Here is a 56503-nt window from a genome sequence, read left to right as displayed (position 1 = left end):
ACCTGCTCAGCATGGTGCGACGCGGCGTAGAGCGGCAAAATCTTCACACCAGTTTTCCCTGAAACAGCGGGACGGATTCAAACAGATAGCCATCGAAATCGGGCGCATCCTCGTCGGACAGCTCCAGCAGGCTCTTTTTAACGTTTTCCAGATGCTGGAACATGGCCTGCCAGGCCCCCATGACGTCGCGACGTCGCAGGGCGGCGAGAATGGTTTGTCTGTCGCCCAGCCATTTCAGTCGCCAGGCGCGGCTGGCGATGTGGACGTTAAATTGCTGCCACAGCGGGCTGCTGTCCATGTGATGCCAGACGCTCTCAACGGTCGCCAGCAGCATCTGATTTTGCGTGGCGCCCGCCAGCACCAGGTGGAACATCTTGTTGTTATCCTGGCTGTTGTCATTGCTGGCGATGGCGCGCTGCTCTTGTTCAATGATGCGGCGCAAGTTATCGATATCGGCACGCGTCGCCATTTTTGCGGCAAAAGCCGCGATATTGCTTTCCAGCAGCTGGCGCGCCTGCAAAATTTCAAACGGGCCGACATCGCTGTTCAGGAAGCGCTCTTCTTCGTTTTCATGCTCTTCTGGAATGCGCATGACATAGACGCCGGAACCCTGGCGAATATCCACCGTCCCTTGCAGCTCAAGCATGAGCAGCGCCTCACGCACAATGGTACGGCTCACGCCGTAGGTTTCAGCGATATTGCGCTCAGGCGGCAGGCGGGAGCCAACGGGATAGTGACCCTGGATAATTTGCGTGCGCAAATCCTCGCCAATTTCCTGGTACTGTTTTTTTTCCGGTGGGACAACGGCCTTATCCACAATATCACCTGCGCTTACTTATCAGTTAATACGTGGCCGGGCATCCTCCCGGCCAGTTTGTCGGCTATTTTACCAGAACCCATGTGGTTTTCGCTTACTTCCATTCCTCATCAAGTTGAAGCGTGAGCGTGCGCGCATCGCGCAGCTGGCGGAACCAGTGGGCAGACTTTTTCGCATGGCGGGCCCGATTATCCTCCAGATCGATTTCAATCAGACCGTAGCGGTTTTTAAACGCATTCATGGGCGAGACGTTATCGGTAAATGCCCAGAGCATATACCCGTGGCAATTCGCGCCCTCTTCCCGGGCGAGCAGCGTGTAGTAAAGATGCTCGCTGATAAATTCGATGCGGTAATCATCTTCAATGATGCCGTCACGATTGCGATACTGAGATTCATTTTCCACACCCATGCCGCTCTCGGCGACAAACCACGGGATATTGCGGTAATCGCGTTTGATACGCATGGCCATGTCATAAATGATGCGCGGATAGATTTCCCAGCCACGCGAGGGGTTCATGCGGCGTCCGGGCAGTTCAAAGGGTTCGTAGTACCATGCAGGATGGAAAGGCGTTTGCGGATGCCAGGCGCGAGACGGTGCTTTCACCCGGTGCGGATAGTAGAGGTTAATCCCCAGCTCATCGACGGTGTGTTCAGCAATCAGCGCCAGCTCGTCCGCGGTGTAGTCCCAGGCGACCTGATGCTGCTCAAGCAGTGCCAGCAGCGCCGGCGGATAGTGTCCATGCACCAGCGGGTCGAGAAACACGCGGTTATAAAACAGATCGTAGATCTCTGCCGCCTGTACATCATGCGGGGCCGTCGAGCGTGGATAAGTCACTTCCGGATTCAGAATGCATCCGACCGTGCCGGAATACCCCTTTTCATGAAAATGTTTCACCACCTTCGCCGTTGCCAGCACTTTATGGTGATTCCACTGCATCCATTTGCCGGTGTTTTGTTCATAAGGCCAGCGCAGCGCGTCAAGGTAGACCCGGGTCTGCACCACAATGGGTTCATTGAAGGTAAACCAGCGGGTGACTTTGCCGTGATAGCGTTCAAACACCTTTTCGGCATAGCGGACGAACAGGTCAACGACATGTTTTGACCCCCAGCCACCGTAGGTTTCCAGCAGCACGCCGGGCAGTTCGTAATGCTCCAGACAGATCATTGGTTCGATGCCCTGCCGGTGCATTTCGTCGAACAGGGCATCGTAATAAGCGGCGTAGTCTTCGTCGACCGTTGCGTTTTCATAGTCCGTCAAAAAACGCGACCAGTTAATCGAGGTGCGATAATGCGTCAGTCCCGCCTCTTTCATCAGCGCGACATCGTCCCGGTAACGGTGAATAAAATCGGTCGCCACTGCCGGGCCATACCCTTTATGCCAGACGTGGCGATCGTTTTTGTACCAGAGATCGATCCAGGAGTCCTGCCCTTCTTTCTTGCCGCTCCAGCCTTCAGTCTGCCAGGCGGACGCTGCCGCCCCCAGAATAAAATCCTGCGGTATCGCAATGCGTTTTATGCTCATAGCGTCCTCATGCGTTATCGGTGGCCTGTTGCAGCGCAGCCTGCTCCGCACGGCGGGAGGCGATCTTCACAAACGGCAGATAGATAATGACGGCGGTGATAATACAGATGCCCTGGGTAATGACTGCCCCCATCGAACCGGCGGTTGATAACCATGCGTTAATCAGCGGTGGCGTTGTCCAGGGCACCATCACCACGGCTTTACCGGCAAATCCGGTCACGGTGGCAAAATAGCCGATAGAGCCGGTGACCAGCGGGGTGATGATAAAGGGGATCGCCAGAATCGGGTTGAGCATGATCGGCATACCAAAGATAACGGGCTCGTTGATATTAAAAAGACCGGGGCCAATCGACAGCTTGGCGATCTCTTTCATCTCTTTACGCCGGGTACCGATCATCACGGCAATCAGCAGACCAATGGTCAGCCCCGAGCCGCCAATACTCATATACACATCCCAGAACGGCATAGTGATGATATTGGGGATCTCTTTACCCTGCTCAAACGCGCTCATGTTGACGGTAATCGCCCCCAGCAGCAGCGGCTCGCGGATCGGTTTGATCATCTGGTTACCATGAATACCAATCACCCAGAAAAGCTGAGCGACGAACATCAGCAGCAAAATGCCGGGCAAGCTTTGCACCACGCGCTCCAGCGGTTGCTGGACCACCTGATACACCGCGTCATACAGGTACATACCGGTTATCTGGTGGAAGACAAACCCCAGGGTCGCAATGGCGGTAGTGGTAATAATGGCGGGGATCAGCGCAGAAAACGACGCGGCAACGTTCGGCGGGACGGTGTCCGGCATTCTGATCTTGAGACCTTTGCGATCTTCAAGCCAGCAGTAAATCTCGACGGACAGGATCGCGATAAACATGCCAAGGAACAGACTGCGGGTATCAGAAAACTGCCGCAGCAGCACGTCCTTCACCACGTGCATTTCCCCGTCCACCATCATCTCTACGGTGGTCGGCGTCACGCAGATAAAGCAGATCACCGCGAGCAGCCCCGGGAATAACGACTTGATGCCATTGATGCGTCCCAGCTCAATACCGATTAAAAACACGGCGCCAATGTTTAAAAAGTTAAGCGTGGCGTAGTTAAGCGCGCTGGTGATGGGTTTGAGCGTGGCCAGAAACGAAAGCGACTGAAAACTGGCGAGGCCATTTTTTGGATCCAGCACCATGTTGGAGATCAGTACCGAGAATGCTCCAACAATGATGACCGGCATTAGGGTTATAAAGGCGGATTTGATCGCCATGATATAGCGATAGCTGTTGAATTTGGTGGCGAAACTGCCCAGAGAGTCGATCAGTTTTTCCTGTAATGCCATAGGGTAATACCTCAGTAAAAGGGCTTTTATTGAATAAGGTGTACAGCCGGCTTCTATTGGCATACCAAAAATAGCTTTCCAGTGAGGATCGTTCTGTGATTAAGCTCCCAGTGCGGCCAGAGGTATTCCAAATCATGATTTATCACCACTTTGGTATGCCACTTGCCCTTTTTTATGCTGGAAAACGATCCGTTGCCGAAAAGCGTGATCGTGGTGGGGGTTTTGCATGTGCCGCTGCGCATATGTGCCTGAGCGTCTGTGATAAACTGCGAAGGATTAGGTGAAAGCAGGAATTTCTAATGGCAACAATGCTGGATGTCTCATTGCGCGCAGGGGTCTCAAAAGCCACCGTTTCGCGTGTACTGAACGGCACAGGTCAGGTAAAAGAGAGTACCCGTCAGCAAGTCTTTAACGCGATGGAAGAGTTGGGCTACCGCCCGAATTTTCTGGCGCGCTCGCTGGCAAACCAGACCAGCAACAGCATTGGCCTGGTGGTCTCGACGTTCGACGGTTTTTACTTTGGCCGCCTGCTTCAGCAGGCGTCGCGCCAGACGGAAACCCACGGTAAGCAACTGATCGTCACCGACGGTCACGACGCCCCCGAACAGGAAGAGCAGGCCGTACAAATGCTGGCCGACCGCAAATGTGACGCCATTGTGCTTTACACCCGCTATATGAGCGAAAAAGCGATCATGAAGCTCATCCACTCCGTGCAAACGCCGCTGGTGGTGATCAACCGTGAAGTCAGCCAGGCCGCCGATCGCTGCGTATTCTTCGAGCAGCAGGATGCTGCGTTTAAAGCGGTCGATTATCTGATAGGTCAGGGCCATCGTGAGATTGCCTGCATGACCGTGCCAATCCACACGCCAACCGGTAAAGCGCGCCTGATGGGCTATCGCAAAGCTCTCGAAAAACATGGCATTGTCTGGGACGATCGCCGGGTGAAATATGGCGATGCGGGAATGACGCGCGGTTATGAACTGTGCAAAGCGTTGATTGACGAAAAGGTTCCTTTCAGCGCCCTATTTGCCTGTAATGACGATATGGCCCTTGGCGCGTCCAAGGCCCTGCATCAGGCGGGGCTGCGAATTCCACAGGATATTTCGCTGTTTGGCTTTGACGATGCTCCCTGCGCCAAATGGCTGGAGCCCGCGCTCTCCTCCGTCTATCTGCCCATCGATAATATGATCGTGACGGCTATCGATCAGGCGATCCGGCTGGCAAAAAACCAGCCGGTTGAAACTATCCCGCCCTTTACCGGCACGCTGGTATTACGCGATTCGGTCACTACCGGGCCGTACTACACCTCAAAATAGCTCCAGCGCGAGCAGCTCCTGAATGGTCTGACGACGGCGAATCAGTCGCGCCTCGCCACCATCAAACATCACTTCCGGCAGTAACGGGCGGCTGTTGTAGTTTGAGGACATAGACGCCCCGTAAGCCCCGGTATCGTGCAACACCAGATAGTCGCCAGGCTGCACGGCGGGCAGAGAGCGGGTCTCGACCTTTCCGCCTTCCTGCTGGGTAAAGACGTCGCCGGATTCGCACAGCGGGCCCGCCACCACGGTTTCGACACGAGGCGCCTGAGCCAGATCGCGTCCGTCGGCGGCGAGCGCCGAAATATGGTGATAGCTGCCATACATGGAAGGGCGCATCAGATCGTTAAACCCGGCGTCGATCAGCACAAAATGGCGCGATCCCATCTCTTTCACGCTGCGTACCTGAGAAACCAGCACGCCCGATTCAGCCACCAGAAAACGACCCGGTTCGATTTCAAGTTTTACCGGATGCCCGAGATGGGCGGCAATTTTATCGCGCGCCGCATTCCACAGGCCAAAGTAATGATCGGTATCGATCGCCTCTTCGCCTTCGCGATAAGGTATGGACAGACCGCCTCCGGCGGAGATGGCCTCCAGATCCTGACCAAAATCGATCACCTGGCGCACCATGGCACCGCACACCTGCTCAAGATGACCGTAATCCACGCCGGATCCGATATGCATATGAATGCCCACCAGCTGCAGGTGGTAGCGCTGTATGACTTCCAGCGCGGCAGGTAGATCGCTATACCAGATACCGTGCTTACTGTTTTCACCGCCGGTGTTGGTTTTCTGGCTGTGCCCGTGGCCAAAACCGGGGTTCACCCGCAGCCAGACCCGATGGCCCGGCGAGACGTTGCCCAGTTGCGCGAGCATATCAACGGAACCGGCGTTAACCGGCACCTGTAGCTCTTTCACCCTTTCAAGCGTTGCGTCATCAATCAGATCGGCGGTAAAGACGATGGCGTCGCTGTCAGCAGCAGGATCGTATCCTGCCGCCAGCGCACGCTCAATTTCCCCTAACGACACGGAGTCCACCTTCACGCCCTGCTCACGCATTAGCCGTAATATATGGATGTTTGAGCAAGCTTTCTGCGCAAAGCGAACCACGTCAAACTGGTGTAACGCCGCGATCTTGTCGCGAATAATCTGCGCATCATAGACCCACACCGGACAGCCAAACTCGGCTGGCAGGCGCAGGAGGTTGTCAGCGTTCAACGCGGTTTCGGTCTGGTTTAACGGGCGTGGCATGCTCTTCTCCGGGGACACATTCTTTTTTAGGATTACGCCACAGCGTGAAGAGAATAAAAAATATCGTTTTTTCGGCAGTCTATGCAAAAATGATATGAGTTCATTGAAAACCCAGGTGCGCTATGCCCGCCGTAAACCTACGCCATATCGAAATTTTTCATGCGGTTATGACCGCCGGCAACCTGACCGAAGCCGCGAGTATGCTGCATACCTCACAGCCCACGGTGAGCCGGGAACTGGCGCGGTTTGAAAAAGTGCTGGGTTTAAAACTCTTCGAACGTACGCGTGGCCGCCTGCATCCGACGGTGCAAGGGTTACGTCTGTTCGAAGAGGTTCAGCGCTCCTGGTATGGGCTGGATCGTATCGTGAGCGCGGCGGAGAGCCTGCGGGAGTTTCGTCAGGGCGAGCTGTCAATCGTCTGCCTGCCGGTCTTTTCACAATCTTTCCTGCCGCCGCTGTTACAGCCTTTTCTGGCTCGCTACCCTGACGTCAACCTGACTATCGTGCCCCAGGAATCTCCGCTGCTGGAAGAGTGGCTGTCGGCGCAGCGCCATGATTTGGGCCTGACCGAAACCCGGGTCACCCCGGCCGGGACCGAACGCACCGAGTTACTTTCGTTAGATGAAGTGTGCGTGCTCCCCGAAGGGCATCCGTTAGCACGTAAAAGCGTACTGACGCCGCTGGATTTTCAGGGCGAGAATTACATCAGCCTGTCGCAAACGGACAGTTATCGACATCTTCTGGATGCCCTCTTTGCCGAGCACCAGGTGAAACGCCGCATGGTGGTAGAAACGCACAGCGCTGCCTCCATCTGTGCCATGGTTCGGGCAGGCGTCGGCGTCGCGGTGGTCAACCCCCTCACGGCGATGGATTATGCCGGCAGCGGCGTGGCGATCCGGCCGTTTAGCGTCTCGGTGCCCTTTTCCGTCAGTTTGATCCGCCCTCTTCATCGCCCGGTATCCGCGCTCGTCGAGGCGTTTACCGCGCATCTTAAGCAAGATGCGCAACACCTCGCGCAGCGCTTACCTGAGCTTATCAGGACAACATAAATTCGACCGCATCAGCGGCATGGATTGCCGCGGTATCAAAGACCGCGATCGGGCTTTGCGCCACGGGCACCAGCAACCCAATTTCCGTGCAGCCAAAGATCACCCCTTCCGCGCCCTCTTTGGCCAGTTTTTCAATCACCTCAATATAGAAATTGCGCGACGCCTCGCTGAAGGTCCCGAGGCAAAGCTCATCAAAAATGATCTGATTGATGCGCGCCCGATCGGCGTCGTCTGGGATCAGGCTCTCAATACCAAACTGCGCGCTCAGGCGCCCCCGATAGAAATCCTGCTCCATGGTGTAGCGCGTTCCCAGCAGGGCAACGCGCTTCATTCCGGCGGCCTGAATAGCGCGGCCTGTCGCATCGGCAATATGCAGGAAGGGCAGCGCACAGCGCGCTTCGATATGCCCGGCGACTTTATGCATGGTGTTCGTGCAAAGTAAAATCCCCTCAGCCCCGGCGCGCTCCAGCCCGAGCGCCGCCTGAGCAAGCATTTCGCCCGCTTTGTCCCACTCGCCGCTGGCCTGACACGCTTCGATTTCATGAAAATCCACGCTGTGCAGAAGCAGGCTCGCAGAATGAAGGCCGCCAAGACGGTGCTTGATGCCTTCATTGATTAAACGGTAGTAGGGAATGGTTGATTCCCAGCTCATTCCACCCAGTAACCCGATCGTTTTCATCTTTTCTCCTTTGCGTTTCTCTCAGTGAAGCAAACTTGTGATCGTGTTTCCAGTTCTTTGGCGTGGCGTTTCCTTTTAACTCGCGCTGGTATAAATTAAATGAAACATCGTTTCAACATAAGACAGGACACCCACATGTTTATTTTTCATAAAGACACGCAGCTGGACGATCTGGGTAATGGCGTGACGCGTCGTATTCTGGCGCACGACGGCAAGATGATGGCAGTCGAAGTCAATTTTGAGCAAGGCGCCGTGGGACCGATGCATAATCATCCCCATGAACAGCTGACCTATGTGCTGTCGGGCGAATTCGAATTCACTATCGGCGATGAAAAGCATGTGGTGAGCGCGGGGGATACGCTTTATAAAGAGCCGCATATCATGCACGGCTGCGTCTGCCTGAAACCCGGTACGCTACTGGATACGTTTACCCCTGTCCGGGAAGATTTTCTGAAATAAAAAAGGGCGGTGATTACACCGCCCTTTTTCTATCTTATTCCGCTACCGGTTCTGTCAGAGGCTGGGCGATCGGCAGGCGAGACTCCATCGCCTCGCGCAGCAGAACACTGCCACAGGCAAACAGGCCCCCGAGCAGCACCGCCAGAAGCACAACCACCGATTTACCCGGGCCGTCTTTGCGGATGGGTAAAGAAGGCGAGAGCTGATATTTGAACGGTTCAAATTCCAGATCATCAACCGACAACTTTTGCAGCTGCGCCAGATGGTATTCCCGGTTCTGGAAATCCGCATTCAGCTCTGCGACATCCCGCAGCGACTTTTCAATTTTTAACTTCTGCGCAATGCCATCGGCACCGAGCGCCACGGAGTAATCCGGATCGTCTTTCACCGCCTGCCCGTTGCTGTAAACCGGTTTTTTTATTCCGGCGGCGTTCGCCACTTCCAGAGAGTAATTCAGACGCTGGAGATTCGTGTTGTGAATCGTGGTCAGACGGACGCGATCCAGATCCAGGCGCTCTTTCTCAATGCGCGTTTTCAGTTCCAGCACGTTGCGAATATGCAGCATAGTCTCTTTTTCAACGATGGCTGAGATATAGCTGATATAACCGTCAAGCACGCGCTGGGCGTCCTGTGCCGTCGGCGCGGTAAAACTCAGCGTCCATGAGGTATAGGGGGCTTTATCCGCCTCTTTTGCCGATGCGTTATCCTGCGCTTTCATCTTTTCGGAGATATTGACCACGGCACGATGCAGCTCCAGGGGATCGATATCCGCCTCTTTAAGCTGCTCCGTCACGTAGGGCGATGTTTTCATATATTCTTCCAGCAACGACTGAGACTGGAATTTCTTGATAAAAAGATCGAAAACATCGTTGCGACTGACTTTAACATCCACATCCAGCACCTGAAGCGCCACCAGCGTTTGTTGCAGTTGGCTCCACTGGTTTTGCTCAGCGGGTGTCACCACCGCCTTGCTGGTCCACTTTTGCGGTAACAGAAACGAGACCGCAATACCGGCAAGCGCAAAGGCAAGTACGATAGCAACAATCCGTTTCTTAGCGGCGAGCAGGACATCCAGGAGTCCCAGGAGATCTATTTCTTTTGGACGAAGGGCCGGTGAGTTATAGCTGGCTAAATCCAGATCCGTGTTTTTTTTAATATCCATCGCTGACATGCTGAATCTTCTGTTTATGTTGCGGTAAAACCCTGCCTGGGTGTCTTAAGGAGGGGTATCATACAAGGTTCTAAGAATTATCTGAACGTATCGATCGGTAAAATCAGATCTGCCTACAATTTTTGGTAGTACAACTTCCAAACATGACTCTGTTACAAAAGTTGTCCGCCACATGGGGGAATAACTCTCCTCCCCTCCGTTAATACCGCGCATTAATCATAAAAATGCCAGCCACCTCACCTTATTGAAACACCGTTTCGACCTCGATCACACTTCCACTATTTATCGAATGACTCCGTAACAAATAGCAATAAAATAAATTAAAACGGTGTTTTACAAATCAAGAACAGCGGTTCGCTTGTTTTTGAAACCCGCTAAACCCGGAGATGTAAATCACAGCAATGTATTGATAAATCAGGAGTTACATGAAGTCACCCTGAAACAAACGATAGCAAATACCCCCTCCTGCGCCCGAAGTTTCGAGCGCCGGACGTGATTTGAAGAGCAGATTCCGTTTTAACCATTGATTGCCAGGTAGGTATGTATGAATGAAAACAAACTGCTGGGGTTGGCCTGGATATCGCCTTATATAATTGGGTTGATACTCTTTACGGCCTTCCCCTTTGTTTCATCTTTCTTTCTCAGTTTTACTGATTACGATCTGATGAGTCCTCCGGTGTTTAACGGCATCGAAAACTATCGTTACATGTTTACCGAAGACACCCTCTTCTGGAAATCCATGGGCGTGACCTTTGCTTATGTATTCCTGACCATTCCCCTGAAGCTGGCGTTTGCGTTAGGTATTGCGTTTGTCCTTAACTTTAAATTACGCGGAATCGGTTTTTTCCGTACGGCCTATTATATTCCCTCCATCCTCGGCAGCTCGGTAGCTATCGCCGTTCTGTGGCGTGCGCTGTTTGCCATTGATGGTCTGCTCAATAGCTTTATTGGCGTGTTTGGATTCGACGCGGTGAACTGGCTGGGAGAACCTTCTCTTGCTCTGATGTCGGTTACCCTGCTGCGCGTCTGGCAGTTCGGCTCTGCGATGGTTATCTTCCTGGCCGCGCTGCAAAACGTCCCGCAGTCGCAATATGAAGCGGCAATGATCGACGGCGCGTCGAAATGGCAGATGTTCATGAAAGTTACCGTGCCACTGATCACCCCGGTTATTTTCTTCAACTTCATCATGCAGACCACGCAGGCGTTCCAGGAATTTACCGGTCCGTACGTCATTACGGGCGGTGGACCAACCTATTCAACCTATCTGTTCTCGCTGTACATCTACGACACAGCCTTCAAGTACTTCGATATGGGTTACGGGGCGGCACTGGCCTGGATCCTGTTCCTGGTGGTCGCCGTCTTTGCCGCTATCGCCTTTAAGTCATCGAAATACTGGGTGTTCTACTCCGCCGATAAGGGAGGCAAAAATGGCTGATATTCAAGAAATCTCGACGGCGAGAAGCATTGCAGATCGTGAAGTCGCCAGGACATTGCGTAAGGAAAAAATCAACGCCAGCGTGCGTTACGTCATCCTGCTGTTTGTTGGCCTGCTGATGCTCTATCCGCTGGTGTGGATGTTCTCGGCATCGTTTAAACCGAACCATGAGATCTTCACCACGCTCAGCCTGTGGCCAGCCCATGCCACCTGGGACGGTTTTGTGAACGGCTGGAAAACCGGCACGGAATATAACTTTGGCCATTACATGCTGAACACCTTCAAGTATGTGATCCCGAAAGTGATCCTGACCATTATCTCCTCCACCATCGTGGCGTACGGCTTTGCGCGCTTCGAGATCCCATGGAAGAAATTCTGGTTTGCCACCCTTATCACCACCATGCTGCTGCCCAGCACCGTGCTGCTGATCCCGCAGTACCTGATGTTCCGTGAAATGGGCATGCTGAACAGCTACATGCCGCTGTACCTGCCGCTGGCCTTCGCCACGCAAGGGTTCTTCGTCTTTATGCTGATTCAGTTCCTGCGCGGCGTGCCGCGTGACATGGAAGAAGCGGCGCAAATCGACGGCTGCAACTCGATTCAGGTGCTGTGGTACGTGGTGGTGCCGATCCTGAAACCCGCCATTATCTCTGTCGCATTGTTCCAGTTTATGTGGTCAATGAACGACTTCATCGGGCCGCTGATTTATGTCTACAGCGTGGATAAATACCCGATTGCACTGGCTCTGAAAATGTCCATCGACGTCACCGAAGGTGCGCCATGGAACGAAATTCTGGCAATGGCGAGCATCTCCATTCTGCCATCCATCATTGTCTTCTTCCTGGCACAGCGCTACTTCGTACAGGGCGTAACCAGCAGCGGAATTAAAGGTTAAGAGGGAAATATCATGGCTGAAGTGATCTTCAACAAACTGGAAAAGGTTTACTCCAACGGCTTCAAAGCGGTACATGCTATCGACCTTAAAATCGCTGAAGGGGAGTTTATGGTGATCGTCGGGCCTTCCGGCTGCGCCAAATCCACCACCCTGCGCATGCTTGCCGGGCTGGAAACCATCAGCGGCGGCGAAGTGCGAATTGGTGAGAAAATTGTCAACAACCTCGCGCCAAAAGAGCGCGGGATTGCGATGGTATTCCAGAACTACGCGCTTTATCCCCACATGACCGTTCGCGAGAACCTGGCATTCGGCCTGAAGCTGAGCAAAATGCCGAAAGCGCAAATTGATGCTCAGGTTAACGAAGCGGCAAAAATCCTGGAACTGGAAGAGTTACTGGATCGTCTGCCCCGTCAGCTCTCCGGCGGTCAGGCACAGCGTGTGGCCGTCGGCCGTGCGATTGTGAAAAAGCCAGACGTGTTTTTATTCGATGAACCCCTGTCCAACCTCGACGCCAAACTGCGCGCCTCGATGCGTATTCGAATTTCTGACCTGCACAAGCAGTTGAAGAAGTCCGGCAAACCGGCCACCACGGTCTATGTGACGCACGATCAGACCGAAGCGATGACCATGGGCGATCGCATTTGCGTGATGAAGCTTGGCCATATCATGCAGGTGGATACCCCGGACAATCTTTATCACAAGCCGAAAAACATGTTCGTGGCCGGTTTTATTGGCGCACCTGAGATGAATATCCGTGCGACAAAGCTGGTCGATCAGGCGGGACGCCTGGCGTTGAGCATTGGCAACGAAACAATGCCGCTCAGTGAAACGCTGCATAACAACGTCGTCGATCATGCCTCGCAGGACGTTTTCTATGGCATCCGTCCGGAATTCGTGTCGGTGAGTGACGAACCTTTCGCCGAAGGGAGCTGCAGCGGTGAACTGGTCCGTGTCGAAAACATGGGGCATGAATTCTTCATGTACCTGAAAGTGGCAGAGTACGAATTAACGGCCCGAATTCCTTCCGATGAAGCTAAGCCTATGATTGAAAAAGGCCTTCACCGTAAGGTGTATTTTAAGTTTGATATGAATAAGTGTCATATATTTGACGCGAAAACAGAACTGAACATCTCAATCTGACTGGAGCTATAAAAATGAAAAAAGTGCTTTTAAGCGCAGCAATCTCCGCGACTCTGGGCCTTACTGCTTTGCCATCGATGGCACAAGATGTTGATTTACGTATGTCCTGGTGGGGAGGCAATGGTCGCCATCAGGTCACGCTAAAGGCGCTGGAGGAGTTCCATAAACAGAACCCTGACATCAACGTCAAGGCGGAATACACCGGATGGGATGGTCATTTATCCCGCCTGACCACCCAGATCGCCGGCGGAACGGAGCCGGATGTGATGCAGACCAACTGGAACTGGCTGCCGATTTTCTCGAAAACCGGCGATGGTTTTTACGATCTGAACAAAATGAAAGACGTGATCGATTTAACCCAGTTCGATCCGAAAGAGCTTCAGTCGACGACGGTCAATGGCAAGCTGAACGGGATCCCTATCTCGGTCACAGCGCGTGTGTTCTATTTTAACGATGAAACCTGGAAAAAAGCGGGCGTTGAATACCCGAAAACCTGGGAAGCGCTGATGGCTGCGGGTAAAACCTTTGAGAGCAAACTGGGAAAGCAGTATTACCCTGTCGTGCTTGAGCATCAGGATACGCTGGCGCTGCTGAATTCTTATATGATTCAGAAATACAACATTCCTGCGGTGGATGAGAAGACCAAAAAGTTCTCCTACAGCAAAGAGCAGTGGGTTGAGTTCTTCCAGACCTATAAAAATCTGGTCGACAGCCACGTGATGCCAGACACCAAGTACTATGCCTCGTTCGGTAAGAGCAATATGTACGAGATGAAGCCGTGGATCCAGGGTGAGTGGGGCGGCACTTATATGTGGAACTCCACCATCAATAAGTATTCCGATAACCTGAAGCCACCTGCAAAACTGGAGCTGGGCAGCTATCCAATGCTGGAAGGCGCGACCGACGCGGGGCTGTTCTTCAAACCTGCGCAGATGCTCTCTATTGGTAAATCGACCAAAAATCCGGAAGCGGCGGCGAAAGTGATTAACTTCCTGCTGAACAGCAAAGAGGGTGTCGATACGCTGGGTCTGGAGCGTGGCGTGCCTTTGAGCAAAGCAGCGGTGAAATACCTGACGGAAGATGGTCAAATCAAAGAGAACGATCCGGCGGTTGCGGGATTACGTCTGGCGCAATCCCTGCCAGCCAAACTGTCCGTGTCACCGTACTTTGACGATCCGCAGATCGTTGCTCAGTTCGGGACCTCTTTGCAATACATCGACTATGGTCAAAAAACCGTGGAAGAGACGGCAGCTGACTTCCAGCGTCAGGCTGAGCGTATCCTGAAACGCGCCATGCGTTAATTCCGCTGTCTTGTCTGTACCCTGCCACTTCCGGTGGCGGGGTATTTTTTTATCTGGAGGTTCCCCCCATGAAAGGAAAAATCATCCCGCTCACTTTTCGCACGCGTCTGGACCAGGAAACCGGGCACGAAGTGATACGTCTGACGCCGCCGCACATTGTTTGTCACCGAAATTACTTCTATCAGAAATGTTTTACCCGCGATGGCAGCAAGCTGATCTTTGGCGGCGCATTCGAAGGCCACTGGAATTACTATCTGCTCGATCTGAACCGGCAACAGGCAACGCAGTTAACGGAAGGGGCGGGAGATAATACTTTTGGCGGTTTTTTAGCAGATGACGATAAATCGCTTTGGTATGTCAAAAACAATCGCGAACTGCGCCGGGTGGATTTGGCGAGTTTAGAGGAGCATGTCACCTATGAAGTGGACGACGCCTGGGTGGCCTATGGAACCTGGGTGGCGAATTCAGACTGTAGCCAGCTGGTGGGTATCGAAATTAAAAAGAGTGACTGGCAGCCGCTGACCGACTGGAGCAAATTCCGCGCCTTTTACTTCACGCAGCCTGAATGCCGCCTGATTAAGGTCGATTTACGTACCGGTGAGCGCAAGGTGATTTTGCAGGAAAAACGCTGGCTTGGTCATCCTCTCTTTCGCCCCTTTGATGACAACACGGTCGCGTTTTGTCACGAAGGCCCCCGCGACGCCATTGATGCGCGCATGTGGTTGATCAATGCCGACGGCAGTAATTTGCGCAAGGTCCGCCAGCATGCGCCAGGCGAAAGTTTTACGCATGAATTTTGGGTGCCTGACGGGTCCGCGCTGTATTACGTGGCGCATAAAGAGAACGACCCGCAACGCTATCTGTTCAGTGCCGATCCGCAGTCGCTTGAGAATCGCCAGCTAATGGCGATCCCGCCCTGCTCTCACCTGATGAGTAATCACGACGGTTCGCTGATCGTCGGCGATGGATCGCCGCACAACACCGGCGACATCAGTCTGAACGATCCCTTTATTTGGGTATTTGACAGTAAAAAAGGGACGCAGAAAGCGGTTTGCCAGCATAACACCAGCTGGAAAGTGCTGGACGGCGATCGGCAGGTTACACACCCGCATCCGTCGTTTTCGCCGGATGATAAATGGGTGTTGTATACGTCGGATGAAGAAGGGATGCCTGCGCTTTATTTATGTGCGGTGTAAGGGGCTTTGCTCCCTCTCCCTTTGGAAGAGGGCTGGGTGGCTTTGCTCCCTCTCCCTTTGGGAGAGGGCTGGGGTGAGGGAGAGCATGCAACAAAGGTGGTTCTCTCCTCCTGAGCGGATGCCTAACCCGTCATGTCTTTTCTTACCGCGATAAAAAAGCCAATGAACAAATGGCATCTCACAGCGAGCCCCTGGTCGGGCTGAAAATCGCCGAAGCGTTTCCGGAAGGCCGGGGCGAGGCGCAGGGATGCGCCGAGAGGGCGCGACTTGCAGGGACGCTGCATCGCGCCCGACCCGAAAGCCTGAAGGAAAAAGCTGAGGGGACCGCGAAGCGGCGATTTTCTTGCCGGGAGCCCGGGTCGCCAGGGCGGCGGCGATTGAGCCGCCCTGGCACGTTCACCGGTTCCCCTGTCAAAGAGAAGCGTTGTTCATAAAGTGAACGGAACAACCTCCACAGTTACATGCCCCCTCAAAGAGATTACACAGGCTGAATCACTCCCCCCTATACCCCAATATTCCGTAACTTCTCCCCTGCCATCAATTTACGTTCAATGTGCTCCAGGGTGACATTTTTAGTTTCAGGAATAAGCCAGAAGGTGACGCCAATAAAGGCGATATTCAGCACCGTATAGAGCCAGAACGTTCCCGCAGCGCCAATCGAATCCAGTAGCGTCAGGAAGGTGGCCCCGATAATCATATTCGAGACCCAGTTGGTGGTCGTCGAACAGGTAATCCCAAAATCGCGGCATTTCAGCGGCTGGATTTCTGAGCACAGGATCCACACAACCGGTGCGGCGCTCATGGCGTAACCTGCAATACACATCATGGTCATCCCCACCGAAAGCCACGACAGGCTGCTGGAGGCGGTGCCATTATCAAACTGCATCAGACAATATCCGAGGATAAGCGTACCCAGCGCCATCACGCTAAAACCTATTTTCAGTGCCGGTTTACGCCCGGCTTTATCCACGGTAAAGACCGCTATAAAGGTGGCAAACATAAAGGTTAACCCGACCACCAGCGTCGCAATCATCTGCTGTTCGGTCGTGGTAAAGCCCGCCATTTTAAATATGCGCGGCGCGTAATACATGATGATGTTCATGCCGGTGAATTGCTGCATTGCCTGGAGCAACATGCCGAGGAACACCGCACGGCGCACATTTTTATTGGCTTTAAATAACGACCAGCCGCCCTGCTTCAGCTTAAGGCTCTCGCGGATTTCGTTTAGCTCCTCACGGGCTTTTTCAGAGGTATCACGCAGCATTCGCAGCACCTCTTCGGCTTCAACGTGACGCCCTTTCTGCGCCAGCCAGCGTGGGCTGTTAGGTAAAAAGATCACCAGGACCATCAGCAGGACGGCGGGCAGCGCCAGCACGCCCAACATAGCGCGCCAGTTTCCGCTGTAGCTAAAGTACGTATCAGACAGGAAGGCCAGCACGATGCCCAGCGTCACCATCAGCTGATACATGCTGATCATCTTCCCGCGCACGTTCTCGCTCGCCATTTCAGAGAGGTAGAGCGGCGCCGTATAGGAGGCGATGCCCACCGCAACGCCCAACAACACGCGGAACAGAAGCAGCGCCTCTACTCCTGTAGCAAATGCGGAGCCTAACGAACCGACGACGAATAAAATCGCCCCTGCCATCAGGCTATACTTGCGCCCCAGTCTGAAAGAGAGCCAGCCGTTGAACAGTGCGCCAATCGCCGCACCGAGCATCATACTGCTGACCACCCACTCCTGAAGACGGCTGCTAAGCGTAAAGTGATCTGTAATAAAGGGAAGTGCCCCGGCGATAACGCCGATATCCAGACCAAACAGTAAACCTGCCACGGCGGCCGAAACAGAAACAAACTGATTCATTCTGCGCGTATCGCGCAGGGCGCGGGGCATCAAGGTAGAGTCATTTATAGAAGTCATTATTTCCTGCCTGAACAGCGTAAGACGTGTAATGAAATTACGAGAATGCCGGGAAAAGTGTCAGGTCGTATAACGTGAAGATATGGATTAATAAGCTGCACCATGACGATCTGTGATGGACATTACAGTTTCAACTCAGAGTGAAATATACTCGAATTTAGTTAATACACTCATTTATAAGCAATTAAGTTGTGATCTGCATCGTTTCACCGTTAATCACTATGGATATTCGCCGCGCAGGGATATGGACAATGCCGATTGACAGGCAAAAAAAACCTCCGCACCGGGCAGAGGTTTTTATCACCCGCTGACGATTAACGCGCCAGCCAGCCGCCATCCACAGCAATGGTATAGCCATTGATATAGTCAGAAGCAGGTGACGCCAGGAAGACGACAGGTCCCATCAGATCGCTCGGTAAACCCCAGCGCCCTGCCGGGATACGATCGAGGATCTCAGCGCTACGCTGCTCATCAGCGCGCAGCTGCTGCGTGTTATTGGTCGCCATATAACCCGGTGCGATGGCATTCACATTGATATTGTGTTTTGCCCATTCGTTTGCCAGCAGACGCGTGACGCCCATGACGGCACTTTTGGATGCGGTGTAAGACGGTACGCGGATGCCGCCCTGGAAGGAGAGCATAGAGGCGATGTTAACAATTTTGCCGCCGTTCCCCTGAGCAATAAAGTGTTTCGCCGCCGCCTGTGACATGAAGAAGACGCTCTTAATGTTCAGGTTCATGACGTCGTCCCAGTCACGCTCGCTAAAGTTGATCGCATCTTCACGACGAATCAGGCCAGCGTTGTTGACCAGCACATCAATATGGCCGAATTCCGCTACGGCGCGTTCCAGCAGTTCCGGGATCGCCTCAATGTTACGCAGATCGGCGGTCAGGCTCAGAAAACGACGCCCCAGCGCGGTAACGCGCTCGATGGTTTCAGTTGGCTCAACAATGTTAATGCCGACGATATCACAGCCCGCTTCCGCCAGACCTAATGCCATACCCTGGCCCAGACCGGTATCACAACCCGTCACAACAGCCACTTTACCTTGCAGAGAAAATGCATCCAGAATCATTTTTTTTCCTTTATCTTTCAGCGCCTGTCACGAACAGGCAGAGTTATGCTCAACTGCCCGCGACTAGCGCAGATCTTTAACAGCGACGTGGTCCATGTCATCAAATACCTGGTTTTCACCGACCATACCCCAGATGAAGGTATAGGCTTTGGTTCCGACACCGGAGTGAATAGACCAGCTTGGCGAAATGACCGCCTGCTCGTTGTGCATCACGAGATGGCGGGTTTCCTGCGGCTGCCCCATCATGTGGAACACGCAGGCGTCTTCGTCCATATTGAAATAGAAGTACACTTCCATGCGGCGCTCGTGCGTATGGCACGGCATGGTATTCCAGAGATTCCCCGGCGCCAGTTCGGTTAAGCCCATGCTGAGCTGACAGGTTTCCAGGACATCCGGCACAAAGTATTTATTGATCGTGCGACGGTTACTGGTGAGATTGTCCCCCAACGTAACGGGAGAAACATCCGCAGGCGTCACCTTTTTGGTCGGGTAAGTCATGTGCGCCGGCGCGCAGTTGTAGTAGAACTTCGCCGGTTTGCCGGCATCGATACTGGCGAAGACCACTTCTTTCGCCCCTTTACCGACGTACAGCGCATCACGATGACCGATTTCATGGCACTGACCATCAACGGTGATGGTGCCCGCGCCGCCAATATTGATCACCCCCAGCTCACGACGCTCCAGGAAGTAGCTGACCCCGAGCTGTTTGCCCACTTCACCGCCCACGGACACCGTCGTTGAGACCGGCATAATGCCGCCAACAATAATGCGGTCGATGTGGCTGTACACCATGGTGTATTGATCGGCAACAAACACCTTCTCGACTAAAAACTCATCGCGCAGCCCCTGTGTATCCAGTGTCTTTGCATGCGCGCTGTGGATGCTTTGTCTGACCTCCACGTGTACCTCCAGAATTGATCGTGCCCGAGGGCCAGGATAATTAACGAAACGATGTTCCGTTTTCATGTTGCACACATAGTATCTGCTGAGAAATGGGTTTTCAATTACATTTAAAACGTTGTTTCACTTTTTCTGCATCTTAATGACGGAAATGCAGTTGCGATCACGAATGTTGAGCGTTGACAGAGAAAAGCGCAGCAAACAGCAATCCGTCAGGTTGATTTTTTACTTTAATAAACAACTAATTATAAAAACTTTGAGTTTTCACATCGAACGGGGAATCACGCGCATAAAATCAAAGAAACCCATCGACTCCGTTAATAAATCTTACAAATTGCGCCATCAGTCACACACATTGAAACGTTGTTTTGATATTTTGATACTCAGTTTTTAACTCGATAATCATTCAGATATGGCTGCCGAAGCAGGATTCAGCCGTCACTATAAAGGAGTGCATCATGGCTAAAGGTATGCGGGTCAAGCTGAACTACGAGCACAGCCGCGATCCGGATACAGGCGTGGAAATAACTCGCCTGACTCCACCGGAAGTCACCTGTCATCGTAATTACTTCTACCAGAAGTGTTTCTTTAACGATGGCAGTCATTTGCTGTTCGCGGGGGAGTTCGACGGTCACTGGAACTACTACCTGCTGGATGTGAAAAAAGCTGAAGCTGTCCAGTTGACCGAAGGCGCTGGCGACAATACTTTCGGTGGATTCCTCTCACCGGATGACGCGTCGCTTTATTATGTGAAAAACGATCGCGTCTTGCTGGAAGTGGATCTTAAAACGCTGGCGGAACGCGAGGTTTATCGCGTACCCGATGAGTGGGTCGGCTACGGAACCTGGGTGGCTAACAGCGACTGCACCAAACTGGTCGGCATTGAGATCGCGAAAAGCGACTGGACACCGCTTAATGACTGGAAAATCTTCCACGACTTCTTCCATAAAGGACCGCATTGCCGTCTGTTGCGTGTCGATCTTAAGACCGGCGAAAGCGCGACCATCCACGAAGAGAAAAACTGGCTGGGCCATCCTATTTACCGTCCGTTCGATGACAATACCGTGGCCTTCTGTCACGAAGGGCCACACGACCTGGTCGACGCCCGCATGTGGATGGTGAACGAAGATGGCAGCCACGTTCGCAAAGTCAAAGAGCATGCTGAGGGTGAAAGCTGTACGCATGAATTCTGGGTGCCAGACGGTTCGGCGCTCGTCTATGTCTCTTACCTGAAAGGCCAGCAGGGTCGCACTATTTACCGTTTTAATCCGGAGACGGGCGTCAACGAAGCCGTTATGCCAATGCCTGCCTGCTCGCATTTAATGAGTAATTTTGATGGAACCTTACTGGTGGGCGATGGTTCCGGCACGCCGGTAGATGTGAAAGACACCAGCGGTTATACAATCGATAACGATCCGTATCTTTATGCGTTTGATGTGGCGAAGAAAAGTTATTTCCGCATTGCACGTCATGATACCTCCTGGGCTACGGTGGCCAATAGCCGCCAGGTGACCCATCCGCATCCGTCCTTTACCCCGGATGATAAAGCGGTTCTGTTTAGTTCCGATAAAGACGGCAAACCGGCGCTCTATATCGCGAAACTTCCCGAGCAACCTGAAATGTTGCATGCATGATTTAAGTGAGTGTTTCTGTAACTGGCCTTGCCCTCCTTTATGGAGGGCTTTTTTTTGGCCCGCAGAGGCAGATTAGCGGTTGTGATCCAAAATCATTCGCGTGACCCGACACTGAAGAGACGCAAAAAAGCCGGCTCGTGGCGAGCCGGCTTTTTCCCGGAGGTACTGCTTATTTATTATTAGAAAGAATATGCGACGCCTAAACGGAAACGCGTCTGACGCTCGTCGGTCTCTTTTACCCCAACGTTGCCCACTTCAACATACGGCGCCCAGTTTTTATCCCATTTATAAGCCAGCTTGGCATTATATTCATTGGAATAATCTTTATTATTATTTCTAATCGTGCCCTCGGAGCTTTTCGCGTAAACATAGTTCAGCTCTGTACGCCAGTCTCCCATTACAAATCCTACCCATGCATCTCCACGGTTAACTTTATCGTCTTCTTTATTTGAGCTTGACGGATAACGGGTATATTCATAACGGTAACGCGCTGCCACATAAAAACCACTATCGAAGCTATATTGCAAATGCAGATTAGGTTTATAGATGGTGCGACTGTCATTACTTTCAAGAGTAAGCGCAGGCGTCAGAGCAATATTTTTGTTAGCCTTCCAGCGCCAGCTAATCTGGTCTTCATGACCATTACCAACCATATCAGCAAACGGCTGATCGGCCTTATCGCCACCTGATTTCCATTTAGCTTCTACAGAGAAGCCCAGGCCATTATCAAAACGATGTGAAACCGACACGCGGTCGGCGTTCGAACCGCTATCAATATATTCATGACGCAGATCGACGGTGACGGCCTGGGCCGCGAATGACGCACCAACAAGAGAAGCAAGGACCAGAGATTTCTTAAGCATGCCAAAAACCCTCAATTGAAATGATGTTTCGTTTTTATGGAATTGCATTTTATTTTTAAAGCACCATTATTTTAGTGATCGGGATCGTAATTACTTGTTTCATTTTTTTTGGCAATGATCGACGTGACCGGCATCAACAAAGACGGTCAACCAAGGGTAAATTTCAGGATTAAGATCACATTAATTTTTTATAACCGAGGAAGTAAAGTGAAGAAATTATTAGGTCATTAAGAATTTACTTATCCATGTAAAAATAAGATCGCGCTCAAAAAAAAAGCCTCCGGTATAAGGAGGCTTCGTTAAAAAGAAGGGCGATATTATCTTTCGATAGCGAGCGCTACACCCTGACCGCCGCCGATACAGAGCGTAGCCAGCCCTTTGCGGGCGTCTCGTTTAATCATTTCGTGTACCAGCGAGACCAGAATACGACAGCCGGACGCCCCTATCGGGTGACCGAGCGCAATCGCGCCGCCGTTCACATTCACCCGCTGAGGATCCCATTCAAGCATTTTTCCTACAGAGAGCGCCTGTGCCGCAAAAGCTTCGTTCACCTCTATAAGATCTACATCACCAAGCTGCCAGCCCGCACGCTCAAGGCATCGGCGTGTCGCGTAAACAGGCGCGATCCCCATCAACGCCGGATCAACGCCCACGCTGGCAAAAGCCTTGATGCGCGCCAGTACGGGTAAATTGAGCTCTTCTGCTTTCGATTCACTCATCATCATCACGGCGGCGGCACCATCGTTAATCGAAGAAGCATTGCCTGCCGTCACGGAGCCGGTGCTCTCGAATGCCGGGTTGAGCATTGCCAGCCCTTCTGCGCTGGTGTCGGTGCGCGGCTGTTCATCAGTATCAACGATTAACAGTTCATTATTCTGACGTACCGTATTCACCGGGACGATCTCATTGCGAAATCGTCCGGAATCAATGGCCGCGCGGGCTTTTTGCTGCGAGCTGAGCGCGTAAGCATCCTGAAGTTCGCGGCTGATACCATATTCCCGCGCCAGGTTTTCGGCGGTGACGCCCATGTGGTAGTCGTTGAACGCATCCCACAGCCCGTCGTGGACCAGGCTGTCGAGCAGCTGACTGTTTCCCAGCTGCGCGCCGGTGCGGCTGTCCGTTAGCACATGCGGCGCACGGCTCATATTCTCCTGGCCGCCTGCAATCACCACTTCGGCTTCACCGCACTGGATCGCCTGCGTCGCAAGATGAAGCGCTTTCAGCCCGGAGCCACACACATCATTAATGGTGATAGCCGAGACCGTGTTAGGTAATCCGCCTTTTAAGGCCGCCTGACGAGCCGGGTTTTGCCCGGCACCGGCCGTGAGGACCTGACCCAGGATCACCTCGTCAATTTCATGCGCGGGGATGCCACTGCGCTCCACCAGCGCTTTCAATACCACGCTGCCCAACTCAACGGCGGAATGACGTGCTAATGCCCCCTGAAAGCAGCCGATAGCCGTACGCAACGCCCCCACGATCACGACCTCTTTCATCTCAACCTCTGCGCAAAATGACACCGCAGATAGTAGAGGCATTGTTATCAACAATTAACGTAATTGTTTAAAATAAGTGAGTTTAGTCACAGGATTATCGCGCCTGATGTAAATACTGACGCAACCAGTTTCCTGCCACGCCCGGCGGGGCGCGTTTATTCCACAGAAGGTCGACGGCAATGGTGCGCGGCCATCCGGTTACGTTAAGCTGCACAAGGGTTTTTGCCCCCGCGAATTCGTCTACCAGGGCACAGGGCAGCGCGCACCAGCCAAACCCCTGCACGGCCATACTCAGCAGCATCAGGTAATTGGGTGCCGACCAGACAGGCCCGCGCGCCAGCGAAGGCTCGCGTTCCAGATAAGTATTCAGCTGCAGTTCGCGCCAGCCGTGAAGTTCATCCGCCTCTATCAGCGCCTGCTCTGCGAGGGGATGCGACGTGGAGACGTAAATGGCCATACGGCTTTGCATCGGCAGGCGCGTGGCACCTATCCCCGTAGGATAACTGTCCCGGGCCTCGGTCAGGCCAATATGCGCCCGCTCCTTTTGCAGCAGGTCAATAACATCCTCCTCCTCCCCGACAAGGCACTCAAATTGCGTGTGGGGATAACGGGCATCGAACTCCGTCATCAGGTTTTCCAGCACGTCCGGGTTAAGCGTATCCGATAACACAAACGTTAAACGCGCTTCCGTTTGCGCGGTAAGCGACACGGCCAGCTGATCCAGGCGCTCGCCGGCGGCAAGGATGGACTGGACATACCCCAGCACCTGTTTGCCCTGCGCGGTTAAAACAGGCTGACGGGCGGAACGGTCAAACAGGGCAAAACCTAAATCCGCTTCAAGATTGGCAATGGCCGTACTGATGGTGGACTGGCTTTTACGCAGCCGTCGCGCAGCCGCAGAAAAAGAACCGGTGGTCACCGTCTCAACAAAGGCGGTCAGGGCTTCAGGGGAGTAACGCATAATCTATCTACTTTATCGATGGTAACTATCTTTTATATATCACCTTTTACGATGACAATAGTCCTGTCAACGCCCATTCCGGCGAATTAATGAGGTCAGTAAATGCAACACGATGTCCATAAACGGAAATTGCCGGAGCGCATTTTCCATGCCGTCAGCTTTGAGCTGATCGCCACCGCGATTCTGGCGCCCACTGCGGCCTGGTTAATGGGCCGTTCGGTGCTTGAAATGGGGGGACTGACCATCATCCTGGCGACGACCGCCATGGTCTGGAACATTATTTATAACTTCGTTTTCGACCGTTTCTGGCCCAGACACCGCGTTCCGCGGACGACCAAAGTTCGCGCCCTGCACGCGCTGGGTTTTGAGTGCGGGTTTATCGTCATTGGGGTGACGATTGTCGCTGCCGTGCTGGGCGTGACGCTGCTTCAGGCCTTTACGCTGGAGATTGGTTTCTTCCTGTTCTTCCTGCCTTACACCATGTTCTATAACTGGGCATACGACACCCTGCGCGACAAAATGATCAAACGTCGCCAGCAGCGGCGTGCGCTAACACACTAATCCCCCATGGGCCGGAATCCCCTTCCGGCCCAGACATAACGAAGCAACTGCTCCGGCAACGAAGAATTATGGTAAATTACTCTCCTTTTTGTTCGTTTTTATAGTTGATACGTTGCTCTAATGTCGAAAATTTGGTCTAAAGAAGAAACGCTCTGGAGCTTTGCCCTCTATGGCACTGCCGTGGGCGCAGGAACATTGTTTCTGCCCATTCAGCTTGGCTCCGCAGGCGCGATAGTCCTGCTTATCACCGCCCTGGTGGCTTATCCATTAACCTACTGGCCGCATAAAGCGCTGGCTCAATTTATCCTGTCGTCCAAAACCAAAGGCAGCGAAGGGATAACCGGCGCGGTCACGCACTACTACGGAAAGAAAATTGGGCATCTGATCACCACGCTCTACTTTATCGCTTTCTTTGTTGTCGTTCTGATCTACGCCGTCGCCATTACCAACTCGCTCACCGAACAGCTGGCGAAGCATCTTACGGTAACCACAACCGTACGTATGCTGGTGAGTCTGGGCGTGGTCATGGTGCTTAACCTGATCTTTCTGACGGGTCGCCACATCACCATCAAAGTGATGGGATTCCTGGTTTTCCCCCTGATTGCCTACTTCCTGTTTGTGTCGTTATATCTCACCACAAGCTGGCAGCCTTCGCTGCTGACCAGCCAGATGGCGTTCGATCAGCACACGCTGCACCAGGTATGGATTTCTATTCCTGTGATGGTTTTTGCTTTTAGCCATACCCCGATTATCTCTACGTTCGCCGTCGATCGACGCGAAAAGTATGGCGATGCGGCAATGGGTAAATGCAAAAAAATCATGAAGGTCGCGTACCTGATTATTTGCCTGAGCGTACTGTTCTTTGTCTTCAGCTGTCTGCTGTCGATTCCGCCGTCGTATATCGTGGCGGCGAAAGAAGAAGGCGTGACGATTTTATCGGCGCTTTCGATGATGCCCTCCTCCCCGGCCTGGCTGGGTATTTCGGGCATTATTGTGGCGGTGGTCGCCATGTCGAAATCGTTCCTGGGCACCTATTTTGGGGTGATCGAAGGGGCGACAGAGATCGTGAAATCGTCGCTGAATCAGGTGGGCGTGAAGAAGAGTCGTGCCTTTAATCGGGCGCTGTCGATCATGATGGTGTCGTTCATCACCTTTGTGGTGTGCTGCATTAACCCGAACGCAATCTCGATGATTTATGCCATCAGTGGGCCGCTCATTGCGATGATTTTGTTTATCATGCCGACGCTCTCCACTTACTTAATCCCTGCGCTTAAACCGTATCGCTCTATTGGTAATTTGCTGACGTTAATTGTCGGCGTCCTGTGCGTTTCGGTGATGTTTGTCGGATAAAAAAAAGCGGTGTTCAGCGCATGGCTGAACACCGCGTCTCGCCGTAAGGCTTTTTCCAGGCAAAACTAGGCGCGAATATCGTCGTATTCGCGGGTTTTGTCGAATTCGTGTTTGGCGAAAGGACACAGAGGAATGATTTTGCGGTTTTCAGCGCGCATCTCTTCGACCACTTTTGCGACCAGCTGCTTGCCAACGCCCTGCCCTTTCAGACTCTCATCCACATCCGTGTGCTCAATAATGCTCAGGTTTTCCCCCGTAGGGACATAAACAATTTCGGCAACCTGATTGCCGTGCGCATCGTTGACGTAAAACTTGTTGTGGCCTTGCAGAATTTCCATGGTTCCTCGCTTATTTTTGGCGGTACTTCAGCGCACCGCTCGGGCAGGTGTCAATCACACGTACAACCGTTTCAACGTCCACTTCATCCGGAATGATCCACGGTTTACGCTTCAGGTTGAAAAGCAACGCACTCCCCCGCACGCAGTTGGCAGAGTGCTGACACAGGTTGGTATTAAAATAGACGTCAATTTTTTCGCCGGTATAGGCCCGGTACCCCGCGTCCAGGAGTTCGTTATCCATGACATTGCCTCTGTTGTTTTTATCAATTAGGGATAAGCATAGCGCTTGCTGACGCCCGTTCGTTCTGGATTCTGCCTGCGATAACGCAGGCGTGCACGGGTAAACCGTTACGCCTCAGGATCACAGACACTATGAAGAAAATGGCAGAAATACGCAAAGGGGAACAGAGCGTGTACCGCGTTAAAATGAAATGCTTCTATACGGCCTGAAAAGTTCAGCTTTTATATACTGCTGCACGCTGTATGGGGCAGATATTATCCGGGCGGAGCGCGGCGTCATTCTCAACAATCATTGAGGACATTTATGCGCGTGAAGAGTATTTAATGACATTGTGCGACAGGCTGAAGAGATTCTGGAGCGGGCGAAGGGAATCGAACCCTCGTATAGAGCTTGGGAAGCTCTCGTTCTACCATTGAACTACGCCCGCTTTGAGGTGCGTTAGGCATTATAGCCCTAACGCACCGTCACACAAGCCTCTTGTTCGCTAAGTGGCGAGAAATTAATCATTTAGCACTTAGGCTTACTGCCCTGAGCCGGTAAATAGCGTTGGGGATCGATTGCCGTGGCGCGGTAGCGAATCTGGAAATGCAGCGCAACGGAACTGGCGCCGGTACTGCCCATCGTCGCTATTTTTTGTCCTGCTTTGACGTTTTGCCCATTGTTAACCAGTAACGAATCATTATGCGCATAGGCGGTGATGTAATCCTCACCGTGCTTAATCATGATCAGATTGCCATAACCGCGTAGCTGATTGCCCACGTAGACCACTTTACCAGCGCCGGACGCATAAACCGGTGAGCCGCGCGTGCCTGCAATATCAATCCCCTTGTTGCCCCCTTCTGCGGTGGAGTACGGCAGGACCACTTTTCCGCTCGCAGGCCAGACCCAGCAACGCTGGCCAACCGGCGGCCATGATGATTTTGGTACGGCATAGGATGGGGTGACTTTGGCGGTTTGGCCTTTACCCGAGCTCGATTTCTTCGAGGTGGACCCGCTACTGCTTACCCGGAGCTTTTGCCCCACTTCTATGGTATAGGGCGCGGAAATGTTATTCAGCCGCGCCAGCTCCTTCACGCTGGTGCCGGTTAAGCGCGAAATGCGATAAAGCGTATCGCCGCGCTTCACGGTATACACCGTGCCGGAATAGCTGCCCGCATCGGATGATTTACTGCCCGAGCAGCCCGCCAGCAATAACGTTAGCGTCAGGCATAAAACAGCGGTAAGGGGATTTCTCGTCAGGCTTCCTGCAAACAAAACAGTTCCTCGGTCAGCGTGAATGGCGCACTATGATAACAGTCTCCCCCCTGATGCCCAATATTTGCCGTAAAAGGATCGTTATCGGGCCTCTCCTCTGACAGAACGCGTCAGCTCTGTGGGCCAAACGGTTCATTTAAGAATGCAGTATAATAACAAAATCCGATGACGCAGCCCTGCCCGCCCCGCGCTTAAACACGCCGAAAACGGGATACGCGCGACGCCATTCGGCATTTTTGTTACTGGAGCAAGAATGAGCATTCAAGAACACGTTATCTTAGTTAACGAACGGGGAGAGGTTATTGGCACCGAGGAGAAATATGCCGCGCATACGACGCATACCTCGCTGCATCAGGCCTTCTCTTCCTGGCTTTTTAACCCGCAAGGCGAATGCCTGGTGACCCGACGCGCCATGAATAAAAAAGCCTGGCCCGGCGTCTGGACCAACTCTGTCTGCGGTCATCCGCAGATTGGCGAAGCGATTGAGCAAGCGATCGTCCGCCGTTGTCGCGATGAGGTCGGGGCCGACATTACCGACATCACCCCCGTTGCGCCTGAATTTCGTTACCGTAAAGTCGATCCTTCCGGCATCGTAGAAAACGAGGTCTGCCCGGTTTTTGCCGCCCGTATCACCAGTGAGCTTAACGTGAATCCCGATGAGGTGATGGAGTATCACTGGGTCGAGCTGGAGACGTTATTCCGCGCCCTGGACGCGACGCCGTGGGCCTTTAGTCCGTGGATGGTGATGGAAGCCGCCGCCGCCCGCGAAGCGCTCACCGCTTACGCGGCAAAATAAAAAAGCCCCGGCGAAACGCTCGGGGCTTTTTTTATGTCTTAAAGACTTATTTCACCGGACGCATGGCCGGGAAGAGGATCACGTCACGGATGGTGTGGCTGTTGGTGAACAGCATGACCATACGGTCGATACCAATACCCAGGCCCGCCGTAGGTGGCAAACCGTGTTCCAGCGCGGTCACGTAGTCTTCATCGAAGAACATCGCTTCGTCATCGCCCGCTGCTTTCGCATCAACCTGATCCTGGAAACGCTGCGCCTGATCCTGCGCATCGTTCAGCTCGCTGAAGCCGTTACCGATTTCACGACCACCAATAAAGAACTCAAAGCGGTCGGTGATTTCCGGGTTTTCGTCGTTACGACGCGCCAGCGGAGACACCTCTGCCGGATATTCGGTAATGAAGGTTGGCTGAATCAGATGGGCTTCGGCAACTTCTTCGAAGATCTCGGTCACGATGCGGCCCAGACCCCAGCTCTTCTCAACCTTGATGCCGATGCTTTCTGCAATCGCTTTGGCAGAGTCGAAGTTATCGAGGTCAGCCATCTCCGTTTCCGGACGGTATTTCTTGATGGCTTCGCGCATGGTCAGCTTGACGAACGGCTTACCGAAATCGAAGACCTCTTCACCGTAAGGGACTTCCGTGGTGCCCAGAATATCCTGCGCCAGCGTACGGAACAGAGATTCGGTCAGCTCGATCAGATCTTTGTAGTCCGCGTAGGCCATATAGAGTTCCATCATGGTGAACTCTGGGTTATGGCGAACGGAGATACCTTCGTTACGGAAGTTACGGTTGATTTCGAAGACGCGCTCGAAGCCGCCGACCACCAGACGCTTCAGGTACAGTTCCGGCGCGATACGCAGGTACATGTCCAGGTCCAGGGCATTATGATGGGTGATGAACGGACGAGCAGACGCACCGCCGGGGATCACCTGCATCATAGGGGTTTCCACTTCCATAAAGTCGCGGTTAACCATGAACTGGCGAATACCGGCCATGATCTGAGAGCGAATTTTGAAGGTCTTACGGGATTCATCATTCGAGATGAGATCCAGGTAACGCTGACGATAGCGCGCTTCCTGATCCTGCAGGCCGTGGAATTTATCCGGCAATGGACGCAGTGCTTTGGTCAGCAGACGCAGCTCGGTGCAGTGGATAGACAGTTCACCGGTTTTGGTTTTGAACAGCTTACCCTTCGCGCCCAGGATATCGCCCAGGTCCCACTTCTTGAACTGCTCGTTGTAGATGCCTTCCGGCAGGTCGTCACGAGAAACGTACAGCTGAATACGACCGCCCACATCCTGTAACGTCACGAAAGACGCTTTACCCATGATACGGCGGGTCATCATTCGGCCAGCAACGGACACTTCGATGTTCAGCGCTTCGAGCTCTTCGTTCTCTTTCGCATCGAAGTCAGCGTGAAGCTGGTCTGAGGTATGATCGCGACGGAAATCGTTCGGGAAGGGAATACCCTGCTCACGCAGTGCAGCCAGCTTCTCACGACGGCTTTTCAGTTCGTTATTAAGATCGACTACCGCGTCAGTGCCCTGTGCTTGTTGTTCAGACATGTTGGTTCCTCATAACCCTGCTTTCAAACTTGCTTCGATAAATTGGTCCAGGCTGCCGTCCAGCACGGCCTGCGTGTTGCGGGTCTCAACCCCGGTACGCAAGTCTTTAATGCGGGAGTCATCGAGGACATAAGAACGGATCTGGCTACCCCAGCCGATGTCAGATTTGTTGTCTTCCATCACCTGTTTCTCAGCATTCTTTTTCTGCATTTCCAGTTCATAAAGCTTCGCTTTCATCTGCTTCATGGCCTGGTCTTTGTTCTTATGCTGGGAGCGGTCATTTTGACACTGCGTTACCAGGCCGGTTGGCACGTGCGTGATACGCACCGCGGATTCCGTACGGTTAACGTGCTGACCGCCCGCGCCGGAAGCGCGGTATACGTCGATACGCAGATCGGCCGGGTTGATTTCGATATCAATATCGTCATCCACTTCCGGATAGACAAACGCAGAGCTGAAGGAGGTATGACGACGGCCGCCGGAATCGAACGGGCTCTTACGCACCAGGCGGTGAACGCCCGTTTCAGTACGCAGCCAACCGTAGGCGTAATCGCCGATAATCTTGATAGTGATGGATTTAATGCCCGCCACTTCACCTTCAGACTCTTCGATGATTTCCGTTTTGAAACCACGCGCCTCAGCCCAGCGCAGATACATGCGCGTCAGCATGCTCGCCCAGTCCTGCGCTTCCGTCCCGCCGGAGCCGGCCTGGATATCCAGGTAGCAATCTGCGCCGTCATATTCGCCGGAGAACATACGACGGAATTCAAGCTGAGCCAGCTTTTCTTCCAGCACGTCCAGTTCAGCGATGGCTTCGTTAAAGGTTTCTTCGTCGTCGGCTTCGACGGCTAATTCCAGCAGGCCGGAGACATCTTCCAGCCCCTGAGACATTTGGTCGAGGGTATCAACGATAGCTTCGAGGGAGGAACGTTCTTTACCCAGCGCCTGGGCGCGTTCAGGTTCGTTCCAGACGTCCGGCTGTTCCAGCTCGGCGTTTACTTCTTCAAGACGCTCTTTCTTGGCATCATAGTCAAAGATACCCCCTAAGAACGTCTGAGCGCTCCGTGAGGTCTTGAATGCGGTTTTTTACCGGATTAATTTCAAACATGGTCTGTTTTCTTTTTTCGACGTGTCAAAATGCGGTGATAAGAGCGGGATTGTACCGAATCCGCGCCCTTTTTTATAGAGAATACTGACGCTAAATTGGCCAGATATGGTCGATGATGATCTGAAGCGTGCGGTTTCCGCGAAACTCATTAATATCGAGCTTAAAGGCCAGTTCAACCTCACGTACGCCATTGTCCGGCCAGACGGCGGTGTCGACGTTAAACGCAATGCCGTCCAGTAGCGGACCGCCGCCCACCGGCTCAACCATCACTTTCAAATGCCTTTCTCCCACGATACGCTGCTGCAGCAGGCGAAAACGCCCGTCAAAAAGCGGCTCAGGGAACATTTGCCCCCACGGGCCCGCATCACGCAGCATTTGCGCCACGTCCATGGTCATCTCGGCAACGGACAGTGGACCATCGGAGACAATTTCACCCTGCAACAACGCCGGGTCGATCCAGTCAGTGACCAGCGCGCTAAACAGACGCTGAAACTCGTCGAACTTTGCCTCTTCAAGCGATAAGCCCGCCGCCATCGCATGTCCGCCAAACTTGATCATCAGCCCAGGATAGAGCGTATCAAGGCGCTCCAGGGCATCGCGCATATGCAAACCCTGAATGGAGCGGCCCGAGCCTTTCAGCGTGCCGTCCCCCGCGGGGGCAAAGGCGATAACCGGACGGTGGAATCGTTCTTTGATTCGTGAGGCCAGAATGCCAACCACGCCCTGATGCCAGTCGGGATGGTACATTGCCAGCCCGCCCGGCAGCGGTTCACCGCTACGCTCAAGCTTGTCGCATAAGGTCAGCGCTTCGGCCTGCATCCCCTGTTCAATCTCTTTACGCGTCTGGTTCAGTGCATCAAGCTCGCTCGCCAGTACGCGCGCTTCGCCGATGTTGTCGCACAGCAACAGCGCGACGCCGACGGACATATCGTCCAGGCGACCGGCCGCATTCAGGCGTGGGCCCAGCGCGAAACCTAAATCGTTTGCAGCCAGTTTTAGCGGGTCACGGTTGGCGATCTCAAGCAGTGCTTTAATGCCTGGACGGCACTTGCCCGCACGAATGCGGCTTAAGCCCTGCCAGGTCAAAATGCGGTTATTGGTATCCAGCGGCACGACGTCTGCGACGGTACCGAGCGCCACCAGATCGAGGTATTCCGCCAGATTAGGCATGGCGATACCGCGTGATTCAAACCAGCCGTTGTCACGCAGCAATGCGCGCAGCGCCAGCATCAGATAAAACGCTACCCCGACTCCCGCCAGCGATTTCGACGGGAAATCGCAGTCGCGCAGGTTCGGGTTAATGATCGCTTCGGCTGCGGGCAAGGTTTCGCCGGGCAGGTGGTGATCGGTGATAATTACCGGGATCCCCAGCGCGTGGGCACGATCGACGCCCGCATGGGAAGAGATCCCGTTATCCACGGTCATGATCATTTGCGCGCCGCGGGCATGAGCCTGATCGACCACTTCCGGGCTGAGACCATAGCCATCTTCAAAGCGATTCGGCACCAGATAGGCCACGCTGTCGCAGCCCAGCGCCCGCAGGCTGAGCACGCTCAGTGCCGTACTGGTGGCGCCGTCGGCATCAAAATCCCCGACGACCACAATGCGCGTGCCTTCGCGGAAAGCGTCATAGAGCATTCCGGTCGCTTTCTCGACACCGCTCAGCTGTTGCCAGGGCAACAGCCCTTTTACGGTACGCTCAAGCTCCACGCCAGAGCGTACGCCGCGGCTGGCATACAATCGCCGCAAAAGCGGCGAAAGTTCGGCCGGTAAATCGACGTTTTCATCCGCCTCGCGGCGGCGCAATTTGATGGGGGCTTTCACGCGAATTATTTACCACCAAACTGTTTCTGGTGTGCGTCGAGGAAGGCTTTCATCTCTTTTGGCCCCTGATAGCCCGGCACAACGTAGCCGTTGTTCAGCACAATCGCCGGTGTTCCGGACACGCCAAACTGCACGCCGAGCGCGTAGTGGTTGGCGATATCAATATCACAGGAGGCAGGCTGGACGCCCTTCCCGTTCATCGCATCGTCAAAGGCCTTATTACGGTCTTTAGCACACCAGATGGCTTTCATATCCTGCTCAGGCTGGCTCTGTACGCCCGCGCGCGGGAAGGCGAGATACCGCACGGTGATGCCCAGCGCGTTATAGTCTTTCATCTCTTCATGCAGCTTGTGGCAATAGCCACAGGTGATGTCGGTGAAAACGGTAATGACGTGTTTTTCCTGCGCCGCTTTATAGACAATCATCTCTTTTTCCAGCGCGTTCAGGTTTTTCATCAGCAGCTGGTTAGTCACGTTCACCGGCTGCGCACCGCTGACGTCGTACATCGGTCCCTGAATAAAATGCTTACCGTCTTCAGTGACATACAGAACGCCGCTGTTGGTCAGAACCGTTTTCATTCCGGCAACCGGGGCTGGCTGAATTTCGCTGCTGGTCACGCCCAGTTTTGCCAGAGATTGTTTGATGGCTGCATCGTCTGCATGGGCTAAACCGGTAAAAGAGGCGGCCAGCAAGGTAAACAGCGCGAAAGACTTTTTCATATTCATTCCTAATGCAATTCCTCGGCACTCACGCACGTGGGTGGTGCTGTTGATGTAACTGCCGCAAGCGCTCGGTCGCGACATGCGTATAAATTTGCGTCGTCGATAGATCGCTATGCCCCAGCAGCATCTGCACCACGCGCAAGTCGGCGCCATGGTTCAGCAGATGTGTGGCGAAGGCGTGGCGCAACACGTGCGGCGACAGTTTTTCACTGTCGATACCCGCCAGTGTCGCGTAATGTTTGATGCGATGCCAGAAGGTTTGTCGCGTCATTTGCTGTGCGCGCTGGCTGGGAAAGAGCACGTCAATTGAGACGCCGTTCAGCAGCCACGGGCGCCCGTGCTCCAGCCAGGTTTCAACCCAGTAAACGGCCTCTTCGCCAAGCGGCACCAGCCGTTCTTTGTTTCCTTTGCCGATTACACGCACCACGCCCTGACGAAGGCTGATATCACTCATCGTCAGCCCGACTAATTCAGAGACGCGCAAACCGGTGGCGTACAGCACCTCGAGCATCGCTTTATCGCGCAACTCCAGCGGCAGGTCAACCACTGGCGCTTGTAATAATCTCTCAATTTGCGCTTCGCTGAGATCTTTAGGTAAACGCTGCGGTAATTTGGGCGACGCCAGCAGCGCGCTGGGATCGTCCGGGCGGATCTTCTCACGGTAGAGATGTTGAAACAGGCGGCGCATTGCACTCAACAATCGCGCCGAACTGGTCGCCTTATATCCCCCCGCCTGCCGTTCGGCCAGCAGGTTTTGCAGGTCGTCGCTTTGCGCCTCGGCCAGCGACAGTTCACGGTGCGCGAGCCATTCCACCAGCATGGTTAAATCCCGGCGATACGCGCTAAGCGTGTTCTCGGCAAGATTTTTCTCCAGCCAGAGCGCATCGAGAAACTGCTCGACGAGCGCGAGATCCTTTTCCACATCTGCCCCTTGATGTTGCCATTCGCCATTATGACGTAATGGTACAGCTTTCTGGTACACTACGCCTAAAGTCATAGCAAAAATTGAGACGTTTTGGCGATGAATATTGGTTTGTTTTATGGTTCCAGCACCTGCTATACCGAAATGGCAGCAGAGAAAATTCGTGACATTATTGGCCCGGAACTGGTCACGCTACACAATCTGAAAGATGATGCTCCCGCCCTGATGGAGCAGTACGATGTGCTGATACTCGGCATCCCGACCTGGGACTTTGGCGAGATTCAGGAAGACTGGGAAGCAGTCTGGGATCGGCTCGATTCGCTCAATCTGGAAGGCAAAATCATCGCCATGTATGGCATGGGTGACCAGTTAGGCTACGGAGAATGGTTCCTGGATGCGCTCGGTATGCTGCACGATAAACTGCTGCCAAAAGGCGTGAGCTTTATCGGCTACTGGCCGACCGAAGGCTATGAATTTACCAGCCCGAAGCCCGTCATCGCCGATGGCCAGCTATTTGTCGGCCTGGCGCTGGACGAAACCAATCAGTACGATCTGAGCGATGAGCGCCTGCAAAACTGGTGCGAGCAGATTCTGGGCGAAATGGCCGAAAAATTCAGCTAAGCGTTATCGCCCCTGCGTCGGTTGCTGTAACAGCATCCGACGTAAATCCCGCCACTCTGCCGAATCCATGCTGTCCGCTGCCAGCCACAAATGCTGGCTACGCTTCCCTTCCGTCTGCCGCAGACGAAACATCATGCCGGATTTGAGCATCCACGGCGTACCGACAATTTCCCACTCTTTGCCCTGCCAGCGCAGGCGAGAATCCATCATCAGCTTGATTTCACCCTGACGGGCGTTAATGCGTCGTTGGCTGCGAACGCTGTCGAACACCACCAGCGAAAGGAGCAGAAGCCATAACGGCGTGTAGCTCAGCGGCCATGGCATTAATAAAACAATGGCCGCGACCAGACCGTGGAGCAATAACGACATCCACTGTGAGCGCCAGGAAACGCGCAGATCAGATTGCCACAGGACCACGTTCCCGATTCCGTGTTTGAATTAATTGCACCATCCGTTGCAACTCGGTGTCGGCGGGTTTGCCGTGATTCATCAGCCAGTTGAACAAATCAGGATCGTCGCTTTCAAGCAGACGAACGAACAGACGTTTGTCATCATCGCTCAGGCTGTCGTACTCATGCTCAAAGAAGGGCATGACAGAGATATCGAGTTCGCGCATACCGCGACGGCATGCCCAATGAATGCGGGCTTTATTGTTAATGTCCATGTTGTTTTTCCTGCATAACGTTTGGCAAAGGCTTTTCCCTTCAGAGGGGGCGGGATGTCGTTCTCCCTCCCGGGACAATCCCTAGTGTAACGTGTTTTTTGCTCTTTCTTTACTGGAATATTGCAAGTCGGAAGCATGCTTGCAGAAAAAACCCTACAAAGAAAGCGGATTACTCTGTTCTGCGTAGCGCTACGCAGAACAGCGATAAGGCACAATTGGCCTGCTGAAAGCGCTTGCAATGACGACAGTCTCTTTTACCATTAGGCATTATCAAAGCGTTAAGCAATTCAGGACATCACTATGGCATTTACACCATTTTCTCCTCGCCAGCCCGTCGCCTCTGCGCGTCTGCCGCTGACGCTTATTTCTCTTGATGACTGGGCACTGGCAACTCTCACGGGTGCCGACAGCGAAAAATATCTGCAGGGTCAGGTGACGGCAGACGTCGGTCAAATGACGGAGCATCAGCACCTGTTGGCCGCGCACTGCGATCCTAAAGGTAAAATGTGGAGCAATCTGCGCCTTTTCCGCCGTCAGGATGGCTTTGCCCTGATCGAGCGCCGCAGCCTGCGCGATGCGCAGCTCACTGAACTGAAAAAATATGCGGTCTTCTCAAAAGTGACCATTGTCGCTGATGATGAACATGTCTTGCTGGGCGTGGCCGGATTCCAGGCCCGAGCGGCACTGAAAAACCTCTTCAGCGCGCTGCCAGACGCTGAAAAACAGGTCGTTAGCGAAGGCGCAACCTCTATTCTTTGGTTTGAACATCCGGCAGAACGTTTCCTTCTGGTGACCGACGCTGAAACCGCAGAGCGCGTCACGGAAGCCTTACGCGGCGAAGCGCAGCTCAATAACAGCCAGCAGTGGCTGGCGCTGAATATCGAAGCGGGTCTCCCGGTGATTGACGCGGCAAACAGCGCGCAGTTTATTCCGCAGGCAACCAACCTGCAGGCGCTGGGTGGTATCAGCTTTAAGAAAGGGTGCTACACCGGTCAGGAGATGGTGGCGCGGGCAAAATTCCGTGGTGCCAACAAACGTGCGCTGTGGACGTTGTCCGGTCAAGCCAGCCGCGTGCCGGAAGCAGGCGAAGATTTAGAGATGAAAATGGGTGAGAACTGGCGTCGTACGGGCACCGTGCTGGCTGCGGTTCAACTCGACGATGGTCGCCTGTTGGTTCAGGTCGTGATGAACAACGATATGGAAGCCGATACCGTGTTCCGCGTGCGTGACGATGCCAATACGCTGAGCATAGAACCACTGCCTTACTCTCTGGAAGAGTAAGCCAGCCTTAAGGCGGCTACGCATTTTAACTGTGAAATGCTCTCTCCCTGCGGCTCATTCTGACATGCTCCCTCTCCCTGTGCGAGAGGGTTGGGGTGAGGGCATCAGACCGCACAGCGTAACGCTTAAACCTGCCCAACATACAGATAGATCGCCAGGAAGTGGCAGACGCTACCGCCCAGGACAAAGCCGTGCCAAATCGCATGGTTGTAAGGAATACGCTTACAGACGTAGAAAATAACCCCCAGGGAGTAAACGATCCCGCCCACGGCAAGCAGAGTCACCCCTCCGGCTGAAAGCTTGACCGCCAGCTGATAAATCACAATCAGCGACAGCCAGCCCATCGTCAGATAAGTCACCAGTGAGAGCACCTTAAACCGATGCGCAATGGTGAGTTTGAAGAGGATGCCCAACAGCGCCAGGCTCCAGATGACAACCATTAACCCCCGCGACAGAGGGGAGTTCAGCCCCACCAGTAAAAAGGGCGTGTAGGTACCGGCAATCAGCAGATAAATAGCGCAATGGTCGAATTTTTTGAGCCATCTCTTTGCCCGTTGATGGGGAATGGCATGGTAAAGCGTCGACGCGAGAAACAGCAGAATCATGCTTCCGCCATACAGACTGTAACTGGTGATCGCCATGGCGCTCGCATTGGCATCCGTCGCCTGAACCAGCAGCAACACTAATCCCACGATCCCGAAAACGAGACCAATACCATGACTAATACTGTTGGCTATCTCCTCAGCCAGTGAATATCCTTGTGTGATTAATGGCTTACTTACCATGCGCAACTCCAGCAGAACATAAGATGATTATGCATCATCCGTTATGCTAACTGAGAATGATTTCAGTGAACACATGTTAGCTAAAATAAATCCATTAATAAGAGAATTCCATTAAAATCATACAATTGAATGAATATATGACCTTACACCTGTCCGCTACAATTTAAACGCATTTAAAATCAATCACATAAAAATGTGTTTGTTGAGGATAAATCTCCGTAATGACCTCACGGAGCGCCGCCAGGGACATGTTTTCCTGCACCGCGTGTTTTTCCGTCAGCGTATCCAGCGTCACCGTCGACACGCCCGTCACTTCAATGGTGCAAAAGTAGACTTCATCTTCATAGCGCCCGACCCGCAGGATATCACCCGCTTTAAAATGTGACTCGCTTTCATCCCGAATGGTAATGGTTTTACGCCCGGCCAGAATGTCGTCCTGAAAGCGTTGAAAAAAAGTGATGTCGTTTGGCTGCATGTTATTATTCCTTTTAGAAAAGTCTGATGAGTGAGTTTAGCCATTGTGAGCATGTTCTCCCATTCCGCCGTTGCCCGTCTCAACAACCTTGAGATGATGGTCTACCACTATGTCATCAAAAACCGTGACAAGGTGATGTACATGACCATCCGTGAACTGGCAGAAGCGGCTGGCGTATCGACCACCACCATCCTGCGTTTCTGCCGCAAGCTCAACTGTGAGGGCTACTCGGAATTTCGCGTACGTTTTAAACTCTATTTAGAGCAAAACGAGCCCCAGCAGGCGAATTTTGGTGCCAGTGAAATTATCAGCTTTTTTAAAAGCGTTAACAACGAAGAGTTCGACGCGTTATTAGATCACGCGGTGGATATTATTTTATCGTCCGAACGTATTATATTTGTTGGTGCGGGCACCTCTGGCTCGCTGGCAAAATATGGCGCACGTTTCTTTTCAAATATCGGCAAATTCAGCAACCATATTGACGACCCTTATTTCCCGGTGACCAATGACATGGCCAAAAATGCGCTGGCCATTGTGCTGTCCGTCTCCGGTGAAACCGAGGAGATCTTACGCTTCGCCAGCCAGTTCAGCCTGCATCACTGTAAAGTGCTCTCCATAACCAGCCACGAACAGTCGCGCCTGGCAAAGCTGGCGGATTTTAATCTCTCCTGGCATGTGCCACAAACCCGTATTGGCGGCGTCTACGATATTACAACGCAAATTCCCGTCATCTATATTCTGGAGTCGCTGGGGCGCAAACTGGCGAAGAAATTAACAGAATAAAACACCCTGTTTTATGAATGTGACATATTACATTTTCAGCGAATTGTTATATCGTGACATTTAATGTCGCTTTGCTAGACTCGATGTCAATATTGCCTCCATTGAGAATAGCAAAGATGAAAAAATTAACCTTACCAAAAGATTTTTTATGGGGTGGCGCGGTTGCGGCACACCAGGTTGAAGGCGGCTGGAATAAAGGCGGCAAGGGGCCCAGTATTTGCGACGTTCTCACCGGCGGCGCGCACGGCGTGCCACGCGAAATCACTCAGGACGTCGTGCCGGGTAAATATTATCCGAACCACGAGGCCATCGACTTCCACGGCCATTACAAAGAAGACATCAAACTGTTTGCCGAGATGGGTTTCAAGTGCTTCCGCACCTCTATCGCCTGGACGCGCATCTTCCCGAAAGGGGATGAAACCCAGCCGAATGAAGAAGGGCTGAAGTTCTATGACGACATGTTCGATGAGCTGCTGAAGTACAATATCGAGCCCGTTATCACCCTCTCCCACTTCGAAATGCCGCTGCATCTGGTGCAGGAATACGGTGGCTGGACCAACCGGAAAGTGGTGGATTTCTTTGTGCGCTTCGCGGAAGTGGTGTTTGAGCGCTACAAAAATAAGGTCAAATACTGGATGACCTTCAATGAGATCAACAACCAGCGTAACTGGCGTGCGCCGCTGTTCGGCTACTGCTGCTCAGGCGTGGTTTATACCGAGCATGACAATCCGGAAGAGACCATGTACCAGGTGCTGCACCACCAGTTCGTGGCAAGCGCGCTGGCGGTGAAGGCGGCGCGACGCATTAATCCAGAGATGAAAGTCGGCTGCATGCTGGCAATGGTGGCGCTCTATCCGTTCTCCTGCAAGCCAGAGGATGTGATGTTCGCTCAGGAATCCATGCGCGAGCGCTATGTCTTTACCGACGTTCAGCTGCGTGGCTACTACCCGTCCTACGTGCTTAACGAGTGGGAACGCCGTGGGTTTAATATCAACATGGAAGACGGTGACGACGCGATTCTGCGCGAAGGCACCTGCGACTATCTGGGTTTCAGCTATTACATGACCAATGCGGTCAAAGCCGAAGGCGGCAGCGGCGATGCCATTTCCGGCTTCGAAGGCAGCGTACCGAACCCGCACGTGAAAGCCTCGGACTGGGGCTGGCAGATTGACCCGGTGGGCCTGCGTTATTCACTGTGCGAACTGTACGAGCGTTACCAGAAACCGCTGTTTATCGTTGAAAACGGCTTCGGTGCCTACGATAAAGTGGAAGAGGACGGCAGCATCAACGATGACTATCGCATCGACTACCTGCGCGCCCACGTGAAAGAGATGATGAAAGCCGTCACTTACGACGGCGTGGACCTGATGGGTTATACCCCGTGGGGTTGCATTGACTGCGTGTCGTTCACCACCGGTCAGTACAGCAAGCGCTACGGTTTTATCTACGTGAACAAGCACGATGACGGCACGGGTGATATGTCCCGCTCGCGGAAGAAGAGCTTCGAGTGGTATAAAGCCGCGATCGCCAGCAACGGCGAAACGCTGTAATCCTTTCCCCTCTCCCCGTTTTTAGGGAGAGGGGCATATTCATTTACCGCCCGCCAGCTCGATAAAACTGCCCGTCACATACGATGCTTTTTCGCTCAGCAACCAGACAATCGCCTGCGCCACCTCTTCCGGCTGGCCGCCTCGCTGCATTGGCAGCATGGACTTAACCCGATCCACCCGACCCGGCTCGCCGCCAGAGGCATGGATATCGGTATAAATCAGGCCAGGGCGCACGCAGTTAACGCGAATGCCTTGTGCCGCCACCTCCAGCGATAAACCGGTCGTCAACGAATCCACGGCCCCCTTGGAGGCCGCGTAATCCACATACTCACCCGGCGCGCCCAGGCGTGACGCCGCTGATGAGACATTCACTATCGCCCCGCCCTTGCCGCCGTGTTTAAACGACATGCGTTTTACCGCTTCACGACAGCAGAGAAAATACCCGGTCACGTTAGTTGCCAGGACGCGATTAATGCGCTCTGCCGACAGGTTTTCGATGGTGGATTGTTCAAACAGAATACCGGCGTTATTGACCAGCGCCGTCAGCGTTTCACCTTCACGATCGATACTGTCGTACATCGCCAGCACCTGCGCTTCGTCGCTGATATCCGCACGCACGGCGAAGGCTTTGCCGCCTGCTTCAATGATTTGATTGATCACATCCGTCGCGGCCTTGATGTTGTGATGGTAGTTCACCGCCACGGTATAGCCTTCGCGTGCCAGCTGCAGCGCGGTCGCTTTACCAATCCCGCGGCTGGCGCCGGTAACCAGTGCAATTGCCATTTACATCCTCCAAATAAAAAAGCCGGGTAGCGCTGGCGCTTACCCGGCCTACAGTATGGCAGACAGATTATGCGTATTCGCTCATCGGAACACACGAACAGAACAGGTTACGGTCGCCATAAACGTCATCAAGACGCTTAACGGTCGGCCAGTATTTGTTTGCCACGCCCGCCGGGAAGACCGCCAGCTCGCGGGAGTAGCCGTGGGTCCACTCCGCCACCAGCTCGTGCTGGGTGTGCGGCGCGTTGACCAGCGGGTTATCGTCGAGCGTCCACTCGCCGTCCTGCACACGATCGATCTCCATGCGGATGGCGAGCATCGCGTCAATGAAGCGGTCCAGCTCAGCTTTGCTTTCCGACTCCGTTGGCTCAACCATCAGCGTGCCCGCCACCGGGAAGGACATCGTTGGGGCGTGGAAGCCGTAGTCGATCAGACGTTTGGCAATATCCAGCTCGCTGATGCCCGTCGCGTCTTTCAGCGGACGAATATCAAGGATGCATTCGTGCGCCACGCGGCCATCACGGCCGGTATAGAGCACCGGGAAGGCAGATTTCAGGCGCGTGGCAATGTAGTTGGCGTTGAGGATCGCCACCTGGCTTGCCTGCTTCAGCCCTTCCGCACCCATCATGCGGATGTACATCCAGCTGATTGGCAGGATAGAGGCGCTACCGAACGGTGCCGCAGAGACGGCGCCCTGGCGGGTCAACATGCCTTCAATCTGCACCACGCTGTGACCCGGCACGAACGGTGCCAGATGCGCTTTCACGCCGATAGGGCCCATACCCGGGCCGCCACCGCCGTGTGGAATGCAGAAGGTTTTATGCAGGTTCAGGTGCGACACATCCGCACCGATAAAGCCCGGAGAGGTGATCCCCACCTGCGCGTTCATGTTCGCCCCGTCGAGATAAACCTGACCGCCGAACTGATGCACCACTTCACACACTTCACGGATGGTCTCTTCATACACGCCGTGAGTGGACGGGTAGGTCACCATGATGCAGGAAAGTTTTTCGCCCGCCTGCCCGGCTTTCGCACGCAGATCGGCCAGGTCGATGTTGCCGTTTTTGTCACAGGCAACCACCACCACTTCCATGCCTGCCATTTGTGCCGAGGCCGGGTTAGTACCGTGTGCGGAGCTTGGGATCAGGCAGATATCGCGATGCCCTTCATTGCGGCTTTCGTGATAGTGACGAATCGCCAGCAGGCCTGCATATTCACCCTGCGCGCCGGAGTTTGGCTGCATACAGAGCGCGTCATAGCCGGTCAGCTTCACCAGCCAGTCGGAAAGCTGGTTGATCATCATATGATACCCTTCCGCCTGATCTGCCGGGCAGAATGGGTGCAGCTCAGAGAACTCCGGCCAGGTGATAGGGATCATCTCTGCCGCCGCGTTCAGCTTCATGGTGCAGGAGCCCAGCGGGATCATCGCCTGATTCAGGGCCAGATCTTTGCGCTCCAGAGAGTGCATATAGCGCATCATCTCGGTTTCGCTGTGATAGCGATTGAAGACCGGGTGCGCCAGAATGGCATCGTTACGCAGCATGCTCTCCTGGATGGAGCGGCTGTCGTGGGCCACCTCTTTATCCAGCGCGTCGATGTCCAGACCATGCGCATCGCCCAGCAGGACGCTAAACAGATCCTGCACGTCTTCACGCGTGGTGGTTTCATTCAGCGTAATGCCTACGGCATTGAGAATATCGGTGCGCAGGTTGATTTCCGCGGCTTCAGCACCTGCGATAACGGCGGCTTTGTCTGCCACTTCGACGCACAGAGTATCGAAGTAGTGCGCATGACGCAGTTTCAGTCCTTTCTGTTGCAGGCCCGCCGCCAGAATATCCGCAAAGCGGTGAATGCGGCTGGCAATGCGTTTCAGACCAGCCGGACCGTGGAAGACCGCATACAGGCTGGCAATGTTCGCCAGCAGGACCTGAGAAGTACAAATGTTTGAGTTCGCTTTTTCGCGACGGATATGCTGCTCACGCGTCTGCATGGCCATACGCAGCGCGGTGTTCCCGGCCGCATCTTTCGACACACCAATGATTCGGCCTGGCATGGAACGTTTAAATTCATCTTTGGCCGCAAAGAACGCAGCGTGCGGACCGCCGTAGCCCATCGGCACGCCGAAGCGCTGTGCAGAGCCAAAGACAATGTCTGCGCCCTGTTTGCCAGGTGCCGTCAGCAGGACCAGGGCCATAAAATCAGCGGCGACGCTGACAATCACTTTACGGGATTTCAGCTCGGCAATCAGCGTGCTGTAGTCGTGCACTTCCCCGGTGGTGCCCACCTGTTGCAGCAGCACGCCAAACACATCCTGATGATCCAGCACTTTGTCCGCTTCATCGACAATCACGTCAAAGCCGAAGGTCTCCGCACGAGTGCGCACCACGTCCAGGGTTTGCGGATGCACGTCCGCCGCCACGAAGAAACGGTTCGCATTTTTGAGTTTACTGACACGTTTGGCCATCGCCATGGCTTCGGCCGCTGCGGTGGCTTCGTCGAGCAGTGAAGCGGATGCGATATCCAGACCGGTCAGATCCAGCGTCACCTGCTGGAAGTTCAGCAGCGCTTCCAGACGGCCCTGCGACACCTCCGGTTGATACGGCGTGTAGGCGGTGTACCAGCCCGGATTTTCCAGCATATTACGCAGGATCACCGGCGGCAGCTGAACAGGGGTATAACCCATGCCAATGTAAGACTTAAAGCGCTTGTTCAGGCTGGCGATTGCTTTCAGCTCTGCCAGCGCGGCGAATTCCGTCGTGGCCTCACCGACCTGAGGCGGCGTGGCAAGCTGGATATCTTTTGGCACGATCTGGCCGATCAGTGCGTTTAATGAATCCGCGCCAACTGTCTTCAGCATCTCCTGCTGTTGCTGAGCATCCGGCCCAATGTGACGTTCAATGAAAGCGCCACGGTTTTCAAGCTGGCTTAAAGTCTGTGTCATGAGCGATGGTTCCTGAAACGTGCAGTGAATGTGTATTCCCTCTCCTTTCAGGAGAGGGTTAGGGTGAGGGGAAGATTGGCACTCTCACCCCTGCCCTCTCCCCATAAGGGAGAGGGATAAGGCTTACTCGTCTTCTAACAGGGCTTCGTAGGCAGAAGCATCCAGCAGTGCCGCGACTTCTGCTTCGTCAGTGGCTTTGATTTTGAAGATCCAGCCGCCTTCATAAGGTTCGCTGTTTACCAGCTCCGGGGAGTCGCTCAGCGCGTCGTTTACCGCCACGATTTCGCCGCTGACCGGCGCATAGATGTCTGAGGCCGCTTTCACGGATTCAGCGACAGCACAGTCGTCGCCCGCGCTAACGGTCGCGCCCACATCCGGCAGGTCGATAAAGACCATGTCACCGAGCAGCTCTTGCGCATGCTCGGTGATGCCGACGGAATAAGTGCCGTCGGCTTCTTTGCGCAGCCATTCGTGTTCTTTGCTGTATTTCAGTTCTGCTGGCACATTGCTCATTGGAAATCTCCTGATAAAAATGATTAAGCGACCGGTTTACCGGCGCGAACAAAAATCGGTTTGGTGACGGTGACGGGCATTTCGCGATTGCGGATCTGCACCACGGCAGTCTCGCCAATCCCGGCCGGCACGCGTGCCAGTGCAATGCTGTAACCCAGCGTCGGGGAGAAGGTGCCGCTGGTAATGATGCCTTCGTGCTGATTGCCGTTTGCATCCGTGAAACGCACCGGCAGCTCGTTGCGCAGCACGCCTTTTTCGGTCATGACCAGGCCCACCAGCTGCTCCGTACCTTTCTCACGCTGCATTTCCAGCGCTTCGCGACCAATGAAATCGCGGTCTGCCGGTTCCCAGGCAATGGTCCAGCCCATATTGGCGGCCAGTGGAGAGACACCTTCGTCCATCTCCTGCCCATAGAGATTCATACCGGCTTCCAGACGCAGCGTATCGCGTGCGCCCAGGCCCGCCGGCTTAACGCCCGCCTTCACCAGCGCCTGCCAGAAATCGGCCGCTTTCTCGTTTGGCAGGGCAATTTCATATCCGGCTTCACCGGTGTAGCCCGTCGTTGCGATGAAAAGATCGCCCGCCTGCACGCCAAAGAAGGGTTTCATCCCTTCTGTTGCCTGACGCTGCTCTTCGGTGAACAGCGTGGCGGCTTTGGCCTGCGCGTTTGGCCCTTGAACCGCAATAAGAGAGAGATCGTCACGGACGGTAATGTCGATGGCGAAAGGTTCAGCGTGTTGGGAAATCCAGGAGAGGTCTTTTTCGCGGGTGGCAGAGTTAACAACAAGGCGGAAAAAATCTTCCGTAAAGTAATAGACGATCAGGTCATCAATCACGCCGCCGGAGGCATTCAGCATGCCGCTGTAAAGCGCTTTACCCGCCGTCTTGAGCTTTGCGACGTCGTTGGCCAGCAGATAACGCAAGAACTCCCGGGTGCGGCTACCCCGCAGGTCGACAATGGTCATGTGTGATACATCAAACATGCCGGCGTCGGTGCGCACCGCGTGATGCTCGTCAATCTGTGAGCCGTAGTGCAGCGGCATCATCCAGCCATGGAAGTCCACCATGCGTGCGCCACATAACTCATGCTGTTGGTACAAAGGAGTTTGTTGAGCCATCTTTTCCTCGTTGAATAAGCGGGGCTATCTTGCGTTTCGCGCCTCAATATTCATCACGAAACCCGTCATCGGCATCACTCCTGGACGCCGACGCAAACGTTCTCTTTTACCTGAACTTACCACCGAAACCGGCGATTAACCATAAGGTAAAATGGGTCATCACATTAGCTTATGACCAAAAATCGCTAAGAAGCCTACAGAGTTATTCACTGGGGAAATGCGATTTAACCCGCATAAAATTAACAATGCAGATACATTTTTAGCGTAGTGAGAGATTTCATCCGGAAAAACGGGCGTATTTTCCGTCAGGCAAAAAAGGCCAAATTAGAAAATCTAATGCGAAAAGAGGCGTGAAATTAGAATATTTCAAACGAGGAGATTTTCCCGGCGGCAGCGCCGGGAAATGAAAGTGTGACGGGGGTCTAACTTAGCGCAGCCAGTCCGGCAGATCGTTCAGACCCATCGCCTGGCGGAGGAGTTGCGGCTTAACGCCAGGAAGCGTATCGGCCAGTTTTAATCCCATATCTCTGAGCAGCTTTTTCGCAGGATGATTTCCGGCAAAAAGCTCACGGAAACCCTGCATGCCCGCCAGCATCATTGCGGCGCTGTGCTTACGGCTGCGCTCATAACCACGCAGATACAGGTGTTGACCGATATCTTTGCCCTCGCGCTGTAAACGACGAAGCACCTGAATCAGCTCCGCGGCATCCATAAACCCCAGGTTGACTCCCTGCCCGGCCAGCGGATGGATGGTATGGGCAGCATCGCCCACCAGCGCCAGACGATGTGCGGCAAACTGACGCGCATAGCGCCCGGTGAGCGGGTACACGAGACGTTCACTCTCCAGCGTGCAAAGCCCCAGACGATTATCAAAAGCCATACACAGCGCCTGATTAAACGCCTCTGGCGTGGCCTCCTGCATCTGCTTTGCTTTTTCCGGCACCAGAGACCAGACGATAGAGCACAGATGAGGATCGCTCAGCGGCAGAAATGCGAGGATGCCATCGTTATGGAATACCTGGCGCGCCACGCCGCCGTGCGGCTCTACGGTACGAATTGTCGCGACCATAGCATGATGGCGATAATCCCAGAAGGTCAGCGGAATATCCGCTTTTTCGCGTAGCCACGAGTTTGCGCCGTCGGCACCGACCATGAGCCGGGCCGTCAGCATGTCGCCGCTTTGCAGGGTGATAAAGGCTTCGTTTTCACCCCAGGCGACCTGTTGGACCTGCGCCGGCGCAAATAATGTCAGGTCTGAACACTGCTGGGCTTTACGCCACAGCGCGTCATGAATGACCGCATTTTCAACGATGTGACCCAAATGGCTATAGCCCATGCTTTCGTCATCGAAGGCAATATGACCAAAGCTGTCTTTGTCCCACACTTCCATGCCGTGATAACAGCTGGCGCGAAAACCCGTGATATCCGACCAGACGCCTAAACGCGTCAGGAGCTTTTCACTGGCGGCGTTGATCGCAGAGACCCGAAGCGCAGGCGGGGCGTCGGGCGCGACAGGCTGAGGCTGATTTTGTTCAAGCACCGCCACACGCAAGCCGCTGCCCTGCAAACCGCAGGCCAGCGCCAGGCCAACCATTCCACCGCCGACAATCGCAACATCTACATTCTGCACTGAGTTAACTCCTTAACGCGCAACCCAACCGAGAGTCCGCTGCGCCAGCACGTCACGTGCCGGAATGAATAATTCCATCGCCATCAGCCCCGCATTACGGCCCGCGACCAGCGGAGCCCAGCGATTGGCGAACAGGTGTACCAGGCCATCCGTCACGCCAATGGTGGCGTCTTTATCTGCCTGGCGACGTTTTTGATACTGGCACAGAACCGACCAGGCGCCGTAATCTTTCTGCTCCTGCCATGCCTGAGCCAGGGTTTCCGCCAGGCTCATGACATCGCGCAAACCAAGGTTAAATCCCTGTCCGGCGATAGGGTGAAGCGTCTGCGCCGCGTTTCCGACCAGGGCAACGCGATGCGAAATGGACTGTGACGCGGTGGTCAGCGCCAGAGGATAAGACGCCCGCTGGCCCGCATGCAGGATCTTCCCGAGGCGCCAGCCAAACGCTTTTTGTAATTCCTCACAAAAACGGTCATCCGACCAGGCCATCACCTGGTCAACGTTCTCCAGCGCATGGCACCAGACCAGTGAACTGCGTCCCTGCGACATCGGCAGCAGGGCGAGCGGGCCATGCTCAGTAAAGCGCTCGAACGCACGCCCTTCATGCGCCACAGCGGTGGACACATTGGCGATGACTGCCGCCTGGCCGTACGGCTGTTGATGCCACGTAATACCGCACTGGGTGCCCAGCGCCGAACGTGAGCCATCTGCCGCCACCATCAGCTGCGCGTCTATGTGGGTGCCGTCGTCAAGCGTAACGCTTACCCCCTCTTCCCGGCGGCTAAACTGCTCGACGCGAGACGGACAGTGCATCGTGACGCCTGGCGCATCGTTCAGCAAACGGAATAAACGCTGCCCGACGTCGTGGAGCTCCACCACCTGTCCAAGCGCTTCTATCCGGTAATCTTCGGCTTCGAGGGTGACAAATCCCGCATGTCCGCGATCGCTCACATGCACCGTTTTAATGGCCGTGGCGCAGTCGGCAATCGCCTGCCAGAGACCAATGCGCGATAACTGCTGGCAGGTGCCTTGCGCAATCGCAATGGCGCGGGCGTCAAAGCCCGGATGTGCCGCGCCCTTGGGATCAACGGCCTCCACGAGATGGACGTCCAGTTGCCCTTGCGTCAGGTGCGAGAGCGCCAGCGCCAGCGTTGCGCCCGTCATGCCGCCGCCCACGATCACAATACTCATGCGCGTGCCGCCGCCATCAGCGCTTCGATATCGTCCGCGCGTTTTACCACCGACGCCGTCAGGTTTTCATTACCCGACTCGGTGATCGCAATGTCGTCTTCAATTCGGATACCGATCCCGCGATATTCAGCGGGCACGTCGGCATCCGGCGCGATGTATAGGCCGGGTTCTACAGTCAGGACCATGCCTGGCTCGAGCGGTCGTGAACGGTCAACGCCGTATCCGCCAACGTCATGGACATCCAGCCCCAGCCAGTGGCTCAGGCCATGCATAAAGAACGCGCGATGTGCGTTATGTTCAATCAGCTCATCGACCTCCCCTTTCAGGATCTGCAGCTCAACCAGACCGGTCACCATAATGCGCACCACGTCTTGAGTGACGGCCTGAATGGAGGTGCCCGGACGGAACAGTTTCAGCGCCGTTTCCAGCGAGTTCAGGACAATGTCATAGATGGCGCGCTGAGCAGGGGTAAATTTGCCGTTCACCGGAAACGTGCGCGTGATATCGCCCGCATACCCCTGGTATTCGCAACCGGCATCAATCAGCACTAACTCGCCGTCGCGCAATTCACACTCATTTTCGGTGTAATGCAAAATGCAGCCGTTTTCGCCGCCGCCAACGATGGTGTTGTAGGAAGGAAAGCGCGCACCGTGACGGCTAAACTCGTGCAGGATTTCGCCTTCAAGCTGGTACTCAAACATGCCCGGACGGCATTTTTCCATCGCCCGCGTGTGGGCCAGGGCGCTGATTTCACCCGCCCGACGCATGATCTCCAGCTCTTCAGCCGACTTGAATAAGCGCATCTCATGAACAAGGGGCCGCCAGTCGGTGATAGACGCAGGCGCAATGAGATTCTGGCGGGAGCCTTTACGCAGTTTATCCAGCGCGTTGAAGACGATCTCATCGGCCCAGGCATATTCGCCCTGCGCGTGGTAGACCTCGTCGAGCCCATTCAGCAACTGGTAAAGCTGCTCATTGATTTCGCTAAAGGCCAGCGCACGCTCGACACCCAGTTTCGCCGGTGCCGCGTCCTGGCCTAAACGGCGACCAAACCAGGTTTCAGCGCTGAGATCGCGCACACGGTTAAACAGGACGCTGTGGTTATGGGTGTCATCGCTTTTAATCAGCACCAGTACCGCTTCCGGCTCGTTAAAGCCGGTGAAGTACCAGAAGTCGCTGCTCTGGCGATAGGGATATTCACTATCGTTGCTGCGCGTGGCTTCCGGGGCCGCAAAAATCAGCGCGGCACTGCCCGGTTTCATTTTTGCCAGCAGCGCCTGTCGGCGGCGCAGATACTCTTCCTGCGTGATGACCATGACACCCTCCTGTGCGTGGTGCTGTTAGTGTAAAGTAGGTTTACGGACTTCCGGCGCGGTGGGCTGGGAGCGCGTAAAGGTATCGTGGCACAGCAGGGCCGCAACACGAACGTACTCGATAATTTCTTCGACGGACATCTCCAGCTCTTCCTGGTCTTCGTCTTCATCGTAACCAAGCTGCGCAATATTGCGCAGATCGTCAATCGATTCGCCGGCTTCTCCGGTCACTTTATCCAGCTTAGGCTGGGTGATGCCCAGGCCCAACAGGTAGTGATTAACCCAACCAGCCAGAGCATCGGCGCGATCAAACACGCTAATTTCGTCGCCATCAGGCAGATAAAGCTGAAAAAGGAAGCCGTCATCTTCCAGCGAATCGCTGATCGCCGCGTGCATTTTACGCAGCGCTTCGGCCAGCTCGTGACCAAAGGCCAGCCCTTCGTTCGTCAGGTCGTGAACCAGCGGCTGCCATGAGCTATCGCTGTTTCCACCACACAGCATCCCGCTGATCAGACCATGCATTTCAGCAGGGGTTAAACCCACGCCTTGCTGGTTCAGTAACTGGCTGACTTCGTTGTAACCAGGCATTTCGTTCTGTATAGACATACGCATTCGTCATCAATGGGAGGATATTCATGATATGCTACCACTTTGGACCCTGGAGATACCAGAAAAGGGCTTGTATCTTCATATCAGGGTAGCTATAGTGTCGCCCCTTCGCAGCCCCCGGGGCCGTATGCGAAGGTCGCGCAGTCAAACAGCAGGAAGGTGGCATGTCTGCACAACCCGTCGATCTCCAAATTTTTGGCCGTTCGCTGCGAGTGAATTGTCCGCCTGAACAAAGGGATGCTTTGAATCAGGCTGCGGACGATTTGAATCAGCGGTTGCAAGATCTAAAAGAACGCACTAGAGTCACAAATACTGAGCAGCTGGTTTTCATCGCCGCGTTGAACATCAGCTATGAGTTAACTCAGGAAAAAGCGAAGACCCGCGACTATGCGGCGAGCATGGAGCAGCGCATTAAAATGCTTCAGCAGACCATTGAACAAGCGTTGCTTGATCAGGGTCGCAGTCCCGAAAGACCGGGGCCAAAGTTTGAATAACACTTTGCAGTTTACTATGGTAGAGTGACTGTGAAGACAAAATTTCTCTGAGATGTTCGCAAGCGGGCCAGTCCCCTGAGCCGATATTTCATACCACAAGAATGTGGCGCTCCATGGTCGGTGAGCATGCTCGGTTCGTCCGAGAAGCCTTAAGACTATGACGACACATTCACCTTGAACCAAGGGTTCAAGGGTTACAGCCTGCGGCGGCATCTCGGAGATTCCCTCTTTCTTCTCTACCGACTACCATGACTCAACCTCCAGAAGTAATTTCATCACGCCAGCAAATTCGCCAGACCATCCGTCAACGTCGTCGCGCCCTTACGCCCGAGCAACAGTCTCAGTTTGCCGTGCAGGCCGCTGCGCGAATGATGGCTTATCCGCCCGTTGTGATGGCGCATACTGTCGCACTGTTTCTCTCGTTTGATGGAGAACTGGACACCCAGCCGCTCATCGACCAGCTCTGGCGAGCCGGAAAAAAAGTCTACCTACCCGTGTTACACCCCTTTAGCCCCGGCAACCTGTTGTTCCTGCATTACCATCCGCACAGTGAACTGCTGGTCAACCGCTTACGCATTTATGAGCCGAAGCTGGATGTCCGCGATGTATTGCCGCTTGCGGAGCTGGATGTGCTGATCACTCCCCTCGTCGCCTTCGATGAACAGGGGCAACGTTTAGGCATGGGTGGCGGGTTTTATGACAGAACGCTGCAAAACTGGCAGCAGCATGGCTTTCAGCCGGTAGGGTATGCGCACGATTGTCAGGGCGTGGCCGCCTTGCCGGTGGAGAAATGGGATATTCCGTTGCCTGCCGTGGTGACGCCCGGCAAAGTTTGGTGCTGGTAGAAGAAAGCCGGGGGGTGGCGACACCTGACCCGGCTTGCATATTCGTTCGGATAGCCCAGGTCGGGTAAGACGCAGCCGTCACCCGACACGACTCACCGCGCAATCAGTACAGAAGACGTGCGCGGATCGTTCCCGGAATCGCCTTCATGCTCTGCAACGCTTTCTCAGCGACATCTTCATCCGCTTCGATATCAATAACCACATAGCCCATTTGCGAATTGGTTTGCAGGTACTGTGCCGCAATGTTTACGCCCTGCTCGGCAAAAATCTGGTTAATCGCGGTCAGCACGCCCGGACGGTTTTCGTGGATGTGCAGCAGGCGACGGCCGCCGTGCAGCGGCAGAGATACTTCCGGGAAATTCACAGCGGAAAGCGTCGAACCGTTGTCGGAGTATTTGCTCAGCTTGCCCGCCACTTCCAGGCCGATATTTTCCTGGGCTTCCTGCGTTGACCCCCCGATATGCGGCGTCAGGATCACGTTGTCGAATTCGCACAGCGGCGAGGTGAACGGATCGCTGTTGGTCGCAGGCTCGGTTGGGAAAACGTCGATGGCCGCGCCGGCCAGATGCTTGCTTCGTAGCGCATCGCACAGCGCCGGAATATCCACCACCGTACCGCGTGCGGCGTTAATCAGCAGCGCACCCGGCTTCATCAGAGCCAGCTCGTCCGCGCCCATCATGTTTTTGGTTGAAGCATTTTCCGGCACATGCAGGCTTACCACGTCACTCATGTTCAGCAGGTCGGACAGATGCTGAACCTGGGTGGCATTGCCCAGCGGCAGCTTGTTTTCGATATCGTAGAAGAACACGTGCATCCCTAAGGATTCAGCCAGAATACCCAGCTGCGTGCCGATATGGCCATAACCGATGATCCCCAGCTTTTTGCCGCGCGCTTCAAACGACCCCGATGCCAGCTTGTTCCACACGCCGCGGTGCGCCTTGGCGTTCGCTTCCGGAATACCGCGCAGCAGTAACAGCAGTTCGCCGATCACCAGCTCCGCCACGGAACGCGTGTTAGAGAACGGCGCGTTGAAGACAGGTACGCCACGTTTTGCCGCGGCATCCAGATCGACCTGATTGGTACCGATACAGAAACAGCCAATCGCCACGAGCTTTTCAGCACAGGCAATAACGTCAGCAGTCAGATGGGTTCGGGATCGCAGGCCAATAAAATGGGCATCACGGATGGACTCTTTCAACTGCTCGGTGTCCAGTGCGCCTTTGTGGAATTCGATGTTGGTGTAGCCTGCTGCACGAAGATTATCGATCGCTTTCTGGTGCACGCCTTCGACCAGCAGAAACTTAATCTTGTCTTTTTCCAGTGATACCTTTGCCATTTACCCGACCCTGTTTTGTCTGAACTGTTGTTGTGCTGTATTTGAATCCGCTCTAGCCAACATATCAAAAAAAACTATTGCAGCAATATGAACGTTTGCGTCGCCGTTCTGAAGAAAAGTCATCCAGAGCAAAATGGCAGTGGAAAATGCTGCGGAACTTTTATAACGCGGAAGGATCGTCAGGGGTCACCGAAAAACGTGACACAAGTCACCGAATTTGGCTTTTGAAAAATTTTTAGCGGGGAGAGGGCTCCCCCCGTCAGATCATTTTACGATGGTTTTCACACCGTCAGCGGTACCAATCAACGCCACATCCGCGCCACGGTTGGCGAATAACCCCACGGTAACCACGCCCGGGATCGCATTGATGGCATTTTCCATCGCCACGGCATCGAGAATTTCCAGACCGTGCACATCAAGGATCACGTTACCGTTGTCGGTAACCACGCCCTGACGGTACTCCGGACGACCGCCCAGCCTGACCAACTGACGCGCCACCGCGCTGCGCGCCATCGGAATCACTTCGACAGGCAGCGGGAAATTACCCAGAATATCCACCTGCTTGGAAGCATCGGCGATACAGATAAACTTATCGGCAACCGAGGCGATAATTTTTTCACGGGTCAGCGCTGCGCCGCCGCCTTTGATCATCTGCATGTGGCCGTTGATTTCATCCGCGCCATCAACGTAGATACCCAGACGGTCAACCTCGTTAAGGTCAAAGACGGTAATCCCCAGGCTTTTCAGCTTTTCCGTGGAGGCATCGGAGCTGGATACCGCGCCCTCGATCTGCCCTTTCATCGTACCCAGCGCATCAATAAAGTGCGCGGCGGTCGAGCCGGTACCTACGCCGACAATGGTGCCTGGCTGTACGTACTGAAGAGCGGCCCATCCTACTGCTTTTTTCAGTTCATCCTGCGTCATGATCGTTTGCCTGTGATGAGAAAACTCAGGGCGCATTATAGAACAGCCCGGGTGGATTTCGTCTGCCACGAAAGGAAAATTGTGTCATAGTGCAGATTAAGCAAAATTCAGGAGTATCGCCCCGCAATGAAACGTCCGGACTACAGAACACTTCAGGCCCTTGATGCCGTTATTCGTGAACGCGGTTTTGAGCGCGCGGCGCAAAAGCTGTGCATCACGCAATCTGCTGTTTCACAGCGTATCAAACAGCTTGAGAATATGTTCGGACAACCGTTACTGGTGCGTACCGTCCCACCGCGCCCGACCGAGCAAGGGCAAAAACTGCTCGCCTTACTGCGCCAGGTCGAACTGCTGGAAGACGAATGGCTGGGCGATGAACAGACCGGTTCAACGCCGCTGCTGCTGTCGCTGGCGGTCAACGCGGACAGTCTGGCAACCTGGTTACTGCCTGCCCTTTCCGCCGTTCTGGCTGATTCACCGATTCGTCTTAACCTGCAGGTGGAAGATGAAACGCGTACTCAGGAACGCCTGCGTCGTGGTGAAGTGGTCGGTGCCGTCAGTATTCAGCCGCAGGCCCTGCCGAGCTGCCTGGTCGATCAGCTGGGCGCGCTGGACTACCTGTTTGTCGCCTCGAAGGAATTTGCCAACCGCTACTTCCCCAATGGCGTCACCCGTGCGGCGCTGCTTAAAGCCCCGGCCGTCGCGTTCGATCATCTCGACGACATGCATCAGGCCTTCCTGCAGCAGAACTTTGATCTGCCGCCGGGCAGCGTGCCGTGCCATATCGTGAACTCGTCAGAAGCCTTCGTTCAGCTGGCGCGCCAGGGCACGACCTGCTGTATGATCCCGCACCTGCAGATTGAGAAAGAGTTGAAAAGCGGTGAGCTTATCGATTTAACCCCCGGTCTGTATCAGCGCCGGATGCTTTACTGGCATCGGTTTGCGCCGGAAAGCCGCATGATGCGCAACGTCACCGATGCGCTGCTGGCGTACGGACATAAGGTGTTGAGACAAGACTAAAAAAAAGCCGGGTTGCTTACGGCCACCCGGCTTATCTTTGACGTTGCAGTGTGCTTACTGAGCTTTAGCCGGTTCAGAGGCTGGCTGGCTCTGAGCCGCCTGGCCCTGAGCGGGTTCCAGCTGGAAGACAACGTCTACCTGATCGTCGAACTGAATCGTCGGCTGCTCGTAGGTTTCCTGAGCAGACACCGGCGCAGCGTCAGCCTTCATCATACGAACCATCGGGCTTGGCTGGTAGTTCGACACATGATAGCGCACGCTATACACGGGCCCCAGTTGACTCTTGAAGCCGGATGCCAGCTGTTGCGCCTGACGCACCGCGTCATCAATAGCGGCTTTACGCGCTTCGTCTTTATACTTTTCAGGTTGCGCAACGCCCAGCGACACGGAACGGATCTCGTTCAGTCCCGCCTTCAGCGCACCGTCCAGCAACGAGTTCAGTTTGTCGAGCTGACGCAGGGTCACTTCGACGGTACGCACGGCACGGTAGCCCTTCAGGATGCTTTTGCCGTTCTGGTAGTCATAATCGGGC

The 56503-nt window shown here is 54.2% G+C and carries 55 protein-coding genes, 1 tRNA gene and 1 other RNA gene (2 of these 57 running past the window's edge); 20 read left to right on the top strand and 37 right to left on the bottom strand.

The window, feature by feature from the left end; translation table 11 throughout:
- The 4 genes from LZP96_RS16785 to LZP96_RS16770 form a co-directional block, all read right to left on the bottom strand.
- Positions 1 to 47, bottom strand: partial view of a GNAT family N-acetyltransferase gene (locus LZP96_RS16785; RefSeq protein ID WP_064327246.1) — the 5' portion only. 430 nt of this gene lie to the left of the window's left edge; 47 of the gene's 477 nt are visible here — the first part of the coding sequence; the start codon lies at positions 45 to 47; the stop codon falls past the left edge of the window.
- The gene (locus tag LZP96_RS16780; protein ID WP_064327247.1) at positions 44 to 817 is read right to left on the bottom strand and encodes a GntR family transcriptional regulator; all 774 of its coding nucleotides are present in this window, start codon (positions 815 to 817) and stop codon (positions 44 to 46) included. Before LZP96_RS16780 ends, LZP96_RS16785 begins: the two co-directional genes overlap by 4 nt.
- A 94-nt stretch (positions 818 to 911) precedes the next feature.
- Positions 912 to 2339, bottom strand: a complete 1428-nt coding sequence (locus LZP96_RS16775) for a glycoside hydrolase family 1 protein (protein ID WP_064327248.1) — start codon at positions 2337 to 2339, stop codon at positions 912 to 914.
- 7 nt (positions 2340 to 2346) lie between these two features.
- Positions 2347 to 3672: a PTS sugar transporter subunit IIC gene (locus tag LZP96_RS16770; RefSeq protein WP_064327249.1), complete on the bottom strand. Its 1326-nt coding sequence runs from the start codon at positions 3670 to 3672 to the stop codon at positions 2347 to 2349.
- Between the two features lie 299 nt (positions 3673 to 3971).
- Between LZP96_RS16770 and LZP96_RS16765 the strand changes: the two genes are divergently transcribed.
- Positions 3972 to 4988 (top strand): LacI family DNA-binding transcriptional regulator, encoded by a 1017-nt coding sequence (locus LZP96_RS16765; protein WP_064327250.1) that lies wholly within the window; start codon positions 3972 to 3974, stop codon positions 4986 to 4988.
- Here the strand turns inward: LZP96_RS16765 and lysA are convergent.
- Positions 4980 to 6242 carry a diaminopimelate decarboxylase gene (lysA, locus tag LZP96_RS16760; protein WP_064327251.1) on the bottom strand — a complete coding sequence of 421 codons (1263 nt, stop codon included), beginning with the start codon at positions 6240 to 6242 and terminating at the stop codon, positions 4980 to 4982. The genes LZP96_RS16765 and lysA overlap by 9 nt on opposite strands.
- Positions 6243 to 6364: 122 nt before the next feature.
- Here lysA and LZP96_RS16755 point away from each other — a divergent pair, with 122 nt between their 5' ends.
- Positions 6365 to 7291: a LysR family transcriptional regulator gene (locus LZP96_RS16755; RefSeq protein ID WP_064327252.1), complete on the top strand. Its 927-nt coding sequence runs from the start codon at positions 6365 to 6367 to the stop codon at positions 7289 to 7291.
- On the opposite strand, the gene LZP96_RS16750 is transcribed toward LZP96_RS16755, so the two are convergent.
- Positions 7278 to 7970 carry an aspartate/glutamate racemase gene (locus tag LZP96_RS16750; RefSeq protein ID WP_064327253.1) on the bottom strand — a complete coding sequence of 231 codons (693 nt, stop codon included), beginning with the start codon at positions 7968 to 7970 and terminating at the stop codon, positions 7278 to 7280. The genes LZP96_RS16755 and LZP96_RS16750 overlap by 14 nt on opposite strands.
- Positions 7971 to 8105: 135 nt before the next feature.
- Here LZP96_RS16750 and LZP96_RS16745 point away from each other — a divergent pair, with 135 nt between their 5' ends.
- A complete protein-coding gene (locus tag LZP96_RS16745; protein ID WP_064327254.1) occupies positions 8106 to 8429 on the top strand; it encodes a cupin domain-containing protein in 324 nt (107 codons plus the stop codon).
- Between the two features lie 34 nt (positions 8430 to 8463).
- Here LZP96_RS16745 and wzz(fepE) read toward each other — a convergent pair whose 3' ends face one another.
- Complete coding sequence (gene wzz(fepE), locus LZP96_RS16740; protein ID WP_064327255.1) at positions 8464 to 9600, bottom strand: LPS O-antigen length regulator Wzz(fepE); 1137 nt, start codon at positions 9598 to 9600, stop codon at positions 8464 to 8466.
- 544 nt (positions 9601 to 10144) lie between these two features.
- On the opposite strand from wzz(fepE), the gene LZP96_RS16735 reads away from it, so the two are divergent.
- The 5 genes from LZP96_RS16735 (at position 10145) to LZP96_RS16715 (ending at position 15567) form a co-directional block, all read left to right on the top strand.
- The gene (locus LZP96_RS16735; protein ID WP_064327256.1) at positions 10145 to 11035 is read left to right on the top strand and encodes a carbohydrate ABC transporter permease; all 891 of its coding nucleotides are present in this window, start codon (positions 10145 to 10147) and stop codon (positions 11033 to 11035) included.
- Positions 11028 to 11930, top strand: a complete 903-nt coding sequence (locus LZP96_RS16730; RefSeq protein ID WP_064327257.1) for a carbohydrate ABC transporter permease — start codon at positions 11028 to 11030, stop codon at positions 11928 to 11930. The genes LZP96_RS16735 and LZP96_RS16730 overlap by 8 nt, the downstream gene beginning before the upstream one ends.
- A 12-nt stretch (positions 11931 to 11942) precedes the next feature.
- Complete coding sequence (locus LZP96_RS16725) at positions 11943 to 13070, top strand: ABC transporter ATP-binding protein (RefSeq protein ID WP_064327258.1); 1128 nt, start codon at positions 11943 to 11945, stop codon at positions 13068 to 13070.
- Between the two features lie 14 nt (positions 13071 to 13084).
- The gene (locus LZP96_RS16720) at positions 13085 to 14371 is read left to right on the top strand and encodes an ABC transporter substrate-binding protein (RefSeq protein WP_064327259.1); all 1287 of its coding nucleotides are present in this window, start codon (positions 13085 to 13087) and stop codon (positions 14369 to 14371) included.
- A 68-nt stretch (positions 14372 to 14439) separates the two neighbouring features.
- Positions 14440 to 15567, top strand: coding sequence for an oligogalacturonate lyase family protein (locus tag LZP96_RS16715; protein WP_064327260.1), 1128 nt, complete (start codon positions 14440 to 14442; stop codon positions 15565 to 15567).
- 502 nt (positions 15568 to 16069) lie between these two features.
- Here LZP96_RS16715 and araE read toward each other — a convergent pair.
- The 3 genes from araE to kduI all read right to left on the bottom strand — a co-directional run bounded on the left by araE (position 16070) and on the right by kduI (position 19461).
- A complete protein-coding gene (gene araE, locus LZP96_RS16710) occupies positions 16070 to 17488 on the bottom strand; it encodes an arabinose-proton symporter AraE (RefSeq protein ID WP_257789911.1) in 1419 nt (472 codons plus the stop codon).
- 311 nt (positions 17489 to 17799) lie between these two features.
- Positions 17800 to 18561, bottom strand: a complete 762-nt coding sequence (kduD, locus tag LZP96_RS16705) for a 2-dehydro-3-deoxy-D-gluconate 5-dehydrogenase KduD (RefSeq protein ID WP_064327262.1) — start codon at positions 18559 to 18561, stop codon at positions 17800 to 17802.
- A 63-nt stretch (positions 18562 to 18624) separates the two neighbouring features.
- Positions 18625 to 19461, bottom strand: coding sequence for a 5-dehydro-4-deoxy-D-glucuronate isomerase (kduI, locus tag LZP96_RS16700; protein ID WP_064327263.1), 837 nt, complete (start codon positions 19459 to 19461; stop codon positions 18625 to 18627).
- 458 nt (positions 19462 to 19919) lie between these two features.
- On the opposite strand from kduI, the gene LZP96_RS16695 reads away from it, so the two are divergent.
- Positions 19920 to 21095: an oligogalacturonate lyase family protein gene (locus tag LZP96_RS16695; protein WP_064327264.1), complete on the top strand. Its 1176-nt coding sequence runs from the start codon at positions 19920 to 19922 to the stop codon at positions 21093 to 21095.
- Between the two features lie 179 nt (positions 21096 to 21274).
- Here the strand turns inward: LZP96_RS16695 and LZP96_RS16690 are convergent, their stop codons facing one another.
- The 3 genes from LZP96_RS16690 to LZP96_RS16680 all read right to left on the bottom strand — a co-directional run bounded on the left by LZP96_RS16690 (position 21275) and on the right by LZP96_RS16680 (position 24415).
- The gene (locus LZP96_RS16690) at positions 21275 to 21958 is read right to left on the bottom strand and encodes an oligogalacturonate-specific porin KdgM family protein (protein ID WP_064327265.1); all 684 of its coding nucleotides are present in this window, start codon (positions 21956 to 21958) and stop codon (positions 21275 to 21277) included.
- Between the two features lie 317 nt (positions 21959 to 22275).
- Positions 22276 to 23454: an acetyl-CoA C-acetyltransferase gene (locus LZP96_RS16685; RefSeq protein WP_064327266.1), complete on the bottom strand. Its 1179-nt coding sequence runs from the start codon at positions 23452 to 23454 to the stop codon at positions 22276 to 22278.
- A gap of 94 nt (positions 23455 to 23548) precedes the next feature.
- Positions 23549 to 24415: a LysR family transcriptional regulator gene (locus LZP96_RS16680; RefSeq protein WP_064327267.1), complete on the bottom strand. Its 867-nt coding sequence runs from the start codon at positions 24413 to 24415 to the stop codon at positions 23549 to 23551.
- A 102-nt stretch (positions 24416 to 24517) separates the two neighbouring features.
- On the opposite strand from LZP96_RS16680, the gene LZP96_RS16675 reads away from it, so the two are divergent.
- Together LZP96_RS16675 and LZP96_RS16670 are read left to right on the top strand one after the other, a co-directional pair.
- On the top strand, positions 24518 to 24976 hold the full coding sequence (locus LZP96_RS16675) for a multidrug/biocide efflux PACE transporter (protein WP_064327268.1): 459 nt from the start codon (positions 24518 to 24520) through the stop codon (positions 24974 to 24976).
- 120 nt (positions 24977 to 25096) lie between these two features.
- Entirely contained in the window at positions 25097 to 26326 is a 1230-nt protein-coding gene (locus LZP96_RS16670; protein ID WP_064327269.1) for an amino acid permease, read from the top strand.
- A gap of 65 nt (positions 26327 to 26391) precedes the next feature.
- Here the strand turns inward: LZP96_RS16670 and LZP96_RS16665 are convergent, their stop codons facing one another.
- The 4 genes from LZP96_RS16665 to actS all read right to left on the bottom strand — a co-directional run bounded on the left by LZP96_RS16665 (position 26392) and on the right by actS (position 28159).
- Positions 26392 to 26664 carry a GNAT family N-acetyltransferase gene (locus tag LZP96_RS16665; protein WP_064327270.1) on the bottom strand — a complete coding sequence of 91 codons (273 nt, stop codon included), beginning with the start codon at positions 26662 to 26664 and terminating at the stop codon, positions 26392 to 26394.
- Between the two features lie 10 nt (positions 26665 to 26674).
- Positions 26675 to 26905 carry a 4Fe-4S mono-cluster protein YjdI gene (gene yjdI / locus LZP96_RS16660; protein ID WP_064327271.1) on the bottom strand — a complete coding sequence of 77 codons (231 nt, stop codon included), beginning with the start codon at positions 26903 to 26905 and terminating at the stop codon, positions 26675 to 26677.
- 353 nt (positions 26906 to 27258) lie between these two features.
- Positions 27259 to 27332 (bottom strand) — tRNA-Gly (locus LZP96_RS16655).
- A gap of 80 nt (positions 27333 to 27412) precedes the next feature.
- Entirely contained in the window at positions 27413 to 28159 is a 747-nt protein-coding gene (gene actS, locus LZP96_RS16650; RefSeq protein WP_064327272.1) for an amidase activator ActS, read from the bottom strand.
- 253 nt (positions 28160 to 28412) lie between these two features.
- On the opposite strand from actS, the gene idi reads away from it, so the two are divergent.
- Positions 28413 to 28955, top strand: a complete 543-nt coding sequence (gene idi / locus LZP96_RS16645; protein ID WP_064327273.1) for an isopentenyl-diphosphate Delta-isomerase — start codon at positions 28413 to 28415, stop codon at positions 28953 to 28955.
- Positions 28956 to 29001: 46 nt separating this feature from the next.
- Here idi and lysS read toward each other — a convergent pair whose 3' ends face one another.
- From lysS to xerD, 5 genes are all read right to left on the bottom strand, one after another.
- A complete protein-coding gene (lysS, locus tag LZP96_RS16640) occupies positions 29002 to 30519 on the bottom strand; it encodes a lysine--tRNA ligase (RefSeq protein ID WP_064327274.1) in 1518 nt (505 codons plus the stop codon).
- 9 nt (positions 30520 to 30528) lie between these two features.
- A protein-coding gene (prfB, locus tag LZP96_RS16635; RefSeq protein ID WP_157685363.1) for a peptide chain release factor 2 occupies positions 30529 to 31627 on the bottom strand; the annotation gives its coding sequence in 2 pieces (ribosomal slippage) (positions 30529 to 31551 and positions 31553 to 31627; 1098 coding nt in all).
- Between the two features lie 90 nt (positions 31628 to 31717).
- Positions 31718 to 33451, bottom strand: coding sequence for a single-stranded-DNA-specific exonuclease RecJ (gene recJ, locus LZP96_RS16630; protein WP_064327276.1), 1734 nt, complete (start codon positions 33449 to 33451; stop codon positions 31718 to 31720).
- Between the two features lie 5 nt (positions 33452 to 33456).
- Entirely contained in the window at positions 33457 to 34170 is a 714-nt protein-coding gene (gene dsbC / locus LZP96_RS16625; protein WP_064328184.1) for a bifunctional protein-disulfide isomerase/oxidoreductase DsbC, read from the bottom strand.
- Positions 34171 to 34198: 28 nt separating this feature from the next.
- Positions 34199 to 35095 carry a site-specific tyrosine recombinase XerD gene (gene xerD, locus LZP96_RS16620; RefSeq protein WP_064327277.1) on the bottom strand — a complete coding sequence of 299 codons (897 nt, stop codon included), beginning with the start codon at positions 35093 to 35095 and terminating at the stop codon, positions 34199 to 34201.
- A 99-nt stretch (positions 35096 to 35194) separates the two neighbouring features.
- On the opposite strand from xerD, the gene fldB reads away from it, so the two are divergent.
- Positions 35195 to 35716: a flavodoxin FldB gene (fldB, locus tag LZP96_RS16615; protein ID WP_064327278.1), complete on the top strand. Its 522-nt coding sequence runs from the start codon at positions 35195 to 35197 to the stop codon at positions 35714 to 35716.
- A 3-nt stretch (positions 35717 to 35719) separates the two neighbouring features.
- Here the strand turns inward: fldB and LZP96_RS16610 are convergent, their stop codons facing one another.
- On the bottom strand, positions 35720 to 36133 hold the full coding sequence (locus LZP96_RS16610; protein WP_064327279.1) for a protein YgfX: 414 nt from the start codon (positions 36131 to 36133) through the stop codon (positions 35720 to 35722).
- A complete protein-coding gene (sdhE, locus tag LZP96_RS16605; protein ID WP_064327280.1) occupies positions 36114 to 36380 on the bottom strand; it encodes an FAD assembly factor SdhE in 267 nt (88 codons plus the stop codon). The genes LZP96_RS16610 and sdhE overlap by 20 nt, the downstream gene beginning before the upstream one ends.
- Positions 36381 to 36680: 300 nt before the next feature.
- Between sdhE and ygfZ the strand changes: the two genes are divergently transcribed.
- Positions 36681 to 37661, top strand: a complete 981-nt coding sequence (gene ygfZ / locus LZP96_RS16600; RefSeq protein WP_064327281.1) for a tRNA-modifying protein YgfZ — start codon at positions 36681 to 36683, stop codon at positions 37659 to 37661.
- A gap of 125 nt (positions 37662 to 37786) precedes the next feature.
- Here ygfZ and trhA read toward each other — a convergent pair whose 3' ends face one another.
- Together trhA and yqfB are read right to left on the bottom strand one after the other, a co-directional pair.
- Complete coding sequence (gene trhA, locus LZP96_RS16595) at positions 37787 to 38446, bottom strand: PAQR family membrane homeostasis protein TrhA (RefSeq protein ID WP_064327282.1); 660 nt, start codon at positions 38444 to 38446, stop codon at positions 37787 to 37789.
- Between the two features lie 163 nt (positions 38447 to 38609).
- Entirely contained in the window at positions 38610 to 38921 is a 312-nt protein-coding gene (gene yqfB / locus LZP96_RS16590) for a N(4)-acetylcytidine aminohydrolase (RefSeq protein ID WP_064327283.1), read from the bottom strand.
- Positions 38922 to 38972: 51 nt separating this feature from the next.
- Between yqfB and LZP96_RS16585 the strand changes: the two genes are divergently transcribed.
- Both LZP96_RS16585 and LZP96_RS16580 read left to right on the top strand, forming a co-directional pair.
- Positions 38973 to 39704: a MurR/RpiR family transcriptional regulator gene (locus LZP96_RS16585; protein ID WP_064327284.1), complete on the top strand. Its 732-nt coding sequence runs from the start codon at positions 38973 to 38975 to the stop codon at positions 39702 to 39704.
- Positions 39705 to 39820: 116 nt separating this feature from the next.
- Positions 39821 to 41254, top strand: coding sequence for a 6-phospho-beta-glucosidase (locus LZP96_RS16580; protein ID WP_064327285.1), 1434 nt, complete (start codon positions 39821 to 39823; stop codon positions 41252 to 41254).
- A gap of 39 nt (positions 41255 to 41293) precedes the next feature.
- Here the strand turns inward: LZP96_RS16580 and LZP96_RS16575 are convergent, their stop codons facing one another.
- The 8 genes from LZP96_RS16575 to LZP96_RS16540 form a co-directional block, all read right to left on the bottom strand.
- A complete protein-coding gene (locus LZP96_RS16575; RefSeq protein ID WP_064327286.1) occupies positions 41294 to 42037 on the bottom strand; it encodes an SDR family oxidoreductase in 744 nt (247 codons plus the stop codon).
- A 67-nt stretch (positions 42038 to 42104) separates the two neighbouring features.
- On the bottom strand, positions 42105 to 44978 hold the full coding sequence (gene gcvP / locus LZP96_RS16570) for an aminomethyl-transferring glycine dehydrogenase (protein ID WP_064327287.1): 2874 nt from the start codon (positions 44976 to 44978) through the stop codon (positions 42105 to 42107).
- Between the two features lie 123 nt (positions 44979 to 45101).
- Positions 45102 to 45491 (bottom strand): glycine cleavage system protein GcvH, encoded by a 390-nt coding sequence (gene gcvH / locus LZP96_RS16565; protein WP_064327288.1) that lies wholly within the window; start codon positions 45489 to 45491, stop codon positions 45102 to 45104.
- Positions 45492 to 45514: 23 nt separating this feature from the next.
- The gene (gene gcvT / locus LZP96_RS16560; protein WP_064327289.1) at positions 45515 to 46609 is read right to left on the bottom strand and encodes a glycine cleavage system aminomethyltransferase GcvT; all 1095 of its coding nucleotides are present in this window, start codon (positions 46607 to 46609) and stop codon (positions 45515 to 45517) included.
- 427 nt (positions 46610 to 47036) lie between these two features.
- The gene (gene ubiI, locus LZP96_RS16555) at positions 47037 to 48239 is read right to left on the bottom strand and encodes an FAD-dependent 2-octaprenylphenol hydroxylase (RefSeq protein ID WP_064327290.1); all 1203 of its coding nucleotides are present in this window, start codon (positions 48237 to 48239) and stop codon (positions 47037 to 47039) included.
- Positions 48240 to 48251: 12 nt separating this feature from the next.
- The gene (gene ubiH / locus LZP96_RS16550; RefSeq protein ID WP_064327291.1) at positions 48252 to 49430 is read right to left on the bottom strand and encodes a 2-octaprenyl-6-methoxyphenyl hydroxylase; all 1179 of its coding nucleotides are present in this window, start codon (positions 49428 to 49430) and stop codon (positions 48252 to 48254) included.
- Positions 49427 to 50746: a Xaa-Pro aminopeptidase gene (pepP, locus tag LZP96_RS16545; protein WP_064327292.1), complete on the bottom strand. Its 1320-nt coding sequence runs from the start codon at positions 50744 to 50746 to the stop codon at positions 49427 to 49429. The genes ubiH and pepP overlap by 4 nt, the downstream gene beginning before the upstream one ends.
- 24 nt (positions 50747 to 50770) lie before the next feature.
- Positions 50771 to 51349, bottom strand: a complete 579-nt coding sequence (locus LZP96_RS16540; RefSeq protein ID WP_087892703.1) for a YecA/YgfB family protein — start codon at positions 51347 to 51349, stop codon at positions 50771 to 50773.
- A 167-nt stretch (positions 51350 to 51516) separates the two neighbouring features.
- Here LZP96_RS16540 and zapA point away from each other — a divergent pair, with 167 nt between their 5' ends.
- The 3 genes from zapA to LZP96_RS16525 all read left to right on the top strand — a co-directional run bounded on the left by zapA (position 51517) and on the right by LZP96_RS16525 (position 52691).
- Entirely contained in the window at positions 51517 to 51846 is a 330-nt protein-coding gene (gene zapA, locus LZP96_RS16535; RefSeq protein ID WP_003860096.1) for a cell division protein ZapA, read from the top strand.
- Positions 51847 to 51887: 41 nt separating this feature from the next.
- Positions 51888 to 52071, top strand: a non-coding RNA gene (gene ssrS, locus LZP96_RS16530) — 6S RNA.
- Between the two features lie 23 nt (positions 52072 to 52094).
- Positions 52095 to 52691: a 5-formyltetrahydrofolate cyclo-ligase gene (locus LZP96_RS16525; protein ID WP_064327294.1), complete on the top strand. Its 597-nt coding sequence runs from the start codon at positions 52095 to 52097 to the stop codon at positions 52689 to 52691.
- A 103-nt stretch (positions 52692 to 52794) separates the two neighbouring features.
- On the opposite strand, the gene serA is transcribed toward LZP96_RS16525, so the two are convergent.
- Both serA and rpiA read right to left on the bottom strand, forming a co-directional pair.
- Complete coding sequence (gene serA, locus LZP96_RS16520; protein ID WP_064327295.1) at positions 52795 to 54027, bottom strand: phosphoglycerate dehydrogenase; 1233 nt, start codon at positions 54025 to 54027, stop codon at positions 52795 to 52797.
- Between the two features lie 264 nt (positions 54028 to 54291).
- Positions 54292 to 54951, bottom strand: coding sequence for a ribose-5-phosphate isomerase RpiA (gene rpiA, locus LZP96_RS16515; RefSeq protein ID WP_064327296.1), 660 nt, complete (start codon positions 54949 to 54951; stop codon positions 54292 to 54294).
- Between the two features lie 126 nt (positions 54952 to 55077).
- On the opposite strand from rpiA, the gene argP reads away from it, so the two are divergent.
- Positions 55078 to 55971, top strand: a complete 894-nt coding sequence (gene argP, locus LZP96_RS16510) for a DNA-binding transcriptional regulator ArgP (protein ID WP_064327297.1) — start codon at positions 55078 to 55080, stop codon at positions 55969 to 55971.
- 54 nt (positions 55972 to 56025) lie between these two features.
- Here the strand turns inward: argP and LZP96_RS16505 are convergent, their stop codons facing one another.
- Positions 56026 to 56503 carry the 3' portion of an oxidative stress defense protein gene (locus tag LZP96_RS16505; protein WP_064327298.1) on the bottom strand. 281 nt of this gene lie beyond the right edge of the window, so only the last 478 of its 759 coding nucleotides appear in the window; its start codon lies beyond the right edge, outside the window; the stop codon is at positions 56026 to 56028.

This window comes from Huaxiibacter chinensis (assembly GCF_022171985.1).
GTDB lineage: Bacteria > Pseudomonadota > Gammaproteobacteria > Enterobacterales > Enterobacteriaceae > Enterobacter > Enterobacter chinensis_A.
The sequence above is the reverse complement of the archived record's forward strand: the minus strand, read 5'-3'. Positions and strand labels throughout refer to the sequence as shown.

What these genes read in the sequence shown, in the direction of transcription:
- LZP96_RS16690 (WP_064327265.1), bottom strand. Translation starts at nt 21,958, where the DNA reads ATGCTTAAGAAATCTCTGGTCCTTGCTTCTCTTGTTGGTGCGTCATTC.
- LZP96_RS16715 (WP_064327260.1), top strand. Translation starts at nt 14,440, where the DNA reads ATGAAAGGAAAAATCATCCCGCTCACTTTTCGCACGCGTCTGGACCAG.
- LZP96_RS16680 (WP_064327267.1), bottom strand. Translation starts at nt 24,415, where the DNA reads ATGCGTTACTCCCCTGAAGCCCTGACCGCCTTTGTTGAGACGGTGACC.
- gcvP (WP_064327287.1), bottom strand. Translation starts at nt 44,978, where the DNA reads ATGACACAGACTTTAAGCCAGCTTGAAAACCGTGGCGCTTTCATTGAA.
- argP (WP_064327297.1), top strand. Translation starts at nt 55,078, where the DNA reads ATGAAACGTCCGGACTACAGAACACTTCAGGCCCTTGATGCCGTTATT.
- yjdI (WP_064327271.1), bottom strand. Translation starts at nt 26,905, where the DNA reads ATGGATAACGAACTCCTGGACGCGGGGTACCGGGCCTATACCGGCGAA.
- gcvH (WP_064327288.1), bottom strand. Translation starts at nt 45,491, where the DNA reads ATGAGCAATGTGCCAGCAGAACTGAAATACAGCAAAGAACACGAATGG.
- LZP96_RS16695 (WP_064327264.1), top strand. Translation starts at nt 19,920, where the DNA reads ATGGCTAAAGGTATGCGGGTCAAGCTGAACTACGAGCACAGCCGCGAT.
- dsbC (WP_064328184.1), bottom strand. Translation starts at nt 34,170, where the DNA reads ATGAAAAAGTCTTTCGCGCTGTTTACCTTGCTGGCCGCCTCTTTTACC.
- rpiA (WP_064327296.1), bottom strand. Translation starts at nt 54,951, where the DNA reads ATGACGCAGGATGAACTGAAAAAAGCAGTAGGATGGGCCGCTCTTCAG.
- LZP96_RS16725 (WP_064327258.1), top strand. Translation starts at nt 11,943, where the DNA reads ATGGCTGAAGTGATCTTCAACAAACTGGAAAAGGTTTACTCCAACGGC.
- LZP96_RS16665 (WP_064327270.1), bottom strand. Translation starts at nt 26,664, where the DNA reads ATGGAAATTCTGCAAGGCCACAACAAGTTTTACGTCAACGATGCGCAC.
- LZP96_RS16755 (WP_064327252.1), top strand. Translation starts at nt 6,365, where the DNA reads ATGCCCGCCGTAAACCTACGCCATATCGAAATTTTTCATGCGGTTATG.
- fldB (WP_064327278.1), top strand. Translation starts at nt 35,195, where the DNA reads ATGAATATTGGTTTGTTTTATGGTTCCAGCACCTGCTATACCGAAATG.
- LZP96_RS16720 (WP_064327259.1), top strand. Translation starts at nt 13,085, where the DNA reads ATGAAAAAAGTGCTTTTAAGCGCAGCAATCTCCGCGACTCTGGGCCTT.
- gcvT (WP_064327289.1), bottom strand. Translation starts at nt 46,609, where the DNA reads ATGGCTCAACAAACTCCTTTGTACCAACAGCATGAGTTATGTGGCGCA.
- zapA (WP_003860096.1), top strand. Translation starts at nt 51,517, where the DNA reads ATGTCTGCACAACCCGTCGATCTCCAAATTTTTGGCCGTTCGCTGCGA.
- LZP96_RS16750 (WP_064327253.1), bottom strand. Translation starts at nt 7,970, where the DNA reads ATGAAAACGATCGGGTTACTGGGTGGAATGAGCTGGGAATCAACCATT.
- LZP96_RS16575 (WP_064327286.1), bottom strand. Translation starts at nt 42,037, where the DNA reads ATGGCAATTGCACTGGTTACCGGCGCCAGCCGCGGGATTGGTAAAGCG.
- LZP96_RS16525 (WP_064327294.1), top strand. Translation starts at nt 52,095, where the DNA reads ATGACTCAACCTCCAGAAGTAATTTCATCACGCCAGCAAATTCGCCAG.
- pepP (WP_064327292.1), bottom strand. Translation starts at nt 50,746, where the DNA reads ATGGTCATCACGCAGGAAGAGTATCTGCGCCGCCGACAGGCGCTGCTG.
- serA (WP_064327295.1), bottom strand. Translation starts at nt 54,027, where the DNA reads ATGGCAAAGGTATCACTGGAAAAAGACAAGATTAAGTTTCTGCTGGTC.
- LZP96_RS16675 (WP_064327268.1), top strand. Translation starts at nt 24,518, where the DNA reads ATGCAACACGATGTCCATAAACGGAAATTGCCGGAGCGCATTTTCCAT.
- LZP96_RS16540 (WP_087892703.1), bottom strand. Translation starts at nt 51,349, where the DNA reads ATGTCTATACAGAACGAAATGCCTGGTTACAACGAAGTCAGCCAGTTA.
- ygfZ (WP_064327281.1), top strand. Translation starts at nt 36,681, where the DNA reads ATGGCATTTACACCATTTTCTCCTCGCCAGCCCGTCGCCTCTGCGCGT.
- ubiH (WP_064327291.1), bottom strand. Translation starts at nt 49,430, where the DNA reads ATGAGTATTGTGATCGTGGGCGGCGGCATGACGGGCGCAACGCTGGCG.
- LZP96_RS16730 (WP_064327257.1), top strand. Translation starts at nt 11,028, where the DNA reads ATGGCTGATATTCAAGAAATCTCGACGGCGAGAAGCATTGCAGATCGT.
- kduD (WP_064327262.1), bottom strand. Translation starts at nt 18,561, where the DNA reads ATGATTCTGGATGCATTTTCTCTGCAAGGTAAAGTGGCTGTTGTGACG.
- LZP96_RS16585 (WP_064327284.1), top strand. Translation starts at nt 38,973, where the DNA reads ATGTTCTCCCATTCCGCCGTTGCCCGTCTCAACAACCTTGAGATGATG.
- idi (WP_064327273.1), top strand. Translation starts at nt 28,413, where the DNA reads ATGAGCATTCAAGAACACGTTATCTTAGTTAACGAACGGGGAGAGGTT.
- LZP96_RS16735 (WP_064327256.1), top strand. Translation starts at nt 10,145, where the DNA reads ATGAATGAAAACAAACTGCTGGGGTTGGCCTGGATATCGCCTTATATA.
- yqfB (WP_064327283.1), bottom strand. Translation starts at nt 38,921, where the DNA reads ATGCAGCCAAACGACATCACTTTTTTTCAACGCTTTCAGGACGACATT.
- LZP96_RS16685 (WP_064327266.1), bottom strand. Translation starts at nt 23,454, where the DNA reads ATGAAAGAGGTCGTGATCGTGGGGGCGTTGCGTACGGCTATCGGCTGC.
- LZP96_RS16580 (WP_064327285.1), top strand. Translation starts at nt 39,821, where the DNA reads ATGAAAAAATTAACCTTACCAAAAGATTTTTTATGGGGTGGCGCGGTT.
- sdhE (WP_064327280.1), bottom strand. Translation starts at nt 36,380, where the DNA reads ATGGACATTAACAATAAAGCCCGCATTCATTGGGCATGCCGTCGCGGT.
- LZP96_RS16775 (WP_064327248.1), bottom strand. Translation starts at nt 2,339, where the DNA reads ATGAGCATAAAACGCATTGCGATACCGCAGGATTTTATTCTGGGGGCG.
- lysA (WP_064327251.1), bottom strand. Translation starts at nt 6,242, where the DNA reads ATGCCACGCCCGTTAAACCAGACCGAAACCGCGTTGAACGCTGACAAC.
- trhA (WP_064327282.1), bottom strand. Translation starts at nt 38,446, where the DNA reads ATGGTAAGTAAGCCATTAATCACACAAGGATATTCACTGGCTGAGGAG.
- LZP96_RS16765 (WP_064327250.1), top strand. Translation starts at nt 3,972, where the DNA reads ATGGCAACAATGCTGGATGTCTCATTGCGCGCAGGGGTCTCAAAAGCC.
- LZP96_RS16745 (WP_064327254.1), top strand. Translation starts at nt 8,106, where the DNA reads ATGTTTATTTTTCATAAAGACACGCAGCTGGACGATCTGGGTAATGGC.
- LZP96_RS16670 (WP_064327269.1), top strand. Translation starts at nt 25,097, where the DNA reads ATGTCGAAAATTTGGTCTAAAGAAGAAACGCTCTGGAGCTTTGCCCTC.
- LZP96_RS16770 (WP_064327249.1), bottom strand. Translation starts at nt 3,672, where the DNA reads ATGGCATTACAGGAAAAACTGATCGACTCTCTGGGCAGTTTCGCCACC.
- lysS (WP_064327274.1), bottom strand. Translation starts at nt 30,519, where the DNA reads ATGTCTGAACAACAAGCACAGGGCACTGACGCGGTAGTCGATCTTAAT.